The 57,671-nt window shown below is 57.5% G+C and carries 46 protein-coding genes (1 of these 46 running past the window's edge); 11 read left to right on the top strand and 35 right to left on the bottom strand.

Annotated features, from left to right (window positions below):
* Positions 1–941, top strand: partial view of a protoporphyrinogen/coproporphyrinogen oxidase gene (locus AAFN83_RS18370; RefSeq protein WP_347772040.1) — the 3' portion only. 379 nt of this gene lie to the left of the window's left edge; only the last 941 of its 1,320 coding nucleotides appear in the window; its start codon lies beyond the left edge, outside the window; it ends in the stop codon at positions 939–941.
* Positions 942–1,114: 173 nt separating this feature from the next.
* On the top strand, positions 1,115–2,908 hold the full coding sequence (locus AAFN83_RS18365) for a putative bifunctional diguanylate cyclase/phosphodiesterase (RefSeq protein ID WP_347772038.1): 1,794 nt from the start codon (positions 1,115–1,117) through the stop codon (positions 2,906–2,908).
* Between the two features lie 152 nt (positions 2,909–3,060).
* On the opposite strand, the gene AAFN83_RS18360 is transcribed toward AAFN83_RS18365, so the two are convergent.
* The 8 genes from AAFN83_RS18360 to nifB all read right to left on the bottom strand — a co-directional run bounded on the left by AAFN83_RS18360 (position 3,061) and on the right by nifB (position 12,001).
* Positions 3,061–3,408: a hypothetical protein gene (locus AAFN83_RS18360; RefSeq protein WP_347772036.1), complete on the bottom strand. Its 348-nt coding sequence runs from the start codon at positions 3,406–3,408 to the stop codon at positions 3,061–3,063.
* A 42-nt stretch (positions 3,409–3,450) separates the two neighbouring features.
* Positions 3,451–3,852, bottom strand: a complete 402-nt coding sequence (locus AAFN83_RS18355; RefSeq protein WP_347772034.1) for a NifB/NifX family molybdenum-iron cluster-binding protein — start codon at positions 3,850–3,852, stop codon at positions 3,451–3,453.
* Positions 3,849–5,288 carry a nitrogenase iron-molybdenum cofactor biosynthesis protein NifN gene (gene nifN, locus AAFN83_RS18350; RefSeq protein WP_347772032.1) on the bottom strand — a complete coding sequence of 480 codons (1,440 nt, stop codon included), beginning with the start codon at positions 5,286–5,288 and terminating at the stop codon, positions 3,849–3,851. Before nifN ends, AAFN83_RS18355 begins: the two co-directional genes overlap by 4 nt.
* Positions 5,272–6,654, bottom strand: a complete 1,383-nt coding sequence (nifE, locus tag AAFN83_RS18345) for a nitrogenase iron-molybdenum cofactor biosynthesis protein NifE (RefSeq protein WP_347772030.1) — start codon at positions 6,652–6,654, stop codon at positions 5,272–5,274. Before nifE ends, nifN begins: the two co-directional genes overlap by 17 nt.
* Before the next feature lie 80 nt (positions 6,655–6,734).
* A complete protein-coding gene (nifK, locus tag AAFN83_RS18340) occupies positions 6,735–8,270 on the bottom strand; it encodes a nitrogenase molybdenum-iron protein subunit beta (protein ID WP_347772028.1) in 1,536 nt (511 codons plus the stop codon).
* A gap of 13 nt (positions 8,271–8,283) precedes the next feature.
* Positions 8,284–9,729, bottom strand: coding sequence for a nitrogenase molybdenum-iron protein alpha chain (gene nifD, locus AAFN83_RS18335; RefSeq protein WP_347772026.1), 1,446 nt, complete (start codon positions 9,727–9,729; stop codon positions 8,284–8,286).
* Complete coding sequence (gene nifH, locus AAFN83_RS18330) at positions 9,726–10,607, bottom strand: nitrogenase iron protein (RefSeq protein WP_347772024.1); 882 nt, start codon at positions 10,605–10,607, stop codon at positions 9,726–9,728. The genes nifD and nifH overlap by 4 nt, the downstream gene beginning before the upstream one ends.
* Positions 10,608–10,612: 5 nt before the next feature.
* Positions 10,613–12,001, bottom strand: a complete 1,389-nt coding sequence (gene nifB / locus AAFN83_RS18325) for a nitrogenase cofactor biosynthesis protein NifB (RefSeq protein ID WP_347772022.1) — start codon at positions 11,999–12,001, stop codon at positions 10,613–10,615.
* 333 nt (positions 12,002–12,334) lie between these two features.
* Here nifB and AAFN83_RS18320 point away from each other — a divergent pair, with 333 nt between their 5' ends.
* Entirely contained in the window at positions 12,335–12,586 is a 252-nt protein-coding gene (locus tag AAFN83_RS18320; RefSeq protein WP_347772020.1) for a MoaD/ThiS family protein, read from the top strand.
* 87 nt (positions 12,587–12,673) lie between these two features.
* Here AAFN83_RS18320 and AAFN83_RS18315 read toward each other — a convergent pair whose 3' ends face one another.
* Positions 12,674–13,459: a HesA/MoeB/ThiF family protein gene (locus AAFN83_RS18315; protein ID WP_347772018.1), complete on the bottom strand. Its 786-nt coding sequence runs from the start codon at positions 13,457–13,459 to the stop codon at positions 12,674–12,676.
* Between the two features lie 100 nt (positions 13,460–13,559).
* Between AAFN83_RS18315 and AAFN83_RS18310 the strand changes: the two genes are divergently transcribed.
* Positions 13,560–14,582, top strand: a complete 1,023-nt coding sequence (locus AAFN83_RS18310) for a ThiF family adenylyltransferase (RefSeq protein WP_347772016.1) — start codon at positions 13,560–13,562, stop codon at positions 14,580–14,582.
* A gap of 110 nt (positions 14,583–14,692) precedes the next feature.
* Here AAFN83_RS18310 and AAFN83_RS18305 read toward each other — a convergent pair whose 3' ends face one another.
* On the bottom strand, positions 14,693–15,019 hold the full coding sequence (locus AAFN83_RS18305) for a P-II family nitrogen regulator (RefSeq protein WP_347772239.1): 327 nt from the start codon (positions 15,017–15,019) through the stop codon (positions 14,693–14,695).
* Positions 15,020–15,378: 359 nt separating this feature from the next.
* Here AAFN83_RS18305 and modA point away from each other — a divergent pair, with 359 nt between their 5' ends.
* Both modA and modB read left to right on the top strand, forming a co-directional pair.
* Complete coding sequence (modA, locus tag AAFN83_RS18300; RefSeq protein ID WP_347772014.1) at positions 15,379–16,275, top strand: molybdate ABC transporter substrate-binding protein; 897 nt, start codon at positions 15,379–15,381, stop codon at positions 16,273–16,275.
* The gene (gene modB, locus AAFN83_RS18295) at positions 16,272–16,946 is read left to right on the top strand and encodes a molybdate ABC transporter permease subunit (protein ID WP_347772012.1); all 675 of its coding nucleotides are present in this window, start codon (positions 16,272–16,274) and stop codon (positions 16,944–16,946) included. Before modA ends, modB begins: the two co-directional genes overlap by 4 nt.
* A 112-nt stretch (positions 16,947–17,058) precedes the next feature.
* Here the strand turns inward: modB and AAFN83_RS18290 are convergent, their stop codons facing one another.
* Positions 17,059–18,780: a family 10 glycosylhydrolase gene (locus tag AAFN83_RS18290; protein ID WP_347772010.1), complete on the bottom strand. Its 1,722-nt coding sequence runs from the start codon at positions 18,778–18,780 to the stop codon at positions 17,059–17,061.
* 325 nt (positions 18,781–19,105) lie between these two features.
* Here AAFN83_RS18290 and AAFN83_RS18285 point away from each other — a divergent pair, with 325 nt between their 5' ends.
* The gene (locus AAFN83_RS18285) at positions 19,106–19,810 is read left to right on the top strand and encodes an MBL fold metallo-hydrolase (protein WP_347772008.1); all 705 of its coding nucleotides are present in this window, start codon (positions 19,106–19,108) and stop codon (positions 19,808–19,810) included.
* 78 nt (positions 19,811–19,888) lie between these two features.
* On the opposite strand, the gene AAFN83_RS18280 is transcribed toward AAFN83_RS18285, so the two are convergent.
* From AAFN83_RS18280 to AAFN83_RS18205, 16 genes are all read right to left on the bottom strand, one after another.
* Positions 19,889–20,425, bottom strand: a complete 537-nt coding sequence (locus tag AAFN83_RS18280; protein WP_347772006.1) for a GyrI-like domain-containing protein — start codon at positions 20,423–20,425, stop codon at positions 19,889–19,891.
* A gap of 167 nt (positions 20,426–20,592) precedes the next feature.
* Positions 20,593–21,906, bottom strand: coding sequence for a serine--tRNA ligase (gene serS, locus AAFN83_RS18275; protein ID WP_347772004.1), 1,314 nt, complete (start codon positions 21,904–21,906; stop codon positions 20,593–20,595).
* 404 nt (positions 21,907–22,310) lie between these two features.
* Positions 22,311–25,895 carry an AAA family ATPase gene (locus tag AAFN83_RS18270; RefSeq protein ID WP_347772002.1) on the bottom strand — a complete coding sequence of 1,195 codons (3,585 nt, stop codon included), beginning with the start codon at positions 25,893–25,895 and terminating at the stop codon, positions 22,311–22,313.
* Entirely contained in the window at positions 25,892–27,154 is a 1,263-nt protein-coding gene (locus AAFN83_RS18265) for an exonuclease SbcCD subunit D (protein ID WP_347772000.1), read from the bottom strand. Before AAFN83_RS18265 ends, AAFN83_RS18270 begins: the two co-directional genes overlap by 4 nt.
* 10 nt (positions 27,155–27,164) lie before the next feature.
* Entirely contained in the window at positions 27,165–31,322 is a 4,158-nt protein-coding gene (locus AAFN83_RS18260; protein WP_347771998.1) for a UvrD-helicase domain-containing protein, read from the bottom strand.
* Complete coding sequence (locus tag AAFN83_RS18255) at positions 31,319–35,092, bottom strand: PD-(D/E)XK nuclease family protein (RefSeq protein ID WP_347771996.1); 3,774 nt, start codon at positions 35,090–35,092, stop codon at positions 31,319–31,321. Before AAFN83_RS18255 ends, AAFN83_RS18260 begins: the two co-directional genes overlap by 4 nt.
* A 309-nt stretch (positions 35,093–35,401) precedes the next feature.
* Positions 35,402–35,959 carry a hypothetical protein gene (locus AAFN83_RS18250; RefSeq protein WP_347771994.1) on the bottom strand — a complete coding sequence of 186 codons (558 nt, stop codon included), beginning with the start codon at positions 35,957–35,959 and terminating at the stop codon, positions 35,402–35,404.
* A 6-nt stretch (positions 35,960–35,965) separates the two neighbouring features.
* Positions 35,966–37,024: a tetratricopeptide repeat protein gene (locus AAFN83_RS18245; protein ID WP_347771992.1), complete on the bottom strand. Its 1,059-nt coding sequence runs from the start codon at positions 37,022–37,024 to the stop codon at positions 35,966–35,968.
* A 246-nt stretch (positions 37,025–37,270) separates the two neighbouring features.
* Positions 37,271–38,062 carry an EFR1 family ferrodoxin gene (locus tag AAFN83_RS18240; protein WP_347771990.1) on the bottom strand — a complete coding sequence of 264 codons (792 nt, stop codon included), beginning with the start codon at positions 38,060–38,062 and terminating at the stop codon, positions 37,271–37,273.
* 22 nt (positions 38,063–38,084) lie between these two features.
* Positions 38,085–38,504, bottom strand: coding sequence for an FMN-binding protein (locus AAFN83_RS18235; protein ID WP_347771988.1), 420 nt, complete (start codon positions 38,502–38,504; stop codon positions 38,085–38,087).
* A gap of 14 nt (positions 38,505–38,518) precedes the next feature.
* Entirely contained in the window at positions 38,519–39,490 is a 972-nt protein-coding gene (locus tag AAFN83_RS18230) for an FAD:protein FMN transferase (RefSeq protein ID WP_347771986.1), read from the bottom strand.
* A 57-nt stretch (positions 39,491–39,547) separates the two neighbouring features.
* Positions 39,548–40,144: a TetR/AcrR family transcriptional regulator gene (locus AAFN83_RS18225; RefSeq protein WP_347771984.1), complete on the bottom strand. Its 597-nt coding sequence runs from the start codon at positions 40,142–40,144 to the stop codon at positions 39,548–39,550.
* 174 nt (positions 40,145–40,318) lie between these two features.
* Positions 40,319–40,984: a TetR/AcrR family transcriptional regulator gene (locus AAFN83_RS18220; protein WP_347771982.1), complete on the bottom strand. Its 666-nt coding sequence runs from the start codon at positions 40,982–40,984 to the stop codon at positions 40,319–40,321.
* Between the two features lie 45 nt (positions 40,985–41,029).
* Positions 41,030–42,091: an ABC transporter permease gene (locus AAFN83_RS18215; RefSeq protein ID WP_347771980.1), complete on the bottom strand. Its 1,062-nt coding sequence runs from the start codon at positions 42,089–42,091 to the stop codon at positions 41,030–41,032.
* Entirely contained in the window at positions 42,088–42,819 is a 732-nt protein-coding gene (locus AAFN83_RS18210) for an ABC transporter ATP-binding protein (protein ID WP_347771977.1), read from the bottom strand. Before AAFN83_RS18210 ends, AAFN83_RS18215 begins: the two co-directional genes overlap by 4 nt.
* 219 nt (positions 42,820–43,038) lie before the next feature.
* Positions 43,039–43,935: a LysR substrate-binding domain-containing protein gene (locus AAFN83_RS18205; RefSeq protein ID WP_347771975.1), complete on the bottom strand. Its 897-nt coding sequence runs from the start codon at positions 43,933–43,935 to the stop codon at positions 43,039–43,041.
* A 138-nt stretch (positions 43,936–44,073) separates the two neighbouring features.
* Here AAFN83_RS18205 and pyk point away from each other — a divergent pair, with 138 nt between their 5' ends.
* Positions 44,074–45,504 (top strand): pyruvate kinase, encoded by a 1,431-nt coding sequence (pyk, locus tag AAFN83_RS18200; protein ID WP_347771973.1) that lies wholly within the window; start codon positions 44,074–44,076, stop codon positions 45,502–45,504.
* 183 nt (positions 45,505–45,687) lie between these two features.
* Here pyk and AAFN83_RS18195 read toward each other — a convergent pair whose 3' ends face one another.
* Entirely contained in the window at positions 45,688–47,070 is a 1,383-nt protein-coding gene (locus AAFN83_RS18195) for a class I SAM-dependent rRNA methyltransferase (protein WP_481810522.1), read from the bottom strand.
* A 67-nt stretch (positions 47,071–47,137) separates the two neighbouring features.
* Between AAFN83_RS18195 and AAFN83_RS18190 the strand changes: the two genes are divergently transcribed.
* Positions 47,138–48,094, top strand: a complete 957-nt coding sequence (locus tag AAFN83_RS18190) for a Na/Pi cotransporter family protein (protein ID WP_347771969.1) — start codon at positions 47,138–47,140, stop codon at positions 48,092–48,094.
* A gap of 55 nt (positions 48,095–48,149) precedes the next feature.
* Here the strand turns inward: AAFN83_RS18190 and AAFN83_RS18185 are convergent, their stop codons facing one another.
* From AAFN83_RS18185 to prmA, 7 genes are all read right to left on the bottom strand, one after another.
* The gene (locus AAFN83_RS18185) at positions 48,150–49,937 is read right to left on the bottom strand and encodes a methyl-accepting chemotaxis protein (protein ID WP_347771967.1); all 1,788 of its coding nucleotides are present in this window, start codon (positions 49,935–49,937) and stop codon (positions 48,150–48,152) included.
* A 258-nt stretch (positions 49,938–50,195) separates the two neighbouring features.
* On the bottom strand, positions 50,196–50,882 hold the full coding sequence (gene deoC, locus AAFN83_RS18180; RefSeq protein WP_347771965.1) for a deoxyribose-phosphate aldolase: 687 nt from the start codon (positions 50,880–50,882) through the stop codon (positions 50,196–50,198).
* Positions 50,879–51,304: an NUDIX hydrolase gene (locus tag AAFN83_RS18175; RefSeq protein WP_347771963.1), complete on the bottom strand. Its 426-nt coding sequence runs from the start codon at positions 51,302–51,304 to the stop codon at positions 50,879–50,881. The genes deoC and AAFN83_RS18175 overlap by 4 nt, the downstream gene beginning before the upstream one ends.
* 52 nt (positions 51,305–51,356) lie before the next feature.
* Positions 51,357–52,706 carry a tRNA (N(6)-L-threonylcarbamoyladenosine(37)-C(2))-methylthiotransferase MtaB gene (gene mtaB, locus AAFN83_RS18170; RefSeq protein WP_347771961.1) on the bottom strand — a complete coding sequence of 450 codons (1,350 nt, stop codon included), beginning with the start codon at positions 52,704–52,706 and terminating at the stop codon, positions 51,357–51,359.
* Between the two features lie 7 nt (positions 52,707–52,713).
* Positions 52,714–53,541, bottom strand: coding sequence for an RsmE family RNA methyltransferase (locus AAFN83_RS18165; protein ID WP_347771959.1), 828 nt, complete (start codon positions 53,539–53,541; stop codon positions 52,714–52,716).
* Between the two features lie 125 nt (positions 53,542–53,666).
* Complete coding sequence (locus AAFN83_RS18160; RefSeq protein WP_347771957.1) at positions 53,667–54,374, bottom strand: site-2 protease family protein; 708 nt, start codon at positions 54,372–54,374, stop codon at positions 53,667–53,669.
* Position 54,375: 1 nt separating this feature from the next.
* Positions 54,376–55,440, bottom strand: a complete 1,065-nt coding sequence (gene prmA / locus AAFN83_RS18155; RefSeq protein WP_347771955.1) for a 50S ribosomal protein L11 methyltransferase — start codon at positions 55,438–55,440, stop codon at positions 54,376–54,378.
* A 326-nt stretch (positions 55,441–55,766) separates the two neighbouring features.
* Between prmA and AAFN83_RS18150 the strand changes: the two genes are divergently transcribed.
* Together AAFN83_RS18150 and AAFN83_RS18145 are read left to right on the top strand one after the other, a co-directional pair.
* Positions 55,767–57,353, top strand: a complete 1,587-nt coding sequence (locus AAFN83_RS18150) for a bifunctional metallophosphatase/5'-nucleotidase (RefSeq protein ID WP_347771953.1) — start codon at positions 55,767–55,769, stop codon at positions 57,351–57,353.
* Positions 57,354–57,477: 124 nt separating this feature from the next.
* The coding region (locus tag AAFN83_RS18145) for a helix-turn-helix domain-containing protein (RefSeq protein WP_347771951.1) at positions 57,478–57,671 on the top strand (194 nt) is incomplete at its 3' end.

Genomic DNA, 57,671 nt, shown 5'->3' with positions numbered 1-57,671 from the left:
CTCAGCTTCACAAGATGAAGAACTACCCCACCCTAGGCGACTTTTTGCGAGAATCCAAAGCCGATGAAGAAATTAAGGAGCTTTGGGTACACCTCGTCTGCTCCAACTTCTTTCTCTCGCCGGAAGATGCTTGTCAAGTGCCAGGTCCCGTCATCAGCGACTACTACCATAACCTGTTTCTGTCTCGCCGGCCGGTGAACTACATTCTGGGCAGCTGGAGCGTCATCACCGAACAGCTGAAGGATAAGATCGAACGGTCCGGCCGTTTTCAAATCCGGCTCAAGGACCCGATCGAGAGCATCTCGCTTGACGGAGATCGCTTTCTCTTGCGAAGCAAAACAAATGAAACCGCTTACGATCGTGTCATTCTGGCAATGCCGCTTCAGCAAGCCCTGCGCCTGCTTGCCACCACGCCTTGGGGGCCGCCGCTCGCTTCCTATGAAGGAAACACGCCCACCGAGGTCCTCATCTATGACCTGGGCTTACGGGAAGTAGTCGCGAGGCCGTTTGCCTATATCAGCGATATGGACCACAAGCTGTTCATCAGCGACGTCTCCGCCACCGACCCCAGCCTGGTTCCCCAGGGAGGTCAACTGCTTCAAGGGGTCGCCTACTTGACGGATCGGCACGGCCGGGAGGAAGAATACGACCGCTACCTGGAAGATCGGCAGGAGAAAATGGAATCGCTGTTCGACCGCTATTACCCCGGTTGGAGAGAAGCGGTGGTGGTCAAACGCGTCTCCAAAAAGGCGATGGTCACCAGCGTCAAGAACGTGCTGGGCAACGAGCTTCTCCCCATCACCCTTCCGGATGTCCCCTTCTACTTCTGCGGTGACGGCTGCGCCGGAAAGGGCGAGCTCGCCGAACGAGCCTTCTCCAGCGCTCGCGCGGCCGCACGGCTCGTTCTGGAGGAGGCACAGACGCCTCTGCCCGTGAGATAGTCTCTATGCTGAACCGTCTCGCCTTCGGAAGCTTCAACTCGAAGGGGTGAGACGGTTCATTAGTTTCTCCTCCGCCTGCTGCTTCTATCCTTTTGCAGGGGTTGTAGTGTGCGCAAACAAAATGCGCTATACTGGATCAAACTGGCTTTTACTTTTCTTTTGAGGTGTGCCATATGGGCTTCAAAAACAGCAAGACCTTTTCCATGAGCCATCTGCTCGTTCCTTTTGTCTTGCTCGGGATCTTTCTCTTTGTCCCTTCTCTACGAGATTGGCATCTCTTGATGGTGATTGCGCTATCGAGCCTATGGGCCTTCTATCTCATTCGCAAAGCAGCGCAACTCCCTGCTGCCAACGGACGATTCCGCAAAAAGCAATCGATCCTCATCCTCCTGGTGGATTTCAGCCTGATGGCCCTCATCCTATTGTTGCCGAATTGGAATGACCTGCTCGGACCTTCCTGGCTTGTCCTGCCATTTGTGCTGATCTATTCCTCCGAGCTCGGGATTCGCCAAGCCTTATACATAAGCGGATGCGCGTTGACCGCCCTCGTTCTTTTTCTCTTCACAACCGTCTCTGCACCTCCGCTCTTCGACCTGTTCATCACCTTGCTCTCCATGGTTTCCTTCATCTATCTCATTGGACGGAGGACCAGTTCCCTGCAGGAGTTGGCTTATCAAGATCCTCTGACGGGATTGCCCAATCGGTCCATGTTTATCGAACAGTTGACCTTCTCCTTGGACGCCGTCCAAAACAAGGACAGGCAGCTAGGCCTACTCTTCCTCGATCTGGATCAATTCAAATATGTCAATGACACGATGGGGCACAGCATGGGGGACCAGCTTCTGGCTCAGGTCGCCGAAAGAATTCGAACCGCCCTTCCCCACGATGCCCTGCTCGCTCGGATGGGCGGCGATGAATTTACGATTTTGCTGCCAGAGTTCCTTCACACCGATCGAGCGGTGGAGATCGCAGACACCATCCTGGACGTCATGAGGCCTTCTTTTCCCCTGGGGCATCAAGAGGTGTTTGTCACGATCAGCATCGGCATCTCCATCTTCCCTGTAGATGGAAAGGATCCCGAGACCTTGATGAAGAATGCAGACACCGCCATGTACCGGGCGAAGGAGCTCGGGCGCAACAATTATCAGTTCTATTCGCCCGTCATTGATACCATGAGCTCCCACCGGTTGAAGCTGGAGGCGATGCTGCGGCATGCGCTTGATCGGAACGAATTTGTTATGCTCTACCAGCCCCGCCTGAATCCGCTCACCGGCGACATGGTCAGCGTAGAGGCGCTGGTCCGCTGGCAGCATCCCGAATACGGGCTGTTGCCTCCCTCCGAGTTCATTGCTCTCGCAGAGGAAACCGGCCTTATCGTCCCACTGGGGGAGCAGGTGCTCCGCCTGACCTGCCGCCAACGCAGAGCCTGGATGGAGAAGGGCCTCGATCAGTTTCAGGTCAGCGTCAACCTGTCCGCTCGTCAGTTTCGACAAACCGATCTCCCGGAAACCATCGCAAGCATCCTTCGCGAGTGGAAGCTGAGCTCAGACTGGCTCGAGCTTGAGATCACCGAGACCGCCGCGATGCATGACGTGCATTTTGCAACGCTCATGATGCGCGTTCTGAAGGAGATGGACCTCAAGATTGCCATCGACGATTTTGGAACCGGGTATTCCTCGCTCAGCTACCTGCGCAAATTCCCGATCGATGTGATCAAGATCGATCGCTCCTTCATCAAGGGCATCGAGAACGAACCCGATGATGCGGCCATCGTCCATGCGATCATTGCCATGGCACAGACGTTAAAGCTGAATGTTACCGCCGAAGGGGTCGAGACAGCCGAACAGTACGAGTACTTGAAGAAGCTCGGCTGCAACCAGGTTCAAGGCTATTACATCGGCAAGCCCATGACACCCGACGAGCTAGAAGCCTGGATGACCCGAAATTCCATCGCGGATTACGCCTAGCCGCTTATCCGCTCTCATTTCATGCAGGAAGAGTGAATGAGCGACCATGAAGCCAAAAAGCCCCGAAATGATAGAATCATTTCGGGGCCGAGCTCCGTTTCAAGGGGTTGTCTGTTCGCAACTCAGCATACCCATAGGTGTGAAGATACGCACTAGGAGCAGCCCTCTTGACACCCGCCGCACGAGGAGGGCGCACAGGAGAGCGGCACTTGAAACAGCGGAGGCAGGGTTGCATCGTAGACTGCCATTCGCAGGCAAAGCCGAATTGCCTCCCATTCCGGCGATCGGGGTTCTAAGCCGAGCTGAGGTTCCAACTGCTTGCGTGACAAATGAAAGCGAAACTTGCGAAGGATGCGCATCCGCTTCTGCTCCAGAACCGACGGCTCAACCGCTACCTTCCATTCCTTCAGAAAATCCTCCAGCCTCTCGGCCTCTCCTTGAATACGAGCTTCCACCGAACTTTCCTTCCATGAGTTTCCTTCCCATGAGTTCCCTTTCATCGAATCCCCTCCCCTTTATCCTGCCATCTCTTCTCCCATCTCCTATCGTTCGGGTTTCTCTCCCGCCTCCAAGGCCTGCTCCGCCTGCCTCATCGCCTTCACGAGCCACAACGGTGGCTGATGGGCCAGCTTGGCATGCAGCTGCTCCAATTGCTCGGACACGCGCGTCCCCTGCACGACCTTGATCGGCATCACCCCGCGTCTCGTTACGCGAGCTGCTGCCGCCGGACCAATCTGACAGATGAAGAGAAGGGTGCAGTCCGCTACTGCCGCGACCCGATTCTCGATTTTGTCGACCTCTCCCTCGCCCTGACGGTGGCTCACGTCCCGACTCTCCACGTAGCGATAGCCAACCTCGTCGATCTCCAGAATCGTAAATCTCTCACAATGACCGAAATGAGCATCTACCGTCTTCCCGTCCATGGATGCAAAGGCTACCTTCATCCATGCGCCCTCCTCTCTGCCGCCAGCAGTTCATTGCCAACTCGGTTCAACCAATCGGCGGTTCCCCGGTACCCGACCGAGACGTGCAGGCCTACGCCGAAGCGATCAAAAATGGGGAACCCGCATGGGAGAAACGGAATATCTCGCCGATGAGCCCCCTGCTCCCCATGGGAATTGCTGATCCACAGGTCCGCTCCGCCGCTCGCAGCAAGCTCCTCCAAATCGCCCAAATCGCCGATCATCGTGCCGGTGGACAGCTTGCCTCCGGCATAGGGACGCGCGGCGGCAATCCGATGATCTGGCTTCGCTCCCATTTCGCGAAACCAGCTTTCTTGTACCGCCAGGTGATCCGCTTCCAGCGCCAGAGCAATTTTCTTGCCTCCGAAGACGAAGTGGGCGTCCAGCATCGCGTCCATGAGAAATTCCCGCTGCCAGCGATATTTGACCGACACCGGCTCCGAACCGATCCGTTGAAGGAAGCCGAAGAACTCGTCGGACTGCGCCAGCCCCGTGACACCGGCAAACAGCTTGTAAGGGATTCCGGCATGCTTCTCAAAGAGGCGAGCAGCCCCTTCCATACTCGCCCCCACCGCTATCGTCCAGTCGGAGGCTGCTGCCTGCTTCAGCAGATCGAGCGGCACGCCTCCTCTAGACAAGGGGGTGTGGCCGGTGAGCAGATGACCGGCGAGCGAGGTGGAGATGTCCGGAATCGCGATCACCTCCAGGCCGAAGCTGGCGATGATCTCCTTGAGCTCCATCACATCGCCGGGGGTGAGGTGGGAACCGGGAAGAAGGTTGACCCGGCCGCGAATCTTCTTGCGCGGAAGCGCGCTGCTTGTGAGAACCTCCTCCAGCAGCGCTTCGACGGTGCGGGCGTAGCCGCTTTCGAGCGAGCCCTCGAAATCGGGCAGCATCGCACCGGTTAAGAGCCTCCCGCCAAGCTCATGCTTCTTGCGATAAAGGGCCAATTCACCACGAATGTCCTCCCCCGACACGTCGGTTAGAGCGGTGCTAAGCACCACCATTACATCCGGATTGTGCTTCGCTCGAATGGTATCAAGCGCTTCATACAAACTCGCCTCTCCGCCGAAGATCACGTTGAACTCCTGCAAGGCGCTCGTCTGCAGCGCGATCGGCTCTCGGTAATGGCGTGTCATAAGCGCCTTCGTGAAGGCAGCGCAGCCTTGGGCACCATGCAGGATGGGCATGGCATGAAAAATCCCTTGAAGAGCAAGCGTTCCGCCCAGGGTCTGGCTGATCTTGAGCGGGTTCACGGATAGACGCTTGACCCCGCTGCCGGAAGAGCCCCGACCAGCGGCTTGAGCAGCAGATGAGGCATTTGCCGCCTGAGGATTGGAGGCGACTTTCGCAGCAGGGGAAGCATTAGCCTCCCGAGAAGCAGAGGCAGCGTTGGCTTCATCAGTGGTCCGTCCCATTCGCCCTCACCCCTTCCCATGGCGCCGGCCTACGCACCAGGTTCCATACTGGATGCTCCAGCGCTGCCACCAAATCTTGGGCCAAGCGCCGCATGCCCACATAACCTGCGTAAGCCTTGTGCCGCTCCTGGTTGATGTCGAGGAAGGGAATCTGCTCCTTCATCGAGACGTACAGGTTGCGGCCACCTGCGATCATGAGATCCGCCTTCCTCTCCCGCACAGTCCTCAGAATTCGGGCGGCTCCACCCTCCGGAATCAGCTCCGCGTCGAGACCGACCCGCTCCTTGATCCGGGAGACATCCTCCTCCGTGCTCTTGTTGGTGCCGACGCCGACCACTTGAATGCCCAGCTCCTGCAGGGCCGTGATCATCGACCAGCTCTTAACCCCTCCGGTGTACAGCACCGCCTTCTTCCCGCGCAGCTTCTTGCGGAGGGGCAGCAAGTCGTGCGTCAGCGACTCCTCCTCCGTGCGAATGAGGCGGCTGACCTTGCGGTCCATCTCCTCCCCGCCAATCAGAAATGCCAATTGGCGCAAGGAAAATCCCGTTTCCCTTGCGCCATAGAACGAGCCTTCGAAATATGGAATGCCGTACGTTTCTTCCATTCGCCGGGCAAGAGTAACAAGCGCGCGGCTGCAGACCACCATGTTCGCCTGCGCATGCCGCGCCTTCCCGATATCTCCGAATCGGCCGTCTCCGGTAATCCTCGACAACAGGCGAATGCCTGCCTTGGCCAGCAACGCTTCGATGTCCCACTGCTCGCCTGCGATGTTGTATTCCCCGATCAGGTTAACGAGCGGCTGCCCCTGTTCCTCCGGGGCCAGAGCTACTCCTTCTCCCCGAGCGATCACATGCTCGAACAGCGCTTCCCCGGCCAGGCGATTCCCCCAGTTCTTGCTTCCGGCAAAACCGGGACTGTGCACGGGGATCACGGGAATGCCGTGTGTCTTCTCCGCGTCCTGGCATGCCCGATCCATGTCCTCGCCCGTGAGCGCCGTCACGCAGGTGGAATAAACAAAGATCGCGGGCGGCTTGTAGCGGACCGCCAGGTCCCCTAAAGCATCCCGCAGCTTTTGTTCCCCGCCCATCACGATGTCCTGCTCGCTCAGGTCCGTGGTAAACCCATACCGGGACAGATCGGGGCCGGAGGAGAGACTCCCCCGGCTTTCCCAACTGTTCCCGAGGCATCCAATCGGACCGTGGATCAGATGCGCGGCGTCCGCAATCGGCAAGAGGGTAATCTGGGCGCCATCGAAGGCGCAGCCGCCCGCCGCTTCTCCAGGCTTCGGCCGGGCACATCCCTTCTTCTCCGGCTTGCTGTGTTCGCAAGCCGGTTCCTGAGACCATTCGTTCCGGCTCCCCTTCATCCTGACGCCTCCCTTCGCATATCGCTCCTCCGGTTTCAACCCTTCTCCTCGCTTCTCACTCCGCTTGTCCGGCCTCCTACTTACCGGACGAGGTCGAAATTGTAGCCGGGCGAGTCTTCATCCAGCTTCTCGAGCACGCTGTTCACGGTCATTGTGAGCAGATTTAGGGCTCCTTGGTAGCCGATAATCGGATACCGGTGGAGGTGATGCCGATCGAAGATCGGGAAGCCGACCCGAATGAGCGGCGTATCCGAATCATTCGCGGCATACTTCATGTGCGTGCTGCCGTAGACGAAGTCGACCGGCTCGGTCAGAAGCAGGGAGCGCATGTGCCACAGGTCCTTGCCGATGTGCACCTTGCCGTCTATGCCGTAAGGGGAGGACTTGAGCAGCTCCGTTGCCTCTTCCTCGAATTCCTTGTCGCCGTTTGTGCAGACAATGTGCACCGGTTCAAGCCCCACTTCGAGGCAAAAGGAGAGAAGCCCGAGCAGAAAGTCCGGTTCGCCCGCCATGGCCACACGCCGACCGTGCAGGTACGGGTGCGAATCGGCATAGGCATCGACGACGCGGCCGCGCTCTTTCACGAGTGCTTCGGGAATCGGCTTGCCGGAGAGACGGCTCACCTCGGCGAGCAGCTTGTCGGTCGCCGAGATGCCGATCGGCGAATACAGGGAAACCGTCTCATGCTTCCATTTGTCCTGAACGGCAGCAGCCGTCTTCTTCGTGGAGTATTTCTGCAAGAAGACCGTACCGCTGGCTCCGGGGGCCGCCGCTACTTCCTCCGGCGTCGTCCCTCCATAATAGTAGTGATACTCTCCGTCCGCCGGTGAATCGAGGTTGTCGCTGTAATCCCCGAGTACAGTGAGATCAGCGCCGAGCAGGGAGAAAATTCGTTTGATTTCTGCGAAGTCTCCCGTGTAGGTATCAAAGCCCATGACCACATTCACCGCACCGGGACGTGCTGGTGCGAGGGATGGGTCCAGGCCGCCCCGCTCGGACAGGAACGTGAGCATGGAGCGCATCATGACATCGTAGCCCGTAATATGCGAGCCGACGAAGCTTGGCGTATTGGCAAACGCCACCGGGAAGTCCTCCGGAATCGCTCCTTGCTGGCGGGCATTGCCGATGAAGGAGCCCAAGTCGTCTCCAATTACCTCGGCCATGCAGGTGGTGCTCATCGCGATCATCTCCGGCTTGTATAACGCTGTGGCGTTGCGAAGCCCTTCGATCAGGTTGTTCATCCCGCCAAAAACGGCTGCATCCTCCGTCATCGAGGAGGAGACGGCTGGCACCGGCTCCTTGAAGTGGCGGGACAGATGACTGCGGAAGTAGGCGACGCAGCCTTGGGAGCCCTGAACGAACGGCAGCGTCTTGGCGAAGCCCAGTGAGGCGAGCAACGCACCCAGCGGCTGGCAGGCCTTGGCCGGGTTGATCACCAGTGACTCCCGGGCAAAATTCTTCTCGGCGTATTCCTTCGTTTTGGTATACGCCAGAGTGCTTTCAACCTCTTGAAGGGAGCAGGGGTTCTCGAATTGCCGCTTACGCTCGGCCTGCTCTTTGTATTCTCCGGTGGAGAACAGCGTGTTATGGTCGCGTGTTACGAATGAATCGGACATTCAAAGCCCCCCTTTACACCGTTTTTTTCATCAGGCCCCACACCGGGCTGTTGATGGCCATATCCATGTCGCGGGCGAACACCTTGAACCCGTCGAAGCCGTGGTATGGACCGCTGTAATCCCAAGAGTGCATTTGACGGAACGGAATGCCCATCTTGTGATAGACGTACTTTTCCTTCACACCGGAGCCCATCAGGTCAATATCAAGCCGCTTGGACAGAAACTCGAGGTCGAACGCGCTCGGGTCATCATACAGGATCGTGCCGTTCTCGAGGTCCTTGATCGTACGGGCGTACTCTTCCTTGTGCGCGAACTCGAAGCCGGTGGCGACAATCTCCATTCCCAGGTCCTCATAAGCGCCGATGGTATGGCCAGAGCGAAGGCCGCCAATGAGGAGCATAACCTTCTTGCCTGCAAGCCGCGGGCGGTACTTGGCGATAACCGCGTCCATCTCCGCCTTGTATTCCGCGATGACGCGCTCCGCATTGTCCTGAATGGTCTGATCGAAGCGGGACGCGATGTTCCGCAGGCTCTCATAGGTCTTGGAAGGGCCGAAGAAATTGTATTCCATCCATGGAATGCCGTACTGCTCTTCCATGGTGGTACAGATGTAGTTCATCGAACGGTAACAATGGATCAGGTTGAGCTTGGAGTGATGCGCGATGCTTACCTCATTCAACGTACCGTCGCCGGTCCATTGAGCGATGACGCGAAGGCCGATCTTCTCCAGAAGAATCCGCGAAGCCCAAGCATCGCCGCCGATGTTGTAGTCCCCAATGATGCATACATCATACGGGGTCGAATCGGCAATCTCTCCTTTTCCCATCACATGGTCGCGGATGGCATCGTTGGCGATATGGTGGCCCAAGGATTGGCTCACCCCGCGGAAGCCTTCGCAACGAACCGGGACGACCGGCATGGACAGCTCCTTGGTCATCTTCTTGCCGACAGCTTCGATGTCGTCGCCGATCAAGCCGACCGGGCATTCCGATTGAACGGAGATTCCTTTGGCAAGCGGGAACATCTCGGTGATTTCCCGGCAGATCTGCTCCAGCTTCTTGTCGCCGCCAAAGACGATGTCCTTTTCTTGATAATCGCTCGTGATCTGCATGGCTCCGAAGGCATCCACACCGAGCACGCCGTTCTGATAATTGCGCCGGGTTCCCCAGCTGTATTGACCGCAGCCGACCGGACCGTGGCTGATATGCACCATATCCTTGATCGGCCCCCAGACCACGCCCTTGGAACCGGCATAAGCACACCCGCGGACCGTCATGACACCCGGACGGGATTTGATGTTGGACTTCACCGAGCATTTGCTGCTTTCGATGGTTTCCTCCGTCGCAACCTCAAAATGCTTCGCGCGCAGCTTCCTCGTCTTCTCCGGATACGCCTCGAGGAGTTCCTGAATCAGCGCCTCGCCTTTTTCTACCGAAAGTCTCTTCTCCGTTGTGCTCATGCTCTAGCCTCCTTCGCCTCCAGCCGCTTGATCATCGTCTCGTCGTCCTCGATTACCCCGAATTCCATGAGCAGGTCCTCGAGCTCCTCCATTTCGATCGGGGTGGGAATGGTCAGCATATCATTGTGGAGGATCTTGTCGGCAAGCGTCTCGTATTCCTTCGCTTGCGGATGGTCGGGGAAATACTGGGCTACGGTCATTTTGCGGAGCTCGGCGTGCTGTACGACATTATTCCGGGGAACAAAATGGATCATTTGCGTATTCAGCCGGCGGGCCAGCTCCATGATCAGTTCATCCTCACGGTCGGTATTGCGGCTGTTGCAGATGAGGCCGCCCAGGCGCACACCGCCGGAGTTGGCGTATTTCAAGATCCCGCGAGCGATGTTGTTGGCTGCATACATGGCCATCATCTCGCCGGAACAGACAATGTAAATCTCCTGAGCTTTGTTCTCGCGAATCGGCATCGCAAACCCGCCGCACACGACGTCGCCCAGTACATCATAGGAGACGAAATCCAATCCCTCATAGGCCCCTTGCTCTTCCAGAAAGTTGATGGAGGTGATGATCCCGCGACCCGCACAGCCGACCCCAGGCTCCGGTCCGCCGGACTCAACGCATTGAATGCCGCCGAAGCCTTCGCCTACCACGTCCTCCAGCTCGAGGTCTTCAACGGTCCCGCGCTCGGCAGCCAGGTGAAGCACCGTTTGCTGGGCCTTCGTGTTCAGAATCAGACGGGTGGAATCCGCCTTCGGATCGCAGCCGACAATCATGATTTTTTGGCCAAATTTCGATGCTAGCTGGGCCAGCGTGTTTTGGCTCGTCGTGGACTTTCCGATACCGCCCTTACCGTAAAATGCGATTTGTCGAAGCTTTCCCATGTTTCTCAACCTCCCAGATTGGATGTAGGCTTCGGCTCCAGGGAGAAGGCTCCCCGCCCCAGATGCCGATAATACTTTGCGGCTTCCAGCAGCTCCTGTTCCAGCTCTCCCTTGCCGATGATCGGCACAATCCCCGCTTCCCGAACAAGCCGGGTCGGCTGTTCCCCTATGCCGGAAGTGAGCAAAATCCGGCAATCGGACAACATCGCGATGGTTTCCTCCAGCATTCTCCGTTTGCTTGCGGGGTCGGTACAATCAGCTTTCCCGTTGCAATAGGCCTGAACCTTGCGGACCCCGAGGAGCTGAAGACGCTGCCCCTCAACCTCATAAACTAGAAACTCTTTGGCATGACCGAAGTGAAGGTTCACCTTGCCATTGCCTCGGGTGGCAACGGCGATTCGGACCGGAGCGGGTCGGCGCTCCCGCACATCATCTCCGCAAGCGCCGCCTCGTCGCTCCCGCTCGCCTCGCTTGCCGAGCATCTGCTTTTCCAGTTCGAGCTGAATCGCCTCCCTTTCCTCACGGGTATAGGTTTTGCGGATCGCCTTCACGTCCGGCTCGACGGCGGATGCGGTGTCTCCCCCCAGAAAACCGATCGCATCGGCCCGACACTGGCGGCAATGCCGCATGACCGGCATAACGGCAGAGCAAGCTTCTTGAACCTTCAGGGCTTCGATTCCACTTGGCCCTGTACGTCTTTCCCTTTCATAAAGACTGCCCGGGCTGATGATGAGCGGCATGATGTTGTGTGTAAAGGCTCCCCAGGCTTTTGCCGCCGCGGCCACCCGAAGCAGGTGATCTGCGTTTATGCCCGGGATATGCACGGAGTTGATTTTGCAGAGGATGCCTTTCTCTCGAAGCCCTTCGATCCCAGCGGCTTGTCGTTCGAGGAGAATCCTGGCGGCATCCCGCCCTTTGTAGGTCTTACCTCGCCAGAAAACCCGGTCATAGATCCGCTCCGCCACTTCCGGGTCAACCGCATTCACCGTCACGGTAACATGGCGAATGTTCAGGCGTTCCAGATCATCCAAGTGGTCTTCCAGCTTCAATCCGTTGGTGCTGAGGCAGAGCTCCACATCCGGCCACTCCTCTCGAATGAGAGAGAACGTCTCGAACGTCTGCCGCGGATTCGCGAGCGGATCTCCAGGGCCGGCGATGCCCACCACCGAGAGCTGCGGCAGCGTGTGGGCGATTTCTCTCACCTTATCTGCCGCTTCCTGAGGCTTTAGAACCCGGCTGACGACACCGGGTCGGCTTTCACTGACACAATCGAATTTCCGGTTGCAGTAGTTGCAGTGAATGTTGCATGCGGGAGCGACAGGCAGATGCATCCGAGCATAGTAATGATGAGCGTCTTCGCTGTAGCAGGGGTGGCGGATCGAACGATCTTCCATGGCTTCACCGGTCCTCTCTTTCGCATGTAAGGTTAGTTTCCCTCTCTTTGAAAATCCGTTGTGGAATTGACTACATCGTACCGAGTTCAGGGAAAAAACGTCAATGATGTACACCGCTTACAAACGCATTTTAACAATTTCGTCGCATTATATGTCATATATAATTACACATATATAACATGTATTCGCTTACAAGCTTTTTTAAAGCGCTTCAATTCGATGATTCCCTTGAAAACTGTTCTCAATTACCGATTGATTAGAAGCAACCCCCTTGTCAAACCGCTAAATCGATCTATAATGTGGATAAATCCAGGCTTCCAAAAGGAGGACTCCATGCCCGTTCTCGTCCATTTGTTTGCCGGTCTCGCCGATGAAATCGGCACCACCTCCCTCTCCTTCCCTCTATCAGGAAAAGAAGAATGCACCGTAGGCAGCCTGAAGGCGGAGCTCACCCGCAAGCACCCCGGAGCCGAACGACTCGTCCGACAATCCCTCACCTCCGTCAATCGCAGCTACGCCCCGGACGACCGTCTTCTTCAGGACGGCGACGAGCTGTCGCTCATCCCGCCTCTCTCCGGCGGATAACCGTCATGGAAACCAAACAAGGCTAAAGCAAAACCGGAAGCTCCCGGAAATGCTTTAGCCTTGTTTGATTTTGGATGTAGGTTCCTGTCACTTGGCAGCGAGAGGAGACAGCCCGCTGCAGGCCTCGCAGCGCGGGACGGCCTCCACATCGACCTCAACCGATTGAAAGGTCAGCGCATCAAAGCGAAGCAGCTTGCCCACGAGACCCGGCTTGCCAAGCAGTGCCTTAATGGCTTCAAGGGATGCCATGCAGCCAGCGAGACCGGAGACCGCACCGAGCACCGGAAACCCAAGGGGCACCCACCCCTGCGGGGAGACCGGATAGAGGCAATCCAAACAAGGTGTCTCTCCCGGAAGGATCGTCGTGAGCGAGATTTCATATCCGCACATTGCCGCCTCTACCATTGGTTTTCCTTCCTGCAAGCACATTCGATTCAAGGCGTACCGTTCCGGAAAATCATAACGCGCATCAATCACCAGATCTGCCTGACGCACAAGCGCTTGAACCCGTTCCCCTTCGATCCGACTGTCCAGCACCTGGATCTCCACCTCCGGGTTCAGCCGAGAGAGACTCTCCTCGGCTTGCTCGACCCGAACCCGGCCGATCCCCTCCGTTGACATAAGCACTTGGCGGTTGAGGTCCGGAAGCGTCGTCACCCCTTCGTGTACGAGAATCAGCTTGCCGACCCCCGCCGCAGCCAGGTAAAGAGCAGCCGTCCCTCCCAACCCTCCAACCCCTGCGACGAGCACCGTAGATTGTCTTAGCTTGGCCTGACCCTCCATTCCGACCAAATCCATTTGCCGAAAATAGCGCCCTGCCCCTGCTTGCGGGTCCTCCAGATCGATCTCTAGCTCCCTCTCCCGTTCCTCCAACTATCCTCACTCCTCATCGTGAAAGTTTTTGCTAGAGCGTGTTTGCAAGCACTCCATTTCCAAGTACAATTAACGCTAACATCCTCAAGGAGGTCGCCTCATGGATCACGATCGTTACTCCAGGCAAATTCGATTCTCCGGCATCGGCTTGGACGGGCAAAGCGCCCTCCGCCGGGGACACGCCGTCATCGTCGGCCTGGGCGCCCTCGGTTCCGCCATCGCCGAAACCCTAACGAGAGCGGGCATCGGAACCTTAACCATCCTGGACCGGGATTACGTCGAGCGAAGCAACCTGCAACGTCAAACGCTCTACACCGAGGAGGATGCCGCTTCCCAGTTGCCGAAGGCCATCGCCGCCCGACAGCGGCTGACCCTCCTCAATCCCGAGGTAACCATACACGCCCATGTGCTGGATGCGGGGCCAAAGGAATTGGAAGCCTTCCTTCCCGAGGCACAGCTGCTGCTGGACGGCTCCGATAATTTCGACACCCGTTTGATGCTGAACGACCTCTCCCACAAACACCGCATCCCTTGGATATACGGGGCCTGCGTAGGCAGTGCCGGAATGAGCTTCACCATTCTTCCAGGTGAAACGCCGTGCCTTCGCTGTCTCCTCTCCTCAGGAGCCGTTTCCGGAGAGACATGCGATCGGGGAGGCATCATCGCCCCTGCGGTCCAGACCGTTGCCGCCTATCAGGCAGCCGAAGCGCTCAAGCTGCTCACCGGACGAAAAGACAGCTTGCGTTCCTCTTTTCTATCCTTCGATTTATGGCGAAACCAACACCTGGAGCTGGATCTATCCGGTATGCGTACTCCTCACTGTCCAACGTGCGGACAGACACCAACCTTTCCACACCTTACAACCGATAACCGGGTTAAGGCTGCTGTGCTATGCGGGCGAGACACTGTGCAGTTGCGCCCAGCCGGCGGCCTCCCCCTTTCTCTGGATGGGCTCGCCGAGCTGTTTGCCCGCATGGATGGCCAACTCGACCGCAACCCCTATCTCCTCTCGTTTTCCCATGACGGCAAGCGGCTCGTTTTCTTTCCCGATGGACGCATTCTCGTTCATGGGACCAAGAGCATCGCAGAGGCCAAACGGTTGTATCATGGGCTGCTGGGATAAAGCATGGCGCCCACTTCACCCGCAACCTTCCAGCAGGAACGACCTGCCCCGCTCTCGTACAGGCGAGAGATGGGAGCAGGCCGTTTTTTTGCATTATCCCGAAAATCCGTCTACAGATTGTTCGTGCCCGTACTGATCGTATAGGCTTCCTCCACCCGGCTGATGAAGATCTTCCCGTCTCCGTAATGTCCCTTCGGCTGTGTGCGGGCATGGCGCATGATGATGGACACCAGATCCTCCTTGTCCTCATCCTCGATGACGATCATCAGCATGACCTTGGCGATTTCATCGTAGTGGATGCCTCCCGCCTCGATACCTCGCTGTTTGCCGCGTCCGGAAACCTCCGTCTTGGTTACAGAAGGAAACCCTGCTTCCAGCAGCGCCGAGATCACCTCGTTCACCTTTTGCGGCCGAATGATAGCCCTGACCATTAACATGCCTCTCACCCTTTCGTCTCCTCGTCGAGTTCTCCTGAATCGAAAAACCCACCCTCAGCATACGGGCAGGCTGTTCCATCGGTCAATTGCAATGTGTAAGAAAACATTACACTTTTGATGATTATTAAATTGTTTTCACAAAATTTTCATCCGATACGTTAGATATTATCACACAAATGATCATCCCGCTTCCCGGATGACCCTCCCGTTCGGGTACTATCGTACCTTCCAAGCCTTTTTCGAGGAGCTCCCATTTCACAATATTGCCATTTCTAACAACGGATAGTGTCAAAATCTATTTACAACGTTGAGATAACTCGTTATATTTTGATGTAACTTTTGATGTGAGGAGGATTGACATGCGTTCTCTTGCTCGTATTGGACTCTCCCTTCTTTCGATGGTGCTATTCCTGGGGATTGCCGGCTGCGGCAGCTCGTCCGATTCCGCCGCTTCCCCCTCGACATCTCCGTCTGCCTCGACAGCGCCCTCGGACCCCGCTTCTCCTTCGCTCTCTCCCGCCGACAGTCCGTCCCCCTCTTCTTCTCTCTCTCCTGTGAAAGAGGTCCAGCTCCTCGTCCCCGCAGCCGCCAGCTTGACCGAGAGCCTGGAGGAAATTCAGCCGCTCTATGAAGCTAGTCATCCCGGAGTAAAGCTGGCTTTTAACTTTGGGGCCTCCGGCACTCTCCAGAAGCAGATCGAGCAAGGCGCCAAGGCGGACCTCTTCCTGTCAGCAGGGGCCAAGCAGATGAAGGCATTAGTTGAGGGCAAGTTGATCGATGCCTCCACCCGGAAGGACATCCTCTTGAATGAACTGGTTCTGGTCGTTCCCACGGAAGGAGGCGAAGACATCACTTCGCTCGACGATCTAAAGGCAGCCTCCTTTAAAAAGCTGGCCGTTGGCACACCGGAGTCCGTACCGGCCGGAACCTACACCAAGGAGACGCTTGAGAAAGCCGGACTTTGGACTGCGCTGGAACCCAAGATGGTCTTTACGAAGGATGTAAAACAGGTCCTGAACTACGTCGAAACCGGAAATACGGAAGCCGGTTTTGTGTACAAATCCGATGCTCTCGCCTCCACCAAAGCCAAAATCGCCCTCACCATAGACAAAAGCCTGCACAGCTCCATCACCTATCCGATCGGGATCCTGCAAGCGACCGAACATCGCGCGGAAGCCCAAGCGCTTTATGACTATCTGATCTCACCGGAGGCGGTTGCGATCTTTGTGAAGCACGGCTTCCTGGCCGCCGAATGATTCCCGATACGGTCAGGTGGGGAGATCTATGGGCTCCAATCGGTCTCTCGCTCAGAATCTCCCTGCTGGCGAGCCTCCTCGTCTTCGTGATCGGGGTTAGCCTCGCCTGGCTGCTTCGCCGCCGCCGATTTCCCGGTAAGTTAGCGCTGGAGACGCTGTTCATGCTACCTCTTGCCCTTCCACCTACGGTCGTCGGGTTCTTGCTCCTCGTCCTGCTCGGCCGAAGAGGTCCGGTCGGTCGCTTCCTGGAACGGGTCTTCGACTACAGCCTTCTATTTACACCGGGAGCGGCTGTCATCGCCTCCGTCATCGTTGCCTTTCCCCTTGTCTATCAATCGGCCAAGACCGGGTTCGAGGAGATCGATCCGGACCTGGAGGCGGCGGCCCGTTCGATCGGAGCAAGCAACTGGCAGCTGTTCACTCGCGTCAGCCTTCCCCTTGCATGGAAGCCGCTCGTCACCGGCTACATTCTTGGCTTCGCTCGCGGACTCGGGGAGTTCGGCGCGACTTTAATGGTGGCCGGCAACATCCCCAAGGTTACGCAGACTTTGCCCATGGCCATCTACCTGGCCGTTGATCAGGGCAAGACGGCTTTAGCCTGGTACTGGACGACTGCCACCATCCTGATTGCCTTCGGCATGATCTTCATCACCACAAAATTGCGAAAATAGCTAGGCTCCATCCAAGCAAAAACGCCCCGTTCTCAAAGGTTGAGAGCCTTGAACGTGTCTGTAAATACGCTCAAGGAGAACGGGGCGTTTCTTTTATTCTGTATTAGCCGGTTTAAGGAACCATCTGCAGACTGCTTACTCCGTAATAAGCTTGAAGAAGAGGGATGAGTCCTAATGGATTCCGCCGCAAATCTTTTGCACTGAAGAACAGACTGCCGCGTATTTCGGCAATGCCGTGGTTATAGGCCAACTGATTCACGATCTCTTGGGCTGTTGACCAACCCACCTCCGAGGTTCCCAGCTTATAAGGGGCGTGCCCGATATAGAGCTTGACCTTCGTTCCTCGAACCTCGTTCGCCCACCAATCGGCAATAAGATCGTAGCGGACGATTGTCCGAGACATGCTCCAGTAGAGCTGCGGAGCTACATAGTCGACCCATTCGTTTTGAATCCAGGTCCGAACATCGGCATAGGTGGTGTCGTAAGCGGTCATGCTGGCTTTCGTATCGGAGCCGGTCGGATCGTCCGCCTTGTTCCTCCACACCCCATAAGGGCTGATTCCGAAAGAGAGGCCCGGTTTCACTGCTTGGATCCCTTCCGACAAGCCTTTCACGAATTGGTTGATGTTGTCTCTGCGCCAATCGCCTTTGTTGACGAACCCGGCGTTGTTGTCATTCTGAAAAGCCGCATTGTCATTGAATTTAACCGTTGCTGTCTCCCCGGATGGATAGAAGTAATCATCCAGGTGTACCCCGTCAATGTCATACCCACGAACCACTTCCAGGATGGCATCGATGACATGCGCACGAGCCTGCGGAATCCCCGGGTTGATGTACAGCTTGCCGCCGAAATTCACGATCCAGTCGGGATGCTGGTTCACCACATGATTCGCCGGAAGCTGGGGAGCCGCTCCGGCCGTAGCCCGGAAGGGATTGAACCATGCATGGAACTCCATCTTCCGCCGGTGTGTTTCGTCAATGAGGAAGCGAAGCGGGTCGTACCCCGGATCTTTGCCTGCCGTCCCGGTCAGATAAGAGGTCCATGGAACGAGCTCGGACGGGTAGATGGCATCGGCGGAAGGACGGACCTGAACAAACACCGCGTTCATGCCCATCGCTTGGATCTCATCCAGGAGCTGGATATACTCGGCCTTCTGCTTCTCCACGTTGCCGTAAGATTTTGAACTCGGCCAATCCAGGTTGAACACCGTCGAAACCCATACCCCGCGCATCTCCTCCGAAGCACTGACCACGGGCGGCTTCACAGGAGGAATCGTTGGGGCTGTCGGGGATGGCGTTGGCATTGGAGCCGGTGGAACAGTAGGAACCCCACCCGTTCCGGACCCAGGGGCCCCCGGTGTCTCCCCGCTTCCCCCATTTCGGCCGGAGGTGAGAATGACGGCACGCTGCCCAGCGTCCCAAACGACCTGAATGCCCAACAGCTTTTCGCTGACAAACCGAATCGGCACCATCGTACGCCCTCGAACGACCTCCACAGACGCATCGAGAGGAACCGCAACACCGTTCACCACAGCCGTTTTTTGTCCTTCTGCAAGCACCATCGTCTGTGAATCCATCTGGATGGTAGCCGCTCTCTTCGAAGGAGACCAGTCGATCTTCGCCCCGAAGCTCTCGCTAATCACCCGAAGCGGAACCATCGTCACCGTGCCTCCCGCTTTCCCCACCGGTTTCAGGTACGGCGGTACATCGGTAGCCAAAACCTTTCCATCCAGGATCAAGCGGATGTCGGACGCTGCCCGCGCCTCAAGCCCGCCCGTAAGCGGCCACAGAAGCACGAGCACCAGCAAAAGAAGAAACCTTGCTTGGACTTTCATGGTTACCCTCCGAACCTGTAGTATAGTAGACGTATCCTGCGACTCTCTCATTATAACGGCTCCATAGGCTAGGAAAGTTGCAAGAATGGGCAAAAAATCGTATTTCTTTGTTCGAACCCCCAAAAGGCAAAAAGGAACAGCATGCGAGGTTTGATTATTCGCCAAAGCGGGTAACCGTGGCCAGCTTTAATCAAAGAGCCATTCGTCTCTATGAGAATTTCGGCTTTCACCCGGATTCATCTTTCATGAGAGGTTCTACCGAATTTCGTACGCTGATTCAAGATTAAGTTTCTTAAGATCTTCTATGAAAATGGAGTGAGAGAAGATGGAGCTTTACGCCGTGCACTTTGCAAATGAATTTAAGTATGCCGATTACCGCACCCTTTACCATCATGATGAGCGAACCGCGTTGGTTCCTGGGTTTGTGTTCTTGTACTATGTTGCCAAGATAGGAGATCAAGTCGTTTTGTTTGATACGGGTTTTCGAAGCGAGGATACCGCAAGAGGATATGGGACGCATTTGCTTGATGTGAAGGAGGAAGTGCTTGCCTTAACAGGGGGAAGAGCCGATCTTATCTTTATCACGCATGAACATTTTGATCATGTGGAAAATCTGGATTTGTACCAAGGAGCCGACATCATCGTTGCAAAAGCTGCCTGGGAGGAAATCCAAAGGGCATATCCAGCGATGACAAGTCAACTCATGCGAACATCAAACGTTCAGATGGTGGAAGATGGGTGTGACGTTCAAGGTTCCTTTTATTTTCAGGTGATAGGCGGACATACGAAAGGCTCTTCTGTCATTTCTTTTCAAGAAGGAGAGAAAACGTTCGTCATCTCCGGAGATGAGACCTACTTGCTTGATAACTTTGAGAGGCAGATTCCAAATGGAAACGTGTATAGTTTAGAGAAAAATCGTGAGTTTATTAAGCGGGTACATCGTGAGGGTATGATTCCTTTACCCAGTCATGATGCGTCTATTATTGAAAAGTATCCACGAATATCCGAGCATATCGTAAGGATTATTTGAGCATAAGAGACTGCCTCTACGGGTGGTTGCAAATAGAAATACAAGGCGGTTCCAAACAAGGATTTAGGAAACAAGGATTCATTCCGAATCTCCTATATTTTTGAGAGCAACGTAGATATCGATTTCGTTATCGAGACTTTCGGGACTGTACCGTTCATCCCAGATTTCAAAATCATAGCATTTCAAGGATCTCCCGCTTTCCTGAGGCCACAAGCCATACAAATAGTCGTAGGTATTCTGCAAGCCCGATTCGGGGCCTTTGTGGGTGCCGACAACATATTCGCTTGCTTCTACTTCGTGATGAACCATACCGGTTGGAGGAGGGCCAGCCTGCGTTACTTCAAAGCCAATGAAATGAGAAAAAGGATCCCGCTTTGCATCAAAATGCTCATCCATCGGATACATTTGCAGCAAGAAGACGTGATTCTCTTTCCGGTATGTGATTTCGGATTTCCGTTCCAACAACCGGGAATGCAGCTCTCGGCCCAGACCAGACTCGAATGTCTCAACCGTGGCTTCCACCCGAAACCCCAATAACTGAAAAGAAGGCAGCATGAGCACTTTGGTTTTCATCCACACACTCCTCACACTCATACTAGGAGTAACTTCCAACATGATGCTCTTTAAAGATACCGAGGATAGAGGTAAGAATCAATCCCAAAAGGGAATCAGAAGAATCGAACGAATCAATAGAAACGCCTGCCCCACCGGATGAAAGAGCCGGAGGAGGCAGGCGTGCTTAATTCTCGGGAGATTACAAGGCTTACAAGGCGAACCTACTCTTACACTGGAATGTCGTTCCTTACCGGGACGATTCGATCCAGCCCGTTCAGGTAAGGACGCAAAGCGCGCGGAATCGTGACCGATCCATCCTCGTTCTGGTGATTTTCCAGGAGAGGAATGAGAATGCGCGGGGTCGCAACCGCCGTGTTATTGAGGGTGAAGCAGTACTTGAGCTCCCCCTTCGCATCCCGATAGCGGATTCCCGCCCGGCGGGCCTGAAAGTCCCCGAGAAGCGAAGCCGAATGCGTCTCCCCGTAGGCAAGGCGGCTTGGCATCCATGTTTCGATGTCAAACTGCTTGTAGGTCTTCTGCGACATATCGCCGATACAGACCGCCACAACCCGGTAGGGCAGCTCCAGAAGACGCAGCAGCTCCTCCGCGTTCTCCGTAATCTCAGCCAGGCACCGCTCCCCGGCTTCTTCGTCCGCTTCGCAGAGAACCACCTGCTCGACCTTGGCAAATTGATGCACCCGATAGAGCCCACGGACATCGCGCCCCGCCGAACCCACTTCACTGCGGAAGCAAGCGGTGGCTGCCGTCAAGCGGATCGGCTCTTCCACCGAAACGATCTCGCCTCCGTAATAAGCGACGAGCGAAGCCTCCGATGTTCCGACGAGACAGGTTCCTTCCCCTTGGATGCGGTAAACCTGATCCTCCCCAAGCGGGAAGAACCCGGTGCTCGCCATCGCCTCGGGCTTCACCAGAAGGGGAACATCCAGGAGGGTAAAACCGCGGCGCAGCAAAAGGTCGATCGCCAGCTGCTGAACCGCCCGGTGAAGCTGGGCTCCAATGCCGGTCAGGTAATAATTCCGGCTGCCGGCCACCTTCACCCCGCGGGGAAGATCGAGAAGGCCAAGCGTTTCGCCAAGCTCCACATGGTCTCGCAAGGGAAACGATTGTGCCTGCGGTTCGCCAACCCGCTTCACTTCGACATTGTCCGCATCCGATTTTCCGTCCGGCGTATCCGGCGAAACAAGGTTCGGCACGAGCAGCAGAAGCGAGTCCAGCTCGGCGCCGACCGCGTTCCACTCCTCCTCTAGTTTGGCAAGCTTAGCTCCCAGAGCGCGAATCTCCGCCCTTTCCTTCTCGAATGCCTCCCAGCCTTCGGGATGGTGTTCTCCTGTTCGTTTTCTCACTGCCATTTGCTCACTGCGAACGTTTCGCTCCCGGCGGAGCTCTTCTGTCTGCTGCTGCAGCGTTCTTTTGAGTTGATCCAGCACCAGAATTCGTTCGAGCGAGACGGGGATGCCCTTTCGATCGGCAATCGCCTGTACGCGTTCCGGCTGTTGCCGGATGATGGTCATGTCTAGCATGGGTAGCACTCCTTCGCGAGTTTGAGTAAAAAGACAAAAAGCGCCCCTCATCCGTTTGGGACGAGGAGCGCTTCAGCTCGCGGTGCCACCCAACTTGAACGAATCCGACAGGCGGGTTCGAACCACTTTGGTTCCGCGGTAACGGGCGGTCCGGTTCACTTGGTCACAGCGAGAAGAGCATGGGCGCTCGATCGTGATCGATACTCAACCTTCCGGCTATAACCTGGCGAGAACGCCTCCGAGTTGGATGCTCATCATCGGCGAATGGCAATATGAAGATGGTAAGCAACACTATACCACAGCGAAAAATCCGGGGCAAGAGGAAGCCGGTCGGGTGAAGAATAGGGAGGGATCCGGCCTCGGTGCTTTCTCCGTTCGACATAGACCATACGAATGGGCTAGCTTTATAGAGTTTCCATGCGGATGCGGCTCCCACCACCGGATGGCTCCGCAGGCTCCACAATAAGCCGCTTGGGCAAGCGAGCGCGCAGTTCCGGCACGTGGCTGATCACACCGACGGTCAAGCTCTCCAGCTGCAGCTGTTCCAACGCACTGACTACCGTATCCAGCAGATCCGGGTCAAGCGTGCCAAAGCCTTCATCGAGGAAAAAGAACTCCAGCGGAGCTTCTCCCGTCAGTTGAATTTGAGCCGACAAGGCGAGGGCAAGCGCAAGCGAGGTCAGGAACGTTTCCCCTCCCGAGAGGGTGCTGACGGGACGACGGATTCCGCCGTTGGCATCGTCGCGGATGATGAATCCTCCCTCGGAATCCACCTCAATGGCGTAGCGGCGGCGAGTTAATTGACCGAGTCGGTCGGATGCCGCATGCGTGACCTGTACGAGCTGCTCCTTTGCTACGTAATCGATGAACGCATTTCCGCGTAACACGGTCTGCAGCTTCCCCATCCGTTCAAGGTGAACGTCCAGAACTCCCCTGCGTTCCTCCAGCGCCTTCCACTGCACATGCCGGGTTTGCAGCTCCTCCCGGTCTCGGACCGCTCGGGCCCGCCGTTCGAGAGCCGCCTCGTCCTCCTCACGGATTGCCGTAGTCGAAGCCACGACTTCGTTCCATACGTCATCCGTAACGAAGCGGCCGTCCTGCTTGACCGCAAGCTCCGCCAGCTTCTCACGCAGGAGAGCCGTTCGTTCGCGGAACTCTTGAAGGCCGCGGGTCCATGCCTCCTCGGTTTGGCTATCCAGCAACGCCGCGCTCACCTCATCCGCATCGCGGAAAGAGGCAGCCGCCAAGCTGGCAGTCCATCGCTCTTCGAGGTCCCGCTGAGAGGAAGCCGCTGATTCATGCGCTTGCCGCGCTGCGGTCGCCCGATGGCTTGCCTCTTCGAGCAGGCGGGTCTCCTGTTCCAAGGCGGCTCGTCCCTCGCGCTCCCTTTGGCGCAAGGCATCCAGCCGCTGTCGGGCACTCGCCATTTGAGCTTCCAGCGGCTCCATTGCCGAGCCGATGCGCTCGATCAGACGAGCCTGCCGCTCCTCGGTCTGCCGGGACAGCGCGGTTCGTTCCGTCTCCAGACGGACCTTGTCGCGCTTTAAGACTTCGAGCTGCTCGTGATGCCGGTCGATCTCCGTCTGGAGATCCGCCAGGTACGGCTCGCTCTTGCGCAAGCGGTCGCGGAGGGTATCCGCCATGCGGTCCTTCTCCGCGAGCCCCGACGCTTCCGCGGCAAACTCCGCGGGCGTGCGGTCGCCGTAGGCGCGGCTCCATGCCGCCGCCAGCTCCGCCGCACGCTCGCGGGCTTCCGCCGCGCGGCGCTCTGCTGCAGCGGCCGTATCCGCGGCGGCGGTTTGCCGCGCCGTTCGCTCGGCCTGCTCGCGGCCGAACCGGTCCGCGGCGGTAATGAGCGGGGACGCCGCCCGCTCCAATGCGCCGAGCTCGCGCTTCCACGCAGCGAGGGCTTCCGTCGCCGCCGCGAGCTGCTGGGGGAGCGTCGGCGTCTCATCGCCGGCGAGGGCTGGGACCGCTGCGGTGAGGGCTGCGGCTGCCTCGGCGATCGCGAACGCATCCGGGCGAAGGGCTCCTGGATGGGGGGACTCGGCGGACGAGAGCCTGCTGCCAGCGGAAGTCTCCCCTGTGGAGGCATGCGCCGCAGAGGCACCATCAGCAGAGATGGAAGCGACATCGTCGGAAATGGCTCCAAACGAACCTGCAGCTTCCCCCGTGCCCGCTTCACTGCAAGCGGCACCCGCCTCGGCGAGCCGACGCAGCTGCGCGGCCAGCTCAAGCTGCGCCTGGCGCACGCCGAAGCCGCGTTCGCGCGCCTCCGCCGCGAGCCGCTCCAGCCCCGCCGCCGCGTCATCCGCTGCCACCAGCGCATGTGCCCCCGCTGGCGCGGGATGCTCGAGCGCGCCGCACACCGGACACGGCGCGCCCGGCACAAGCGCGTGCGCAAGCTCGGCGGCGAGCCGTTCGCGTTCGCGGCTCGCTTGCTCGCGGCGACTCTCCTCGGCGGCCGCCGTCGCTTCCGCCGCGAGTTCGCCGAGCCGCTGCTCCAGCGCCGTCAGCGCGGACGCCAGCCGCTCGCCGCGGGCCGTCGCGGCGATAAGCGCCGCATGCGTGTCGGCACGCCGGACGGCGTCAGCCGCGCCTGCGGCGGCAAGCTGATCCAGCGTTGCCGCAGCCTCCGCGGCGGCCGCGGTGAGCTCGGCGGCGTGGCGCTCAGCCTGAGCGAGCTCCTGCGCGGTCCGCTCGGCGCTGCGCAGGAGCTCGCGGTCTTCCGGGCGCGTCTCCGCCGCCTGAAGCTGCTCGCGCAGCTCCGCCTGCAACGCGGAGCCCTTGCGCAGCTTCTCACGCGCCGCCGTCAGCACCGCCTCCGCCGCTTCGCGGCCTTGCTCTGCCCTTGCTTCCTGCGCGGCAAGCTCGGCCAGCCGCTCGCGGGCGGCGCGGATGTCCCGCTCCTCGCCGAGCGCTTGGCCGAGCTGCTCCAGGCGAACGGACAGCGGCGAATCCTCCGCCGCCCATTCGTCGCGAGCCCGCTCATAAGCTGCGCGCGTGGTTTCATGGCGCTCCGCCGCAAGCTGGCGGGCCGCCGCGGTTCGCTCTTGCTCAGCCGCAGCCGTAAGCGCCATGCGGGCTGCGGCTTGCCGCGCCTCCAGCAGCGGCTTCAGCCGAGCGGCACGTGCCGCTTCCTCCAGCTTGCACGCACGTTCCTGCCATTCGCCCGCTCGCCCGTTCAGATCCTCCGCTTCTCGTTCGAAGCGGGCGGCCTCCTCCTGCCACGCGCGTTGCTGGCGCAGCGCCTCGAAGCGCTCGTCCGCGGCCAGTCGCCGTTCCCGAACGGTTCGCGCCGCTTCCTCCGCCTCCCGCTGCCGCTCCTGGGCGGCTTCCACCGCTTCCTGCGAAGCATCGCCCAGTCCTTGTTGCTCCGCAAGAATGCGCTCCTTCTCCTGCTTGGCTTCATCCAGCCGGACGCCGAGTCGCTTGTTCAGCTTCTCTCCGTATTCCTCCAGATGAAACAGGCGTTGCAGCATTTTTCGCCTCTCCGCCCCCTTTAGAGCAAGGAACTCGGCGAATTTGCCCTGGGGGAGCACAACCGCGCGGGTGAAATCCGCCATCGACAAACCGAGAATCTCCTGAACCTTGTTGTTCACGTCCTTGTGCTTGTCAGCCAGCACCACCTGCTCCCCATCCCGAAGATGGATGATGCGGGTGACCGAGGACGAGAGGGAGACGTCATCCTCTCGCTTGAACTGCCGTTCTACCCGATAACGCTCCGGGCCGTGCTTGCGGGACAACTCAAAGGTGAACGATACGGTGAGTACCGTCTCGGCTTGGTTCATGATGCCCTGGGTCCCTTTGACCGCACGCTCCACTTCCCCGAACAAGGCGAGTGTGATCGCATCCAGAATCGTCGATTTTCCGCTCCCGGTCGGCCCGAAGATCCCGAAGACGCCGGAGCCGTTCAACCCCGTAAAATCAATCTCCTGCTTCTGCCGGTAGCTTTGCAGACCGGAAAGAGAAAGATGAATCGGTTTCATGCTTCCCCCTCCTTCTCCACAGCTGCAGCAGCTTCGCTTTCCGCCGCCTGCCACTCCTCTTCTGCCGTACTCGGGCTCCCGTCCCGATCCTCCGCATCCCGTTCCCCTTCCTGCAAAAGCTCCAGGAACAGCTGAACGAGAGCGGGCTCCGGTTCTGCCCCCTTGGTTTGTTTCGCATAGAACCGCCGGAACAGCTCGTCGATGGGAAGCTTGTCTCCCATCTCGTTCCGAAGCTCGTTCTCCTCTAAGGAGTAGACGGGCCGGATGTGAACGATCCCTTCCCTCGCCTGCCGCAAGCCTTGGATCTGCTCCATCGACAGGGCGTCCGTCAGGTGCAGCTCCAAGTCGATCCAGGCACTCGGATCGCGCCCTTCGTCCAGCCAGCGGTGCACCTCGGCGAGCCCGCCCGCCGCTTTCCAGCGCACGAGGGGCCTTCCGGCAGATAACGGAATTTCCCGAATCCGCGCTGGCTCTCCAGGAACTAGATCGGCAAGGGTGACCGACTTGGCCTGGCCCGCCTCCGAGAAGCTGTAGGCGAGCGGCGAACCGGAATAGCGGATGGGAGCCGCCGCGGCAAGCTGCTGCGGCCGATGCAAATGGCCGAGTGCAACGTATTGCGCCCCCGCCAGTAAAGCGTCGGTACCGACCGCATAAGCCGTTCCCAGCTGATGAATGGGCCGTTCCGAATCGCTTGTATCCCCGCCGAAGACAAAAAGATGGCTCATGAGGAGGTTCACGGTGTCCGCTCGGAATCCCTCGCATTGCCGAGCCACGATGGCTTTTACCCGATCTGCATAAGCCGCTTGCAGCAGAGCCTCGTCTGCTTCGTCCGAGAGCAGCGTCTTGAGTCGCGACTCGGAAGGATAAGGCAGTGCCATCAACCGAACCTCTTCGCCCGTGCGCTTCACACCCAGTTGGATCAACTCCGGGATCGGATGCCCGACGAGCGAGATGCCATGCCGTTCTGCGAGCGGGGCCGCTGCAGCCAGTCGTTCCGGGTTGTCATGATTCCCGGAGATGACCGCTACATGGCGAGCCCCTCCGTCCGACAAGCGGGAGAGCGCGTCAAAAAACAGCTTTTCCGCCGCAGAAGGCGGGTTCACCGTGTCATAGACGTCTCCGGCCAGCAGAACGAGGTCGACCTGCTCCTCGCGAACGATCTGAACAAGCTCCTCCAGCATCCTTTCCTGCTCCGCCAACCGGCTCCGCCCTTCAAGCGTGCGGCCCAAATGCCAGTCCGCCGTGTGTAAAATACGCATACGTGCCTCCTCATTTCCCCGTCAGCCGAACCGACCGGGCCCCATCAAAGAAATACACATGAATTTCAGCCGGGCGTTTACCCCGGACCGCTTCTACAGCCCGTGCATAGAGGGTAAGCTGCAGCCGGTACCGCTCGGCTCGCACCGCTGCATCCTCTTGCCAGAGCGAATCTGTCTTATAATCGAGCAGCACCAGCCCCGCCGCATCCTCAAACAAGCAGTCAATGATCCCCTGCACGAGAATGGGCTCGGAGGCGTCCTTGCCCGTTAAGCCCGGGTACAACTCCCCTGCCGGCAGCTTAAGGCTGAACGGCAGCTCTCTCTCCACCCGATGCGCGAAGAGCAGCCGCTTGCCGATCTCCGTGTGGTAAAAGCGGAACAGCTCCGGCGCCTTCACGCTTGCCGCTTGCTCCATCGTGAGCAGACGGCGGGCGGTCATCTGCTCCACCGTGCGCACCACATCCTCCTCGGACAGGGCCGGATGAAGCGGAAGGCGCTGCATCACTGCATGGTAGACGGTGCCGCGTTCTGCGGCCGTGAGACCACGCTCCTCCGTGAAGCGTGGTCTCCGGAAGGCTCCGACGCTGGCGATGGCCGCGCTTCTCGGTTCCTTTTCGCTTCCGCCGCTTCGCGTTCCGGCATTCATTCCAGCATTCTGGTTCTCCGCAGCATCCGGCAGCCGCCGCAGCCCGTCTCCCGAGATAAGTTCCTCTTCCGCTGCCGCCAGCTGCCGCTCGGTGAGCCGCTTCAACTCGCTAACCGTGGTCTTCGTGACCACATGGGTCACCGCTTGATGCGGATAGCTCCAGGACAAGCGGCGATCCACCTCTGCGTACAGGGCAGGATCGAGCGGAAGCCCCGGAGCGGCATGACCGCGCTTCAAGTCATTCAGCCACTCTGCCGGGTCAATCGGCTTCGGCGCGTCCTGCTCTTGTTTCGCCTCTTCGGCGTAATCCAAGGCGGGCGCAATCAATATGCTCCAGCGAGAGGGGTCGTTATCCCCCGGCAGGGCAAGCATGGTCCCGGCCGCACGAAGCAAAGCCTCTGCATCCGGGTGGCGGATGAGCGCTGGACCGATCCAATCCAGGTAGCAGGATGCGTTCGCCAGCTCATAGTCCGGCAGCGTCTCTCCCCCTCCAGCGCCGGATCGCAGCCAGCTTCCCGCTGCCTTCGCCGCATCCTTGACCGTCCCCACCAGAATGAGCTTTTCCCTCGCCCGCGTCAGGGCGACATAGAGCACTCGCATCTCCTCGGCGAGCGCCTCCAGCTTCAACCGGCGGCGAATCGCCAGCGTAGCGAGACTGGGGTAGCTGAGCCGCAAGGAGAGATCGATCGTTTTCGGACCGAACCCAAGGTCTTTGTGCAGCAGGAACGAGCCGTTTAAGTCTTGCCGGTTGAAGGGCTTCGAAAGCCCCGCCACAAACACGACGGGAAACTCCAAGCCCTTGCTCTTGTGGATGGTCATGATCTTGACGACATCCTCTTGCTCGCCCAGCGAGCGAGCCGCTCCGAGGTCTCCTCCCGTCTCCCGCATCCGATTCAGGAAGCGCAAGAACCGGAAAACCCCACGGAACGAGGTAGACTCGTATTGCTTCGCCCGATCATGAAGAGCACGCAGGTTCGCCTGCCGCTGAACGCCTCCCGGCAATCCGCCGACGAAATCGTAATAGTTTGTCTCGCGATAGAGCCTCCAGATCAGGTCCGCTACGGTCGCTTGCCGTGCCTCCCGGCGCCAGCGCTCCAATTGTTGAAGAAAGCCGAACACCTTTTCGGCTAGTTGCGGCTCGATGTCCTCCCGGAAGTCGGGATTCGTCTGACCATAAGCCAGTACGGCATCGAAGAACGCTCCGTCCCGCTTGTGAACGCGAAGCTGGGCAAGCTCGTCCGCCGTAAATCCAACCAAGGGAGAACGAAGCACCCCGGCGAGCGGAATATCCTGGTACGGGTTGTCGATCACTTGAAGCAAGGACAGCATCACCTCGACCTCAACCGCCGAGAAAAAGCCGGTGCCCAGCTCCGCATAGACCGGTATGCCCGCCCGACCGAGCTCCTCCGCGAAGATCGGAGCCCAGCCCGCGGTCGAGCGCATGAGAATGACCACATCGCGGTACGTGAGCGGCCGCGTCTGCTCCGATCCTTTTACCGACACCGGAAAAGGCACTTCTCCGTCTCGCCCCATCAGTTGATGAATCCGTTTGGCCACAAAGCGCGCCTCCAGCCGAGCCGTTTCCTGCTCCTGCTTGGTCAGGGCGTCCTCTTCCTCCGCAGCTCCGTCTCCCTCGAAGTCCGCTTCTCCTCCTTCAGGTCCCTTCGCTCCCCGAGCGGCTTCGTTCCCGCTGGCATCACCCAAAGCGGCTTCAACCCCCGAGATTCCTGTTGTGTCGTCCACCTGAACAGGCAGAAGATCGACCTGCCCGGCTTTATCCAGAATGACGGCTTCGACGGCAAGATCGGCGTCCACTTCGGGATAACGCGCACCCGGCACGAGCTCCGCGCTCGCATCATAGCGAATCTCGCCCACCCGCTCCTCCATGATCTGTCGGAACAGGTAGTTGACGCCGTTCACCACCTCTGTTCGACTGCGGAAGTTTCGAGCGAGGTCAATGCGAAGACCTGCTCTGGCGGAGAGAAACTCGTCCGCTCCCCTTCCCGCCTCCTTGCGATAGGCCTTGTACTTTTCCAGGAAGAGGCCAGGCTCGGCAAGCCGGAAGCGGTAGATGCTCTGCTTCACGTCTCCGACCAAAAAGCGGTTGCCCTCTCCGGTGCGCGAGATGAGAGAAACGATCGTCTCCTGCACCCGGTTGGTGTCCTGATACTCGTCGAGCAGCACTTCCTCGTAGTGATTCCGATAATCAAGCGCCGCTTCGGAGGGGAGGGGCTGTCCTGTCTCATCGATGCCTCCCGCAAGAATTTGCAGGGCGTAATGCTCCAGGTCGGAAAAGTCCACGAGCCCCTTGTCCCGCTTGGCCGCCCCATAACGAGCCGAAAAGTTGCGGACAAGCGCCGTCAGCGCCTCCATCGCCGGAGCCATGCGGCGAAGCTCCTCCTCGTACTCGGCGCGGGTGCGCGTGAACAGCTCTTCTTTCATCTTCGCCCAGCGGGTTTTCGCTGCGTCGCGCAGCTCCTGCGCTGCCTTTTGCAGCGCTTTGTCGTATTGGTCACCTCGGCACGGCTTCAAGCGGCCGAAGATGGCGAGTCCCGTCGCGCTTTGCATCTCGTCCCACTCGCCGTCCGCAAGCACCAGCATCTGGCGGAATGCCTCTGCTTCCGCACTGAGGTTTTCCCTGTACGGAGCAGGACCTCCGGGAAGAGAGGTCAATCGTCCGGCTTCTTCCAGCAAGCCGATGATGCCGGACAGCTCCAGCCGCACATCCGCTTGCAGGCTGTGGAACCATAGACTGGCTCCGACCGAGCGCCCTCTAGCGACGGCTGCCCGAATGTCTTCCGGCTCCGAGTCGCTCTCCAAGTGATTGCTCAATTCCAGCTCATCCGCTGTCTGCACGCTCTTATCGGTTCTCTCTTCTCCTGCCCCCTCTCCGCCAAACCGAAAGGCCATCTCGGTGAGCCAAGCCTCCGGATTCGGATGGCTGCGGGAAGCCTCGTACAGCGTCTCAAGCAGCTCAAAGAGACGGCCGTCTCCCTTCTCGCCGCCAAAGCCGTCCGCAAGCAACCAGAAGCCGTCCCCCTCCAAGGAAGAGGAGAATCGGCTGTCGATCAGCTCCTCAAGCAGCTCTTGGCGAATGAGCGCCGCTTCCGTTTCATTGGCGATGCGGAAGCCCGGGTCCAGGCCGATCGTTCGATAATGCCGTCGAATGACCTCCAGGCAAAAGGAATGCAGCGTCGTGATCGAAGCGCGCGGAAGGAGCGCAAGCTGCGAGCGCAGATGACGCGAACCCGGATTTTGGGTCAGCTCGTTCTCCAAGGCGGTGCGAATCCGCTCCCGCATCTCGGCTGCGGCGGCATTCGTAAAGGTCGCGACCAGAAGTCGGTCCACATCGAGCGGATTCGCTTCGTCGCATACCCGGCGAATGATCCGTTCGACCAATACGGCCGTCTTCCCCGAGCCGGCTGCAGCAGCAACCAGCGTATTTTGTCCGCGGCAGGCAATCGCCAGCCACTGCTCATCGGTCCATGTCGAACCGGCCGGCTTTGCACCGAGTCCACTCATGATGGTTCCTCCTCATCCGCTCGTTTCGCTTTTTCGGCTGAACGCTCCAGTGCTGACCAGACCGCATCGTTGCCATAGGCGGGCAGCGTGCGGAACTCGCCGCCGGGAAGCCCCGTGTCCATCTGACACACGGCCCGGTAAGCGCAGTAATCGCAGGCGGTCTTCTTGCCGAGCTTGTACGGCTCCACCTTGGCAACCCCTGCGGTGATGCTCGATCCGATGTCCGCCGCCGTTCCCCGAACATGCTTTTGCAAGAGCGACCATTGATCCTCGCTTGCCACCGGCGTTCCCTTGCGGAACGTGCCGTCCTTCTTGATCGTGACGGGGACGATATCCGAGGCTCCGCTGTCTGCGGCGAGCGCGGCGTCCATGAGGCCGAGCGCTTCCTTGTCAGCAAGAAGCAGTCCCTTCATCTTGAAGCGGCGGCGCAGCTCGGCCTCCGCTGCCTCGGCATCGATCCGCCCCCGCATGCTGAGAATCGGATTGTGCACGTGGAAATAGAGGACGCCTGCCGGAATGGCCTTCTGCCCGAGCCAGCGCTCGGAATGGCTGACGACGACATCCAGGTACGTCAGCATTTGCAAGGACAACCCGCTGTACAGCTCGGTCAGATCGAGCGAGCGGGCGCTCGATTTGTAGTCGATGACGCGCAGGTACATGCCCTTCTCCCCGTCCGCCCGATCGACCCGGTCGATTCTCCCCGCGATCTCCATACGCGCGCCGGTTGCAAGCGGGAAGACAAGCGGCGGCAGCTTCTCGCCTGGACCGAAGGCCAGCTCCAGCTCCACCGGGTAAAAGCCGTTGCCGCGCGCATGCTCCGCGATAACTGCGGACGCTCGCGTCACAATCTCCTTCAGCTTGCGGGCTATGTACCGGTAGCGATTGTTGCTGAGCAGGATTTCACCCTGCAGGCGAGGAATGATGCGGTCCACCGCCTGGGCTGCTTTGTCCCGCACCTTGTCTGCGGGCAGGTCGGACCAGTTCAGTCCGTCCGCGTTCAGCTCCCGCACGACTTGGGTGAGCGCCGCATGGAAGAGTTGCCCGATATCGGGCGCTTCCAGCCGGAACAGCTTGCGTTCCTGCAGCCGCAGCCCATGCGAGGCGAAATGAGAGAACGGACAAGCCACAAACCGCTCCATGCGCGAAACGCTCGCTCGCAGAACGTCTCCGTACAGCTCCTTGGCGGTAGCAGGAGCAAGCCGCTCCTGCCCAATGCCATAGGTAAGGGCACTCTGCAGGAGGTGAATGCCGGAGCGTGCTCCCTCCTCCATCCAGCGATAAACCTCCTGCCAGACCGGAGGAACGGCTTGTCCCTCGAGCCCGCTCTGCAGGAAAGTTCCAAGATCCGACAGCGCTCGGTCGGGATGGCTGATGTAAGGGAGCACCTCATCGTCCGCCAGCGCAGCCGGCGGAGCTGCATGCAGGAGCTGTTCCCTCTCGCGGGCGAGCGGAAACACAGCTCCCAGTTGGCGGATGATCTCCGAGGGCAGCAAGGCCTTGCCCTCGTCATCCGCTAGCGAATAGCTGAGCCACAGCCGGTCCGAGGGAGCTGTCAGCACAGTGTACAGCAGGAGCTGCTCGTCCAGCAGCCGACGCCGGGCGCCGCCCGGCAGCTCAAGGCCGGCTTCATTCAGCCGCAGCCGTTCCGCATCGCTCCAGATGCCGTCCTCTTCCGGTTTCGCTGGAAGCACCCCTTCGTTTGCGCCAAGCACGAAGACAACCGCCTTTTGCTCGGAGCGGGTGCGATCCATCGAGCCGATCAGCACCTGGTCGAGCGCAGGCGGAACAAGGCCGAGGCACAGGCTCTCCAGCCCGGTGTCCACAAGCCGCTCGAACAGCTCCGCATCGAGCTCGTCGTTGCCCATCAGCTCCACCAGCTCGTCGAACAGCTCGACTACCTTCTCCCACAGTTGGACGTGCATCTGAGCTTTTTCCGGTTCGCCGATGCGAAGCGCCTCGTCCGCCCAGCTCTGCAGGCGGTCCGGCACTCCGCAGGTAACAAGCAGGGAATAGAGCGCCGAGGCCCGATCCCGAACTGTCTTCGCCTGCTTCACCTGATGCTCATATTCCGCAAATCGGCGGATGATGAGATCGCGATTGGCCTTGATGAGCGCATGGCGCTCCTTCTGTTCCTCCGTCGCTTCTCGAGGCGCTTCTTCCTCTTCTTCATCCAGAGGGAGCGGCACGTACAGCTCCCAATACCGGTCATCCTTCCAACGGCCTCCCGAGATGCCACGAGCCAGCACGTAATTCTCCAGCAGGTCCATCCCCCGGCGATCATCCGGAGAAGCCAGCACTTCATCGGCTGCGGCGGCAATCGCCTGATCCGCGAAGAAAGCCAGCTGCCCTTCCTCAAGCGCCTCCTGTTCCCCTCCAGGGGCTAGTCCAATGGTCATCCCGTCCAGAAGCGCCGCCGTGGACTCGCCGAGTAAAAAGTCCGTTTTCACGCAGCGGAAAACGGCTTCATACGGCCAATCCCGGTTCACGACCTCCTGCGCGGAGCGAATGAACTCCATGAGCGGATGGTGCAGCACCGGACGCCGCTCGTCAAGAAAATGAGGGATGCCGAACGAGTCGAACACCTGTTGAATCAAATCGGCATAGTCATCCATTCTCCGCACGCGAACGGTCATCTCGCGGTACCGCCGCCCTTCCTCCCGCGCGAGCCGCCGAATCTCCCGGGCACAACCTTCGACCTCGGCTCTCCGGTTCACCGCAGCGGCAAAGACGATATCGGAGCTGAGCCCGCTCTCCGGGTACACGATCCGCTTCGCAGCAACCCGCTCCTCAAAGCTGCGTTCGAGATACGCCAGCATTGGACTTCTCCGATAACGGGGCATCGAATCGGGAGATAGGACGACCGGGTCCTCCACCGCTACTCCAGCCTCGTCTGCTTTTTGCATGAGCTGCGCCATCGCCTTTCCCGGCGAATAGAACAAGCCGAATTCATCCGGCTCATCCCCCGCCCGATAAGGCCGGTCGAGGGGCAGGGTGAGGGTCACGCGGCGTGCATGCTGAGCAAGTCGAACGAGGACGCGTCTTTCCTGAGGGGTGAAGCCATAGAAGCCGTCCACCCACACTTCGGCATCCTTCAACCACGGAATCTGGCTCGCCCCTTCCGCCAGCCGGTCGAGAAAGGTTTCGCTGTCCAGGAAGCGCCCGGTCAGCACCTTCCGGTAATCGTCATACAAGAGGGAGAGGTCTCCCAGCTTATCGGTCAAGCGGTCGCTTCCCTTCGACGCCCCGTCCCCGTCTTGCTCCTGCTGTTCCCGCATGCCGCCGATGACGGCACCCATTTCCTCATGGAACACGCCTCCCCTGTCAGGCATCAGCCGTCTGGCGGCAAGACCCAGCTCCTCAGAAGCGATGAGGTTCCGCTGAAAGTCCTTGAACAGCCCATTCAGTGCCTGGGCCACACCCAGCTTGCCGGGCGGCTGCCGGAAAACCGTCAGTTCCTGCTCATGGCGATGGAGAAGACGTTCGAGCAGCATCGTTTTGCCGAGGTCGCTGACCGGGACGCCTGCTGTTCCGCCCAGCTCCTGCATAGCCCGCCAGGCCAAGCGCCGGAAGCTGAACACCTGCGCCCGCATATAGCCCGAGATGCCGGGCAGCGCGAGCAGCGCCTGCTCCGCTTGAAACGTCGCCTGCTCGGGAACAAGCAGAAGAAGCGGCCCGCCTTCCGGGTCGCTCCTCAACCGTTCTCCCATCTCGTTCAGGCAGTGAGCGGTCTTGCCGCTTCCTGCCCGGCCCATCACAAAGCGTAATGCCATCCTCGTTCCTCTCCTTGCCAACTGTACCTCTAGATTTCTTCTATTCTAGCACAAAGAGTGCGGCCAAGCCCACTGGAAATGGGATCACGCGTTCTTATTCATAATTTGGAAAATCGAAAAAGAAAACCACAATACAAGTGGGAGCGTGATTGCGAACACGCCTCACTTGTATTGTGGTGTTTTGGTAAGGGATAACCAATCAGAGAATAAACCTTCAAGGCTTGCTCAGCTTCATCCAGCATTTGATAGATAGGCATAGACGAAATGATCGTATTCTCATCGACTCAGCTCTTACACTCCCTACTTTTGTTAAAACAATCGAACAAGTAGATCCGGGAGAATTCTGGCTACTGCAACCGCATAGATCAGGTCCAGCCAATACACAGAGCCAATAGCCCCGAGATAGATTAACCCGACAACAGGAGCTGTGAGCAGCTTGGGGACAATCCCCACCTTCTTGTTTTTCAAAATTCCTTGCATCATCGTCTTTGCGTCTGCCTTGCTCGGGAATGCATGCATCAGAATCGATATTCCCAACCAGGCTAGCACAAGCATAAGCGGGTTGTGGGAGTCGCTGAAGAGCATCACCCTCGTGATGGCTGGCAACACGACGATTGCCCCGAGTCCGGAATTGATAAAGAAAGGACCTGTCGCAACCAGGAAAAGCTTCCGGGGATCATCGGTTGCTTCATGGATGACATACCCGCATGGGGCTATCGGATAGAAATACCTCACTGCGTAAACCTTCAGCTTACAGATGTGGCACATCAACTGGTGTGCTAACTCGTGTACAATCACCCCGGGAAAAGTGAGCGTGGTTACGATTAACCCAAACCCTGAGGATAGCGCCTTCAACTCCTTAAACACCCTCAATTAATTCATCCTCTTCTCTATGTAATAGTCTTGCAGCGACATATCTCCATTGAAATAACGGCGTAGATTGCCCTCGGGGGATTCCCCTTTATTCGCCATATCGTCCAAGATAGAACGAAACATTTCGTATTCCCCATTGGCATACAGAGCAACGGCATAGGTACTCAAGACGTTCTCAGCGTCCGGATTCAGTCGATAAGCCTCCTCCGAGTAGCGAAGCCCCTCTGAAAGATCACCCGTGGCAAGCTTGATCGTGGACATGGCCCGAAGGGCTTCTACATCCCGCCTTTCCTTACGAAGGGCTTCCTCCGCATATTGGCTTGCTTCTTCTAGACGATCCATTCTTCGGCAGATCACACTGAGCTTCACACGAAGTCCGGCTAGCTCGGGATCTAGTTCGTAGCTTTCTTGCAGAGCCCACAGTATGGTATCTAAATCCTCCTCGACCCCACTCAGTACATAATAAAGATAAGCTTGATCCATATCGCTCTGGTCGAGCAGTTGATATATCTGCGCTTTCACTTCATCTCGACTTGGTGCCTCGTCATTCGCTTGATCATCCGCAAACGGAAAGAACCCGCTAACCGCAGCTTGAGCGTTCAGATGGCGTTCCAGTTGCTCGATATAGCCGGTGAACCGTTCGTGATCCACCGCAAAAAGCTTCTGACCATATAACCGGTCGTTGATTGTGGAGACCGCGATCGAATAATAGCCTTCCTGCATAGAGAGCCGAAGCAGCTTCATGGACAGGTCCGTGGAGTCCGGGTATTTATTAGACAATTCATCCAAGTTGCTAATTGCGGCAGAGGTTTCTCCTTTCTCTATGAGGGCTTCCGCCTGCTTGTAAACCTTATACTCTTTCATCGTCTTTGGAAGTTGGATTGAACAATAAAGCGTCAATCCAACGACGGCAACCAAAAATAGTGCGATCTTCGGAGGAAGGCGAAACGGGATTGGTTCCTGCTCCAATTCCTCCTCATCCTCCGCGATTACTAATTCTCCAAGTTCATCAAGTCCCTCCCCTTCTCTTTTGTCTTCCTGTTCCTCCCGGTCGTTCATCATGTCTCCCCTTTGCTGCAGTGCCCTTCTAAAGGTCCGCCTGCGACTGGTCTTTTCGTTGAATCGTATTCTTAGATAAAACTCGAGCATAACGTGACCATTGTACCTTTTTTCATTATCAAAACCTGTCGATTCTTGGCGCTTTTCCTGAAAACAAAAAACGCCCTCAGGCGTTTGGGAATTCCCCTATTTTGTTGACTAGTAACACTAGAATAATCGAGTTGGTTTTCTGATCATTTGCTGCCATTATCTGCAAGAAACAATCTCCTTAACCCCTATGTGGGGATTGGTATATCTCCCCTTCTTCACCGTTCCTGACCCAAATTGAATAGCCTTCTCGGGACAATAATGGATACACGCCAAACATTGGGTGCAACGGGTCCCCCATTGCGGCTTATCCTGGACCGTGATGGTTTGGCAGTTGCACACCTGCTCGCAGATCCCGCAGCCTGTGCAATGATCCATGGCATAAAACTTGGCAGGGTTTACCGCGTTTTTGTTGAACAGGGGATTCATAACACCGGTCAGCAGCCACGGGAGAGCGCCCTTGTGCAGCTTGAATTCACCTTCGGCTCTTCGTCGTATGGCTTGGGCAATTTCCTTCAAAGTCTCATCCGCTCTCAAGAGCTTGGCGTTCTCTTTGTCTTTGGAATCGACATCCCCCATTAGAATGTAGTTGTTGGGCATGACGATCGAATACCCGCTAGTTAAGTGAATCCCTTGTTTCCTCAAGCCGGCCTTCATCACCTTCATGGTATTTCCGATGCTGCCTCCGCAGGTTGCGACCGAAAACACATAGTTACCGCGATAATGATTCAATTTGAGCTTCTCGATGAACGCAAGGACGGTTTTCGGAGGCCCCCATGCGTAGACGGGGTATACAAACCCGATGATCTCGTCATCCTTCAACGTATGCTCATAGCAGGCAAGGCCTTGGTTTTCGATAGCCGCGATGGAGGCCAGCTCTTCCCCTGTTTCCGTCGCAAGGCGCTTCGCGGCATAGAGGGAGTTGCCGGTTCCCGAAAAATAAAAGATCATCGCTCATCATCTCGATTCTTGGTTAAGAATGCGATGCTTGTTCCAGGGCATCCTCAATCCCCTTCAGAAAGGCCTTCGAGGTAAGGGTAGCCCCGCTAATCGTATCCACTTGAAGGGATTGGGCCTGAATGACCCGGCCGAACAGTTCCTCCGTGAACGTGGAAGCCCTCTTCTCTTTCTGCTCCAGCACCTTGATCTCCGTTACCTTCTTAGCGGACACCGTTACCTGAATTTTGTTGGCTCTCATTTTAAACTTGCCGCCCTCGTATTCGCCCACATAGGTCCCATTCGAAAGACTTTTGAAATTAATGTCTTTGATCGGGACATTTTTAGCCTCCCGCCGTTCTCCTTCCGTGAAGAGCAGCGCCCCTCCCAAGCCGCCAACCACAACCAAGACAACAACACCCGCGATCAGCAAGTTGCGTTTCCCCTTTCGCTGCATACTGAATTCCTCCATTAAGCGTTAAGGATATAGACCCGTGTGCCTGCTTCCGTCTGAAAGTGATTTCGGAGACCGGGCGTAACAAAGACCGTCATGTCCGTATCCACCAAAATAGCCTCCGCTCCGGAGAAGCGTTGCAGGAGTTCCATGCCTTGACTCATCCCGGCTAGAAAAAGAATCGTAGACAGGGCGTCTGCTGCCGTCGCGTCATCCGCAACGACCGTCACACTGGCCAGTCCGGATTCCGCCGGATATCCAGTACGCGGGTCCAGGATGTGATGCCGTCTTTTGCCGCTGCGGTCAACAAAATACCGCTGATAATCCCCTGACGTCACGACCGCCTTATCTGCAATGGACACCGCGCCAATCAACCGGTTTTCCTGCCTTGGATGCTGGATGCCTACACTCCAGAGGGTACCATCCGGCTTCGTTCCAAGCGCTGCCACATTCCCTCCGATATTGGTATAGGCCGATACAACCTCGAAGCTCTTGAAGACTTCCAGAATTTTTGCGCTGGCGTAGCCTTTTCCGATCCCGCCCAAATCGATGGATTGCCCCGACCTTCGCAGTTCGGCTGTTCCGGCATCCGAGTTCAATAGAAGATCCTGATGATGGACCAAAGGAAGCACCTCTCTGATCCTTGCTGCTTCCGGGAGGTCCGAGCGATTCTTGTAATCCCACAGGGCAACCAGGGGTCCGATGGTAACGTCGAACAGCCCGCCGCAAACGGTTGAGAATCGAGCGGCATGTGCCAGCACCTCGTAGGTGTCCTGGCTCATCCTCTCCGACTGTACGCCGGCCGATCGGTTGATTCTGCTGATCTCGCTTTCGGGACGATAGCAACTGAGCAAGCTCTCCAGCCTCGCTGCCTCGCTTTTCACAGCCTGGAGCGCTGCTTCTGCGTTCTTCCCGAACACACAATGGGTCATCCCTGTCCCCATTCCAAGATGAGTGGCGGTTTGGGCGACAGGAGAGGCCTTGTTCATGTATTCATCCCCCTTTCCTAAAAGCGTGTTTGCCTACACACTCCAATAGGCTAGAAGCTACTTGGATGGATTCAATCCGTTCATGACAAACTCCATCAAGTAATCCAGAATGTGCGGGAAATGCTGAAGCCCGATTTCTTCCTTGTGCAGGTCGACATGAATGAGTGCGCTAAAAAACGCCATGATGAGCTCAACATCCAGATCGCTGCGGATCTTGCCTTCCGCCTGCCACTTTTTAAAGAGCTCCGTAAAGCTTCCATAGAGGAAATGGACAGAATCGAGCCCCTTTTCCTCGCGGAACAGCTGTTCCAGCTTGCGAAAGACATCTTTGTTATACCACTCGGCCAAGATGGGACTGGACTGAATGCCCGCCATGTTCATCGAGAGAAAGCTCTTGATGACCGTTAGGGGTTCTTCCTCCACATCGAGCGAATCCATCATGCTCTTTTTGAGCTTTTCGTTCTCTTCGGCATAAATCTCCATGAAGAGCTTTTCCTTGGACGGATAGTAATTGTAAAAGGTGCCAACGGCTATTCCGGCGCGCTTGGTGATGTCCGATATATTGGTGTCCTTGAAGCCCTTCGAGCTGAAGCATTCTTTCCCGGATTGAAAAATGGCTGCCTTCTTCTCGTGAATATCCTTCTTCTCTTTCAATGTATGGGTCCCCCGGTGCAATATGAATGAATATTTTTTTGTTCATTCATATCTTAGCACGGATGGATTTTCTTGTATAGGATATTTCTGGCGGTTCTCAACCAAAAACAAGCCGGGATCGGCCAATGCCGAACCCCGCTTGCTGGAGAAGGAGATTCTCTGCCTTCATCTTTGTTACATGCTGCGATTGCCAATCCCGTTCATCAGTAGATCGATCGCCAGGTCGATCTCCTCGTCTTCGTCGATGGGGAAATCGGGCGCGATGAACAAGTGAGTCAGGATCATCCCAATGACCAGACTGGCCCCCGTGCGCATGATTCTCCATGGCGGCGCGCTGACCAACTGACCGGCTTCCTGAAAATGCTCAACCACCTTTTCGATCCGGTTGAACACGATGTCCGACGACAGCCGCTTGATCTGCCCCATCAGCTCCGGTTGAAAGGGCACCTCGTGAATGAGAATCTTGATGATTTTCGTATTCTCACGGGCAAACTTGAACCGATCCTTGGCCAGCGCCCGGAAAAAATCGTCTGCCTTCTCATAGGGCAGCTCCATCAATTTGACAAAATCCCTCAGCAGGAACGGAGCCGCCAGCTTGACGAGAATCGGTCCGGCGATGGACAGCAGCAGGTCCCTCTTTGTTTTGTAATGGCGAAAGATCGTTCCCTCGGCCACACCGGCCTTTTGCGCGATTTCGCTTGTCGAAGTAGCTTCATAGCCTTTTTGCGAAAAGATTTCCGTCGCGGCCTCCAGAATTCGAATCTGTTTCTCCGTCTTTTTCCCGGTATCCTCGGTCAACTGGAGCAGATCCTCCAGCCACTTTTCCTGATAATTCGACACAGAGGCTCCTCCTCTTCCATCCATAAACTTGTCTTGCAAAGCGTACTATATCTTTCGATGCTTGCGCAATGCCCACACATTTGCCGCCATAAAGAGGAGGGTTAAGCCAGCCAGCACATAGACATCCAGGGCGATGGAACTCCACCCTTCTCCACGGATCATGACACTTTTCAAGGCATCGGCTCCATATTTGAGCGGCGTGATGTTCGCAATCCATCTCAACCACGGGGATAGGGTCTCCAGATCGAACAAGCCGGAAAAGAAGACCTGCGGCACGATCACAATCGGGATAAACTGAATCATCTGGAACTCGGAATTGGCGTAAGTGGACAGCAAGACCCCGAAGCTGAGGGCATTCAGCGACAGCAGCAGCATGATGAGTACGACGAGGCCGAACGAGCCGACCATTAAGCTGCCCAAGGCCCCGATCGCATAACCGGCGATAAGCATCGCCTGCAAGCAGGTGAAAATCCCGAAGCCCATCATGTATCCGACGACGATCTCCCACCGATGCAGCGGCGTGGCGAGCAGCCGTTCCAGCGTTCCACTCGTTCTCTCCCGCAAAAAGGAGACCCCTGCGATGAGAAAGACGAAGAAGAAAGCAAAGAAGCCGATCAGCACCGGACTCAAGCTATCGAAAGAGGTCATGTCTGCTCCTCCATGCAAGTACTCGATTTCAGGAGTCTGACCTGCAAAAGGACTGGCTGGCGATTGAGAATCGCCTCCGGCTGCTTTGTCTAACCCTTGAAGAGCTTGTGGAATCGCCAGCAGAACCGCCCGGTTTCGGGAAGGTTCGCTTCCTTCCAGCTTGATGAGGAGAGTGCCGTCTTCGATCCGAAGGAGCGCATCAATGTCCTGAGCAGCTAACGCGCCTTCGGCTGCGGCTTTGGTTTCATAGCTTTTCACGCTGGCGTCAGTCTCACGCAATCGATCCGCTATAGCCGTGGGCAGGTCCAGCACCCCGATCCTCGGACGATAGGCATCCCCATTGAACACCAGGTACATCAAAGTCAGCACGAGCAAAGGGGCTACGATCAGCAGGGCAAGGGTGCGTCGATCATGCAGGAACTGTCGAATAATACGGATCACCAAGGCACGAATTCTCATGACCGGACACCTCCATAGTACAGGAAGGCTTCCTCGAGGGAAGCGCTGCCCGTCTCTTGCTTCAACGCCTCCGGCGTGCCGACGGCAATGAGCCGGCCTTCACGTATCATGCCGAGCCGATGGCATTTTTCCGCTTCATCCATGACGTGGGTAGTCACCAGAATGGTCGTTCCCTGTTGACTGAGACGGCCAAGTTCGTCCCAGATGGATTTGCGCAGGACGGGATCGATGCCAACCGTCGGCTCATCAAGGATCAGCAGCTCCGGCTCATGCATCAAAGCGATGGCCAGCGACAGGCGGCGCTTCATTCCCCCGGAATACGCACCGACCGGGCGCGTGAGGGCCTCCTTCAACTGAACAAGCTCCATAACCGCCTCAATTCTCTGCTTCAACCTGCCTCCGTGCAACCCGAACAAGGCGCCGAAGAACTCCAGGTTTTCCTTGGCCGTCAATTCCTCATACATGGCATCGGATTGCGCCATGTACCCGATGCGCTTCATCATCGACAGCTTCGGCATGCGTGTCCCCAATACGTCAACTTCCCCGCTAGTGGCTTCATCAATGCCGGCTACAAGCTTGACCAGAGTGGTTTTGCCGGAGCCGGAGGGACCGAGCAGTCCGAAGATTTCGTGACGCTTCACCTCCAGGTCGATGCCATGCAGCACTTCCTTCTTCTCAAATCGGCGATAGACGGCCCTCGTTCGGATGCAAGCCTCTTGCTCTGTCATCGTCAGATTCACCCTTCCCCAATAAAATGAGTGAGCACTCACTTTTAATTCAATCCGAATATACTCCTTACTCGGAAATTAATCAAGTGAGTAATCACTCATTTTTTAAGGCAGCCGATGTTCACCCTTCCATCATGCAAAAAGGACTCAAGCCTGCTTGCGACCTCTGCAAGCGCTTGAGCCCATGAGCGTGAATGCAAACCCGCTCCCGTTGCTTCTTCAATATTGCTTCTTCACCTCATTTCGAACCATTCTGACAAAGGCCTCCGCCACCGGTGAAAGCGGCTCCTGTTTGCGCGTGCATACGGCGATCGGATTCATCAAAGTCAGACCGCTGACGAAAACCCGCGACACCTCGCCTCGCTCCACATAATCCTTTACGGCCAGAGACGAAATAAAGTTGGCCCCATAGCCTGCAATCACAGCGCGCAGCGCCTCGCTAACCCCGTTGAACTGAAGACCGACCTTCGGCGGGTTCACATTCAAGGCGCGGCACAATGAAAATAACCTCTCCCGGGTAGAACTGCCCTCCTCACGGAGAATAAAAGGCACCTTCATCATTTCAACCAAGGGAATCTCCTTCCCGGCATAGGGGTGGCGGTTCGGTACAATGAACCACAGCTCATCCTCCAGGAGCTGTTCCCATTCAATGCCCGGCTGCTCCTCCCAGCCTCCGCCGTAAACCGCCACCTCCGCGTCATAATTCAGAAGCTGTTCCACGGCTTCGCGGGAATTGACGGTGGTCAGCACCACTTCCACCTCGGGATGCTCCTGCTTGTAACGAGCCAGCCACTCGGGAAGCAGAAGGTTGGCGGGAAGGTAGGTGGCCACAATGCGCAGGACGCCGCTAAAGCCCGCCTTGTACTCCCGGATCCCCGCCTCGATCTCACGCTCCAGTGCAAAGAGACGCTTGGCAGATCGCGCCACCATGACTCCACCATCGGTCAAGAGAACGCCCCGCCCCTTGGGGGCCAGCAATGGAAACCCCAACTCCTTCTCCAGGTTGCGGACCTGAGCCGTAACCGCCGGTTGGCTGATTCGAAGTTCCTCGGCAGCCCGGGTTACCCCGCCTTTTTCAGCCACAGCAGAAAAAACCCTCAACGCATGCAGATTCATCAACCAGCCTGCCTCCCTCATCACAATTTATGAAAAACGAAATAATATATATTTTTCTTATGATACACTTTCCGATATTCTAGCAATAAGAGAAAAAAATCACAAGCGAAAAAGGAAAACAGACAAGGAGTGGAAATCATGCGCAAAACCAAAATCGTGTGCACCATCGGCCCATCGAGTGAAAGTCCCGAAATGCTGCGCAAGCTAATCCGAGCAGGGATGAACGTAGCCCGACTCAATTTTGCTCACGGAGAGCCGGAGGAGCATATTGCCCGCATCCGCCATATCCGCGAGGCTGCTGCTGCCGAGAATCAGTATGTGGCCGTGCTTATCGACACCAAGGGTCCTGAAATTCGGATCGGCAAAATGGAGGACTCGTTCGTAGAGCTCGTTGCGGGGGAAACCGTCACCCTGACCACGGAGGAGGTGCTGGGTACCAAGGAACGCATCCACGTCACCTACAAGCAGCTTCCCCAGGACGTGTCGCCTGGCAGCATCATCCTGATCGACGACGGTCTCGTTCGCCTGGAGGTGGAGCAGGCACAAGGGACCGAGATTTTATGCCGAATCCGCAACGGCGGCCGCTTGAAACCCCGTAAGGGCGTAAACGTTCCCGGCGTGAAAACGAGCCTGCCCGGCGTAACCGAAAAGGATGTGCGCCACATTCGCTTCGGTGTAGAGCAGAAGATCGATATCATTGCCCAATCCTTTGTCCGCAAGGCGGAGGACATTCTGGAGATCAAGCATATTCTGGATGAACTAGGCGCGGGACATATTCAGGTAGTAGCCAAAATCGAAAATGACGAAGGCGTGGAAAATCTGGATGCCATCATCTCGGCATCCGACGGCATTATGGTGGCTCGCGGTGACTTAGGCGTGGACTTGCCCGTGGAGGATGTGCCCCTGGTGCAGAAGGACATGATCCGCCGCTGCAATCTGGCAGGCAAACCGGTCATCACCGCCACCCACATGCTGGAATCGATGCAACAGAATCCCCGTCCTACCCGCGCTGAGGCCGGGGATGTGTCCAACGCCGTATTTGACGGCACCGATGCGGTCATGCTGTCCGGCGAATCCGCCGCAGGCAAGTATCCGTTGGAATCGGTGGAAACGATGGCTCGCATCGCCGGGAAGGCCGAATCTGCCCTGGATAGCTACAGCTGGCTGACGCTGCAGGCCGCCCGCAAAACGCTGAATGTGACCGGAACCATCGGTCAAGCCGTGGCTCAGGCGGCGCTGGAGCTGAACGCCAAGGCGATTCTGGCCCTGACCGAAAGCGGCTTTACGGCTCGAATGATCGCCAAGCATAAGCCCCAGGCTCCGGTTATCGCCGTTTCCTCCAAACCGTCCGTGCTTCATGCTCTGACGATGAGCTGGGGCGTCATTCCGCTGTTGCGCAGCACGGACGTTGCCGACAGCGACGCCGCCGTGCAGTCCGCCGTGGAGCTGGCCAAAACCGGCGGCTACATCCAGGAGGGCGATCTGGTTGTCGTCACCGCGGGCGTGCCTGCGGGAGCCAGCGGCAGCACGAATCTGGTCCGCATCCACCGGGTAGGAGATTCACTGTAAATTCCACCTAGTACCAAACACGCCGTTTCCGTGTTCAAAGCAGGTCTTTGCGACCTTCCTCCGAACACGGGAATGGCGTTTTCTGTTTCTCAGGCTTCGTCTGGCAAGATAAAAACCCCTTACAACGTCCGCAAAACAGCCGCAAGGCCGGTTGCTTTCGCTGCAAGGGGTGCTCATGTAAAGTTATCGCGAAGTTACTTCAAAGATCGCATACTTCAAATAGTTGCCTTCGTCGACGCCGAGAATGCGCGGGTGATCTTTGCCTGCCGCGCGGAATTCGATGAGCCGCAGGCGCTTGCCGGCGTCAACCGCCGCCTCCTGAATGGTGGAGAGGAACAGCTCCGCGGAGATGTGATAGCTGCAGCTGGCGGTCACCAGATACCCGCCCTCGTTGACGAGCTTCATACCGTGCAGGTTGATGTCCTTGTACCCGCGGCAGGCTCCGGGAATGGAACGGCGGTTCTTGGCAAAGGCAGGCGGGTCCAGAATGACGACATCCCAGGTGCGGCCTTCGGCCACAAGCTTCTTGGAGGTGTCGACCTTCTTGCCTCCCGCTTGCCCGCGATCCTTGCGGTCGTTGAGTCCTTGCACCTGCGCACGCAGGTAGTCGAAAGCGTCCGCCGTGACGAATTCCACGCGATCCTCAAAGCCGTTCAACTCGACGTTCCGGCGAGCGCTGGTGACGGCATGCTCGGACACGTCGAGACAGGTCACTTTCTTCGCTCCGTATTGGCAAGCGTGAAGGGTGAAGCTGCCGGTGTGCGCGAAGCATTCGAGAACCGTCGCGCCGTCCCAGTACGGAAAGGTCACCGTCTTGCCGCTCGCGTTGACCGGGAGCGAACGCAGCCCTTCCTCGGTCTCCCGCTCTTCCACGTGGATGCCGCTTCTTGCTCCCCAGCCGAGCATGAGCGGCTGGATGGCTGCGCGGTTTTCCCGCTGATCGAAGAAGTAACCGGTCTTTTGGCCGTTTCGAATGTCTACCTCGATCTTTAAGCCATTTTCGGTGATCTGCACCATGTCCGGGCATTCTCCGTAGAGCAGGCCGGTTCGTTCCTCAAGCCCCTCCAACTCACGTACCGAAACATCGCTGCGTTCGTAGATCCCTTTCGGTTGAAAGACCGTAACGAGCGCACGGACAAGCGCTTCCCGGTGAAGGTCCATGCCGAGCGTCAAAATCTGAACGACGAGAACATCCGCGAACTTATCCACGATGAGCCCCGGAAGGAAGTCTGCCTCCCCGTAGACCATGCGGCAGGAATCCGCCCCCGGGACAAAGCGAGTCCGATGGGCGAGGCAGCGGCGGAACCGCTTCTCGAAGAACGCTTCATCCATTTCCGTCTCAGCGCCTGCGCCGAGCAGCCGGACCGTGAGCTGCGATTTCGGATTGTAATAGCCGCTTCCGAGTACTTTCCCGTGATGGCTCATCACAGTGACGATATCGCCGGGAGACGGTTCCCCCTCCATCCGCTCGATCTCGCTTCGATATACCCACGGATGCCCCTCTTCAATGCGCTTCTTGCGTGCTTTGTGCAGGAATATGCTCGCCACTTGCTTCTCTCCTATCATGAGTCGATATTCTTCATCATATAAGTATTGTATCCTCGGGACAAGTTGCAAAAGGAGGCCCTGCCCCTTGGCTTCTCTTCTCCTTCCGCTCGCCGCTGGCCTTGCCCTGCTGCTCTTCGGCATGAAGACGATGGAATTCGCCATGGAACGGGCTGCGGGGCCTCGTCTCCCCGTCATCCTCAAACGGGTTACCGGTACTCCGCTGCGCGGAATGGCCGCCTCCTCGCTCCTTACCGCGATCATGCAAAGCAGCACGGCGGTGACCGTTGTAACCATCGGCCTCGTGAATGCCGGGCTGATGAAGTTCAGCCAGACGCTCGGCGTCATCCTCGGCACGAATATCGGCACCTGCCTGACCACCGAGCTGATCGGGCTGAACCTCGGCCAGCTCGCGCTGCCGCTGCTCCTCTTCTCGGCGGCGGTCTGGCTAACCGCGATGGCTTCCGCCGAGCGCTCCCCCTTCGCCGCCAAGCTGGGCTTCAGCGGCCTCGCAGCAGCGGGCTTCGCCTGCATTCTGCTCGGGGTGAGCCTCATGCAGGGCCTTACGCCCGAGCTGGAGGCTCGCGGCATGTTCGCCTGGCTGGTCGAACGCTCGCAGGACAGCCGCCTCTGGGGCGTCCTCGCGGGAGCCGCGGTGACGGCGATCATCCACAGCAGCGCCGCCACCATCGCCATGACGATGACGCTCGTCGGCTCCGGCACCTTCCCGCCGGAGCTTGGGATTGCGGTCATCCTCGGGGCAAACGTCGGCACCTGCGCCACCGCGCTGATCGCCTCCATCGGAGGCGGGCGCTACGGTGCCTATGTCGCCTGGACGCACACGCTATTAAATGTGGCGGGCACCGCCCTGTTCTATCCCTTCCTTCCGGCGATGGCCGAGCTCGTCTCCCATATGAGCACGAGCGCATCCGTACAGATGGCTCGTGCACAGACCGTGTTCAACGTGCTGAGCTCGCTCCTCGCGCTGCCGCTCTGCTACATCCTGCCTCGCCTGAACGGGAAGAAACGGATGAACCGTCCCTAAAAAAGCGGACGGTTCATCCGTTTCGACCGAAATCGTCTATGCGGTCGCCTGTCTCTTACAGTTTAAACTGCGAGATGGCTTCCTTCAAGTCTTCCGCCAGCACGCGCAGGGTAGCGGCTGCATGAGCAACCTCTTCCATCGTCGCCGATTCTTCCTCCGTCATGGCCGCAGCGCCGTGAACGCCGATTGCCGCCTGACGCGCCGATCCGGAGATTTCTTCGACGGATGCCGCAACCTCCTCGGTGCTGGCCGACATCCGTTCGGAGAAGGCGGACATCTCTTCCATCCTGCTCGTGATGCTTCCTGCGCTGTCCGCGATGAGCTTGAACACGCCACTGGCGCGATCCACCCGCTCAAAACCTTCCGCAAACTCCTTCTTGCCCCTCTGCATGTTGATGTCCGCATTGCTGGCGGCATGCAGCACTTCGGTGACGAGTCCGGCGATCTGCTTCGCGGATTGCTGCGTCTGCGACGACAGCTTGCGGATTTCTTCGGCAACGACGGCAAAGCCGCGGCCTGCATCCCCCGCACGAGCAGCCTCGATCGCTGCGTTCAAGGCAAGCAGGTTCGTCTGCGAGGCAATGCCTTCGATGACGCCCGCAATCTGTTCGATCTTGACCGACATTTCGTTCAACCGATCAATGGCTGCGGATGTTTCGTTCACCGTGTCGTTGACCACCTTCATTTGGGTAACCGCCGATTCGATGGATTCCATCCCGCGAACCGCTTGATCGGACATGTTCTGAGATTCTCCATAGACGGAAGTGGCGGAGCTGGCTACGCTCTGAATATCCTCGGCCATCGAGGCTACCGCCTGCGAGCTTTCCTCCGAGATCCGCACCTGGCTGTCCGAGGAGGAGGCAAGCATCGTCATCGTCTCGGCGATTTCGTTCGTGACGGCCTTCGCCTGATCGGCGCTCTCCGCCAGGTTGTTCGAGGATTGGTCTACCGAATTGACCGCCTCCTCCACCTTGCCCACGATCCCGCGCAGGTTGACGATCATGCGGTTAATGGACTCGGAGACGATTCCGATTTCATCGTGCGAAGCCACCTTCACCGCCTCTACACGCAGATCGCCAGAAGCGATGCGGTTGGACATCTGGCCGACCTTCTTCAACAGGAACGTCAAACGGTGCGTGAAGAAGAAGGCCATCGCAAGACTGGACACCAGAATCCCCACTGCAATCGCGATCAGCCACTTGATGAACGTGGCCATCTGATTATCAATCTCTTTCGTCGGGTAGAGGAAGCTCAACACGCCGATCGAATCATTGGACTCGGTTCGAATCGGATCATAGACCGCATAATAGCGAACGCCTGATATGGTCGTATATCCGGTGTAGGGCTCTCCGCCTTCCAGCGTCTTCTTGCGGATATTCTCGGCTATCGTTTCGCCAACCGCGTACTGATCGCCGTTCTTGATGTTCGTGGCGACAAGCGTCTCACCTTGGCTGACCGACATGCGAATGTCTTCATTTCCAAGCCGAGGGACGAGGTTATCGATAAAGAAATGATTGTCATTGATCGGCTGCATGCCCTTGAAAAGCTGGCCATTGGAAATGCTCCAGAAGCCGGGGTTTTTCTCCTCCATAAGCTCCTTGCCCGCTTTGAAGGTTGTCTCGACCAGAGTCTTGAGTTGATTCTCGGTAAACGTCTTGATTCGCACAGCTGCAAAGGTCGTCACCACGGTGCTCCCGATCAGAATGACGATCCCGAGCATGATCATCAACTTCATTTTGAGACCCATTTCCTTGACACGCAGGTTGATCTTCCGGGACTGTTGCTTTTCTATTCCCTTGCTTTCCTTGTTCTTCTTGGGCTGCTTTGCAGGCTTCTTCTCCAACCTGTCATTCCTCCTCATCCAGTCTTGCTTCTCTCTTTGTCTTGTTGAACCGATCAATGGATTTTTTATGTAAATATAATGATTTTATATGATCTAGACCAAATAGACTAGATGTATGTAACCTTTGGTTTGAAAAAGTTTCTCGATTAGCGATAAATGCTCAAAAAAATGTCATAATCATGCAGGTTCGATCAAAAACAAAAGCCGCCATTCCTCGACTGGGTCGAAAAATGGCGGTCTCTTGTCCTACACGTCAGCTTAGTAAGCCGCGTTGTGATCCTGAAGTCCCTTCACGATGGCCACGCCGGAGCTCGTTCCAAGACGAGTAGCACCCGCCTCAATCATCTTGAGCGCCGTATCCAGATCGCGGATCCCTCCGGAAGCTTTCACTTGTACCGCATCGGACACGTTGCTCCGCATCAGGCGGATATCTTCCACCGTCGCTCCTCCCGGACCGAAGCCGGTGGAGGTCTTCACGAAGTGAGCGCCTGCTGCCTCAGAGAGCTTGCAGGCCGTGATCTTTTGCTCTTCGTTCAGGAAGCCCGTCTCGAAGATGACCTTGACGATGGCTTGACCGGAGACGGCTTGCACCACTTCCCGAATGTCATTTTCCACCGCTTGGTAGTTGCCTTCCAGCAGCTGTCCGATCTGAAGCACCATGTCGATTTCCTTGGCCCCGCCTGCTGCCGCAACGGCTGCTTCGAAGCTCTTGACCGGCGTATGATTGGCTCCCAGCGGGAAGCCGACGACGACGGCAATCGAAACTCCGGAGTCGCCGAGAATCTGATTGCACAGGTTCGTCCAGCGGCCGTTCACGCAGACGCTGTAAAACTTATGGGTAAGGGCTTCAAAGCAGAGCTGCTCGATGGCTTGCTCCGTAGCGTCAGGCTTAAGCAGGGTGTGATCAATATAGGATGCGATGGCCTTGCTGTCCAGGTTGGTCATTGTGGGTATCCCTCCAATTGTAATAAAGCGAATGCTTTTTTCAAAACGGCATCATTGTTATCATAGCCAAAGCTCGTCTGGAGCCGCCAAGCTTCCTCCGGGGAGTACCAGCCGACTTCGCCGATCTCCTCGACTTGGACACGATCTTCTCCGCCGATGGCTTCTACGAGAAAGTAGTGGACCTCCTTGGCTGACCCATGAACCGTGTCTTCGTACGCAATGCTCATAAGAGCATCTACGATCCGTCCTTCGGTTCCGGTCTCCTCCTGGATCTCGCGCAGCGCGGCCTGCTGGATCGTTTCCCCTTCCTCCAGCTTGCCTTTTGCCAGCGTCATCTGGCCGAATCGATCCTTGATGAGTTGAATGGAGAGCCCGGTCGAATCCTTCTTGTAGACGACTCCCCCTGCCGATATGACCTTCATGAAGCCTTCCTCCTGTTCCTTCTTGCCTCCGGCGGCCTGCTGTCCTTCGGATTTATCCCTGTGTGCTGGAAGCTTCCGCAACGATAGCTTCCCGGTCCAGCGCCGCGCCGATGCTCTCGTTCACGCCCGCTTCCGTTACACGAACCCGGGTCAGACGGCGCAGCTGCCCCGGCTCTGCCGGGAATGCCACCTGCATGTAATTGTCTGCATACCCTGCCAAGCAGCCGGCAAGCGGTCCTTCCTTAATGGTGCGATCGGGAATGACCTCAAGCACTCGGCCGATGAACTTCCGTGCATAGGCAAGCTGCATCTCCTCGGAGAGGTCGATGAGCCGATGGACGCGCTCCATCTTGATCTCTTCCTCAATCTGCTCGTCCATTCGGGCGGCCGGGGTACCCGTCCGTTTCGAATAGGGGAATACGTGCATTTCGGAGAAGGCCATTTCCTTCATGAAGCGGTAGCCTTCCTCGAACTGCTCGTTCGTTTCGCCCGGGAAGCCCACGATGACGTCCGTGGTAATGCCCACGTCCGGGAAAATCTCATGAATGCGGGCAATCTTCTCCCCATATTCCTGAGCCGTGTACTTCCGTCTCATCCGCCTCAGCACGTTGTCCTCCCCCGCTTGAAGCGGTACGTGGAAGTGGCGGCACAGCTTGGACGAATTCCCCAGCACATCAAGCACGTCATCGGTAATTTGGCTCGCTTCGATCGAGCTGATGCGGATTCGTTCCAGACCGTCTACGCCATCGAGCTCGCGAAGCAGATTGGCGAGGGAGTAGCCCTCCAGATCTTCTCCATATCCGCCCGTATGGATGCCAGTCAACACGATCTCTTGGTAGCCGCCTTCCACGAGCTGGCGTGCCTGCTGCAGCACCTTCTCCGGTCTCCGGCTCCGCAGAAGCCCGCGCGACCACGGGATGATGCAGAAGGTGCAGAAGTTGTTGCAGCCCTCCTGAATCTTCAGGAAGCCCCGGGTGCGATCCTCGAATTCGGGGACGTCCAGTTCCTCAAATTCGCGGGTCTTCATGATGTTGCGCACCACGTTGATCGGCTCCCGCTCCTTGCGGAAGCGATGGACGAGCGGCAAGATCTTATCTCGGTCCTGCGTTCCGATCACGATATCGACGCCAGGAATGGACGCGACCTCAGCCGGGGCGGTTTGTGCATAGCAGCCTGTAACGCAGACGATGGCGTCGGGGTTGCGCCGGACGGCCCGACGAATGATCTGCCGGCTCTTTTTGTCCCCCGTATTGGTTACGGTGCAGGTATTGATCACATAGACATCCGCACGGGATTCGAAATCCGTCTGCTCGTATCCCTCATTCTTAAACAGCTGCCAGATTCCCTCGGATTCATAGTAGTTGACTTTGCAGCCCAAAGTATGAAAAGCCACGCTCGGCATCCGGTTCTCAGCCTCCCATTTCTCCATATTCGTACATGATGCATGCGGTTGCCGCCATCCCGGCCGTCTCGGTGCGGAGAATGCGCGGCCCGAGACCGGTTGAACGGGCTCCCGCCTGTTCGGCTTCCTCAGCCTCCCGCTCGGTGATGCCGCCCTCCGGGCCGACGATGACGAGGATCCTCGGCCGCTTGGTTGGTCTGCTCGTTGAGGTGGCCGTCCCTTCGGTCTGTGCGCTTGGTGTTGCCGCTTCGGTCGCCGATTTCTCGCGCAAATCGCCAATTTCTCGGAGCAAGCTTCTCAACTGCAAGCCCGATTCTTTCTCATAGCAAAGCACGGCGAGCTCTACCTCGCCGATGAGCTTCAACAGCGCTTTCCAGGAGAGGGGGGCAAGCACCTCGGGTACAACACTCCGATGCGATTGCTCTGCCGCCTCCTTCACGATCTTGCGCCAGCGGTCGAGCCGCTTTTCTTCTTTTTTGGCATCATATTGAACCACGGTCCGCTCGGACAGAAACGGGATGAACCGCGTTGCCCCGAGCTCCGTGCCTTTTTGCATGACGGTCTCCAGCTTGTCTCCCTTCGGAAGACTCTGGGCAATCCATAGCTCCACCGACGGCTCGCCGGTTTGCGGCAGCTCCTGGGTGGCGATAGCGGAAACCTCGGTCTTGCCGATCTCCGTCAATCGAGCGAGAACCGCTCGGCCTAATCCGTCGCAGCAGATCACCTCGTCTCCCGGCTCCGCCCGCATCACCCGAATGAGGTGGTGGGCGTCATCTCCGGTAATCACGATCCGGTCCTGCTCGAAGCCTTCCGGTGGTAGAAAATATCGTTGCATGAAGCGACCTGCCTTCTGGATGAGAGTTATACGACCGGCACATCCCATGCGCCACATTTCAATATACCCCGAACGACACGAAAAAGCCAGCGCCAACCCTCAGCGCCAGCTCCTCGACCCGTTCCTTACGAGGGAAAGCTCAACTGCGACCAATCGAAGGAAAACCCGAACAGCAGGGACATCCCGTGATCGATCGCCTCCAGGATCGGAGTTTGCAGGGAAAACAACCGACCGAGGGTCGCATTGGACAAGGTGGGAACGAACACGAACAGCAAAAAGATAAGCCCCAGCCACTGCGATACACCGGCAAGCCGGATTCGCAGCCCTTCCGGGAGCAGGGATTCCAGAATGCGGTATCCATCAAGCGGAGGCAAGGGGAGCAGATTGAACAAAAACAAAATGAGGTTCAGGCCGATGTGGAGCATGAAGAAGAGCGAAACCGCGACCAGAACCCCGTGAGACATTGAGGTGAAAGCACCTGCCGCCTGCAGCGCATAGAGGATCAGAACCCCGAGCGCGACAAGCACCAGGTTGGCCAGCGGCCCCGCCACCGAGACGATCAGGTTCATGAGCCGGGGCTTGCGGAAGTGATTCGGATTCACAAGCACCGGCTTGGCCCAGCCAAAGCCGACGAGAAAGATGAGAAGCGTCCCGAAAAAGTCCAGGTGAACGCGCGGGTTGAGCGTCACCCTTCCCATGGACCGCGGGGTGGGGTCACCGAAACGGTCCGCCGTGAACGCATGCGCGAACTCGTGGAACGCAAAAGCGATCATCAGGACGAGTAGGAGAAACGGAATCCGCTCCGGGTGTGTCGTCAGCTCGGTCAGCCCCATCTTACGCCTCCTTCTGCGCGACGATCGCTACCCAGTCCTCTTCGCGGTTCGTCTCCTTGATCACAAAGCCGGAGCGGACAAGCGCCTCCTTCACGGCGGCTTCCTTCGCTTCAATAATCCCGGAGGCAATGTAATAGCCTCCCGGTTGGAGCGCCTGGTAGACATCGTCCGTGAACGTCATGATGATCTCGGCCAGGATGTTCGCGACGACAACGCGAACCGGAAGGTGAACGCCGAGCTCCTGCTCGGGCAGGCTCGGTTCCGCGGGAACGGCCGACAGCTCGGAAGGCGGAAGATGGGCTCCGGTCTCTCCCTCCAAGGCTTCATTGATGGCGGCAACGGTGGTGCCCCCCAGTACGCCCAGCAGGTCGCTCAGGTGAACGCTGATTCGATCCGTCAAGCCGTTCAGCGCCGCATTTTCCGTAGCGCTGGAGACCGCCACCGGATCCAGGTCGAGCGCAAGCACGTGTCTCGCGCCCAGCTTGACGGCGGCGACAGCCAAAATCCCGGAGCCGGTGCCGACGTCGATCACTTCATCCCCGGGTTGAACAACGCTTTCCAGCGTGCGCAGGCAAAGTGCCGTCGTCGCATGCGTGCCGGTGCCGAAGGCCATGCCGGGATCCATCTCCAAAATGATTTCATCGGGAGAAACCGGTTCATACTCCTCCCAGGTCGGCTTGATCGTCAGCCGCTCGGAGACGCGGATCGGTTTGAAATACGCTTTCCAGGCGTGCGCCCAGTCTTCCTCATCGACCACCTTCACATCCATGGTCGGACTCCCGGTGTCGATCTCATAGCTTTCCAGCTCGGCATAGAATTCGGTCAGATTGGCGAGGAGCTCCTCTACCTTGTAATCCTCCGAAAAATAGCCTTTGATTTCCGCCCGTCCTTCGGGGATATCGTTCAACGGCTTGTCATACCATTGCCCGAACGAGGTATCCCGCACCTTGTTCAACGAACCGGATTCCTCGATGGAAACTCCTCCGGCACCCAATTCATGCAGATGGTTGGAGATCATCTCGATCGCTTCTTCGGTTGTATGTATGGTAATTTCGTGCCAGCGCATGGCTTCCTCCTTGTCGCTTCGCCGATTTGCAGGATCGGTTACAGCCCTTTACTCGCCTCTCATTGTACTATATAGAGAATACTTGGGCAAAACGAGAGGAGTGTCTCCATGCTTGGTAACCCCCGTAATCGACCCCTTCGGGTTTCGCTGGGGGTTGATGACCGAAACCGCATAAGCATGTGCAGGTATTCCGAAATGTTAAGGTTGTTCTCTGGACGATGGTGATTTCTCTTGGATATAGTAGACTCGATTGCTCAAAACTTCTGTAGGAGCGTGTTTGCATACACGCTCTAGGCTGCAACTACCATCCGGGGAGGCATCCGCGTTTGAATACTGAGAAAACGGTCACGATTACATTGCTGGAAACCAGCGATATCCATGGTCACTTCTATCCAACCGATTACCGCGGACCCGGGGACAAGCCGCTTGGGATGGCCAAGCTGGCGAGCCTCATCCATCGCGAACGAAGGAAAGATCCGGCGCTCCTCCTGCTGGATAACGGCGATCTTTTGCAGGGGACGCCCCTTATGTACCACTATGCAAAATACGATCAAACCGGCATCCATCCTGCGGCAAGCCTGCTCAATCTTCTTCGTTACGATGCAGCTATCATCGGCAATCATGAGTTTAATTACGGGTTGGAGCTGCTGGAGCGAACGGTTGCGGACACGAATTGTCCCTACCTGTGCGCAAATGTCGTACGCGCCTCCGACCGCCAACCGGTGTTCGGTCAGCCCTATCGAATGTTTGTCATGCAGGAGGACATCCGGGTTGCGGTGCTCGGCGTGACGACACACTACATCCCGAACTGGGAAGAGCCCGCAAATATTGAGGGACTAGCGTTCGAAGATGCGCTTGCCTCCACTCGCCGCTGGATTGCTCATATTCGTGAGACCGAGCGTCCGGATGCAATCGTCGTCTGCTATCACGGCGGCTTCGAGCGCGATCCTGCAACCGGAGATACCACGGAGCCTTTGACCGGGGAAAATCAAGGCTACGAGATGGCGACGAAGCTGGAAGGCGTGGACGTGCTCCTGACCGGGCATCAGCATCGCATGCTGGCAGGCGAGCTGCAGGGAGTGGCTTACGTGCAGCCGGGGTCTGCGGGTCAGGCCATCGCCAAGGTACAGCTTCAGTTTGAGAAATCGCCGAACGGAGGCTGGGCGCTCGTCGGCAAAACCGCCGAGCTGCTGGAGGCCGCACAAGCGGAAGCGGACGAGGAAATCCTCGCCTTGTTTGCCGACAAGGAAGCCAAAACCCAGGAATGGCTGGATCAGCCCATCGGCTGGGCGGAAGGCGATCTGTCCATTCCGGACCCCTTTGCCGCCCGGCAAAGGGACCATGCGTTCACGGAGTTCGTCAATCGGGTTCAAATGGAAGGTACCGGGGCTGCTGTCTCCTGTGCCGCCATCTTCACCAATGAAGCACGAGGCTTTTCCGGGCGGATCACGATGCGGGATGTCATCTCCAATTACATCTACCCGAACACGCTGAAGGTCGTTCTTCTGTCCGGCCAGGACATTCGGGACGCGCTGGAGCAGCATGCCCGCTACTTCACCCTCGATGAAGCGACTCGCAGCTTGCAGGTGTCTGCGGAGTATCTGCAGCCAAAGCCCCAGCACTTCAACTATGACATGTGGGAAGGCATCGAATACGAGTTGGATATCTCAAAGCCGATTGGGAGCCGGGTCACCAAGCTGCTGCGGAATGGAGTTCCTCTGCATCCCGACGAGACGTGTGAGGTTGTGATGAACAGCTACCGCGCGGGTGGCGGCGGCAACTTCTTCATGCTGAAGGACAAGCCGGTCATCCGGGAGATTCCAACGGATATGACGGAGATTCTGGCCGACTTTATTCTGAAACGCAAGGTAATTCATGCGGCCTGTGACCACAACTGGAAAGTGGTGTTCTAGGGTATTGCGTTCACCCTCTCCATCCAAAAAAATCCTCCAGGCCCTTCTGAAGTGCACCCCTTAGAATAGACATTGGAAAAACCCCCTGGGAAAATCCGATGAAAATCTAGGGGGTGCATTTTTTATGGCGAGAAAAGGACAGAAGTTCCAGTCGTATACGGAAGAATTGAAGATGGAGGCAGTCCGGCTGCATAGGGAGGAGAAGTGGACGTACCAAAGAATAGCAGAACACTTGAAGCTAACCGATAAGGATCGGGTCAAAGTATGGATGCGAAAGTACCGGGAGAAAGGCGAATACGGCCTGTTGGATCAACGAGG

This window comes from Gorillibacterium sp. CAU 1737 (genome assembly GCF_039888655.1).
GTDB lineage: Bacteria > Bacillota > Bacilli > Paenibacillales > NBRC-103111 > Gorillibacterium.
The sequence above is the reverse complement of the archived record's forward strand: the minus strand, read 5'-3'. Positions and strand labels throughout refer to the sequence as shown.

What these genes read in the sequence shown, in the direction of transcription:
- AAFN83_RS18365 (WP_347772038.1), top strand. Translation starts at nt 1,115, where the DNA reads ATGGGCTTCAAAAACAGCAAGACCTTTTCCATGAGCCATCTGCTCGTT.
- AAFN83_RS18360 (WP_347772036.1), bottom strand. Translation starts at nt 3,408, where the DNA reads ATGAAAGGGAACTCATGGGAAGGAAACTCATGGAAGGAAAGTTCGGTG.
- AAFN83_RS18355 (WP_347772034.1), bottom strand. Translation starts at nt 3,852, where the DNA reads ATGAAGGTAGCCTTTGCATCCATGGACGGGAAGACGGTAGATGCTCAT.
- nifN (WP_347772032.1), bottom strand. Translation starts at nt 5,288, where the DNA reads ATGGGACGGACCACTGATGAAGCCAACGCTGCCTCTGCTTCTCGGGAG.
- nifE (WP_347772030.1), bottom strand. Translation starts at nt 6,654, where the DNA reads ATGAAGGGGAGCCGGAACGAATGGTCTCAGGAACCGGCTTGCGAACAC.
- nifK (WP_347772028.1), bottom strand. Translation starts at nt 8,270, where the DNA reads ATGTCCGATTCATTCGTAACACGCGACCATAACACGCTGTTCTCCACC.
- nifD (WP_347772026.1), bottom strand. Translation starts at nt 9,729, where the DNA reads ATGAGCACAACGGAGAAGAGACTTTCGGTAGAAAAAGGCGAGGCGCTG.
- nifH (WP_347772024.1), bottom strand. Translation starts at nt 10,607, where the DNA reads ATGGGAAAGCTTCGACAAATCGCATTTTACGGTAAGGGCGGTATCGGA.
- nifB (WP_347772022.1), bottom strand. Translation starts at nt 12,001, where the DNA reads ATGGAAGATCGTTCGATCCGCCACCCCTGCTACAGCGAAGACGCTCAT.
- AAFN83_RS18320 (WP_347772020.1), top strand. Translation starts at nt 12,335, where the DNA reads ATGCCCGTTCTCGTCCATTTGTTTGCCGGTCTCGCCGATGAAATCGGC.
- AAFN83_RS18310 (WP_347772016.1), top strand. Translation starts at nt 13,560, where the DNA reads ATGGATCACGATCGTTACTCCAGGCAAATTCGATTCTCCGGCATCGGC.
- AAFN83_RS18305 (WP_347772239.1), bottom strand. Translation starts at nt 15,019, where the DNA reads ATGTTAATGGTCAGGGCTATCATTCGGCCGCAAAAGGTGAACGAGGTG.
- modA (WP_347772014.1), top strand. Translation starts at nt 15,379, where the DNA reads ATGCGTTCTCTTGCTCGTATTGGACTCTCCCTTCTTTCGATGGTGCTA.
- modB (WP_347772012.1), top strand. Translation starts at nt 16,272, where the DNA reads ATGATTCCCGATACGGTCAGGTGGGGAGATCTATGGGCTCCAATCGGT.
- AAFN83_RS18290 (WP_347772010.1), bottom strand. Translation starts at nt 18,780, where the DNA reads ATGAAAGTCCAAGCAAGGTTTCTTCTTTTGCTGGTGCTCGTGCTTCTG.
- AAFN83_RS18285 (WP_347772008.1), top strand. Translation starts at nt 19,106, where the DNA reads ATGGAGCTTTACGCCGTGCACTTTGCAAATGAATTTAAGTATGCCGAT.
- AAFN83_RS18280 (WP_347772006.1), bottom strand. Translation starts at nt 20,425, where the DNA reads ATGTTGGAAGTTACTCCTAGTATGAGTGTGAGGAGTGTGTGGATGAAA.
- serS (WP_347772004.1), bottom strand. Translation starts at nt 21,906, where the DNA reads ATGCTAGACATGACCATCATCCGGCAACAGCCGGAACGCGTACAGGCG.
- AAFN83_RS18270 (WP_347772002.1), bottom strand. Translation starts at nt 25,895, where the DNA reads ATGAAACCGATTCATCTTTCTCTTTCCGGTCTGCAAAGCTACCGGCAG.
- AAFN83_RS18265 (WP_347772000.1), bottom strand. Translation starts at nt 27,154, where the DNA reads ATGCGTATTTTACACACGGCGGACTGGCATTTGGGCCGCACGCTTGAA.
- AAFN83_RS18260 (WP_347771998.1), bottom strand. Translation starts at nt 31,322, where the DNA reads ATGAGTGGACTCGGTGCAAAGCCGGCCGGTTCGACATGGACCGATGAG.
- AAFN83_RS18255 (WP_347771996.1), bottom strand. Translation starts at nt 35,092, where the DNA reads ATGGCATTACGCTTTGTGATGGGCCGGGCAGGAAGCGGCAAGACCGCT.
- AAFN83_RS18245 (WP_347771992.1), bottom strand. Translation starts at nt 37,024, where the DNA reads ATGAACGACCGGGAGGAACAGGAAGACAAAAGAGAAGGGGAGGGACTT.
- AAFN83_RS18240 (WP_347771990.1), bottom strand. Translation starts at nt 38,062, where the DNA reads ATGATCTTTTATTTTTCGGGAACCGGCAACTCCCTCTATGCCGCGAAG.
- AAFN83_RS18235 (WP_347771988.1), bottom strand. Translation starts at nt 38,504, where the DNA reads ATGCAGCGAAAGGGGAAACGCAACTTGCTGATCGCGGGTGTTGTTGTC.
- AAFN83_RS18230 (WP_347771986.1), bottom strand. Translation starts at nt 39,490, where the DNA reads ATGAACAAGGCCTCTCCTGTCGCCCAAACCGCCACTCATCTTGGAATG.
- AAFN83_RS18215 (WP_347771980.1), bottom strand. Translation starts at nt 42,091, where the DNA reads ATGAGAATTCGTGCCTTGGTGATCCGTATTATTCGACAGTTCCTGCAT.
- AAFN83_RS18210 (WP_347771977.1), bottom strand. Translation starts at nt 42,819, where the DNA reads ATGACAGAGCAAGAGGCTTGCATCCGAACGAGGGCCGTCTATCGCCGA.
- AAFN83_RS18205 (WP_347771975.1), bottom strand. Translation starts at nt 43,935, where the DNA reads ATGAATCTGCATGCGTTGAGGGTTTTTTCTGCTGTGGCTGAAAAAGGC.
- pyk (WP_347771973.1), top strand. Translation starts at nt 44,074, where the DNA reads ATGCGCAAAACCAAAATCGTGTGCACCATCGGCCCATCGAGTGAAAGT.
- AAFN83_RS18195 (WP_481810522.1), bottom strand. Translation starts at nt 47,070, where the DNA reads ATGATAGGAGAGAAGCAAGTGGCGAGCATATTCCTGCACAAAGCACGC.
- deoC (WP_347771965.1), bottom strand. Translation starts at nt 50,882, where the DNA reads ATGACCAACCTGGACAGCAAGGCCATCGCATCCTATATTGATCACACC.
- AAFN83_RS18175 (WP_347771963.1), bottom strand. Translation starts at nt 51,304, where the DNA reads ATGAAGGTCATATCGGCAGGGGGAGTCGTCTACAAGAAGGATTCGACC.
- mtaB (WP_347771961.1), bottom strand. Translation starts at nt 52,706, where the DNA reads ATGCCGAGCGTGGCTTTTCATACTTTGGGCTGCAAAGTCAACTACTAT.
- AAFN83_RS18165 (WP_347771959.1), bottom strand. Translation starts at nt 53,541, where the DNA reads ATGCAACGATATTTTCTACCACCGGAAGGCTTCGAGCAGGACCGGATC.
- AAFN83_RS18160 (WP_347771957.1), bottom strand. Translation starts at nt 54,374, where the DNA reads ATGGGGCTGACCGAGCTGACGACACACCCGGAGCGGATTCCGTTTCTC.
- prmA (WP_347771955.1), bottom strand. Translation starts at nt 55,440, where the DNA reads ATGCGCTGGCACGAAATTACCATACATACAACCGAAGAAGCGATCGAG.